Consider the following 57,671-nt stretch of genomic DNA (forward strand, 5'->3'; position numbering starts at 1 on the left):
TATCAAAAGCAATTGGGGTAATTGGTGGATATGTAGCAGGGAAACAAAATTTAATTGACTGGTTAAAAGTTCGTTCACGTCCATTCTTATTCTCTACAGCATTAACACCAGCTGATGCAGCAGCTTGCATGAGATCAATTGAAATCTTAATGGAAAGCACAGAGTTACACGATCGCTTATGGGAAAATGGCCGCTACTTGAAACAAGGATTAAAAGAACTTGGCTTTAACATTGGGGAAAGTGAAACGCCAATTACACCTTGTATCATTGGGGACGAAGTATTAACACAAGAATTTAGTAAACGTCTAAATGAAGAAGGTGTATACGCAAAATCTATCGTGTTCCCAACTGTAGCAAAAGGAACAGGGCGCGTTCGTAATATGCCTACAGCAGCTCATACGAAAGAAATGTTAGATGAAGCAATTCTTAAGTATGAAAAAGTAGGAAAAGAAATGGGCATCATTTAAGTAACGACATCTTTTGAATAGCTTGCAAATGAGGAGTGGGGAAAATGAAAAAAATTCTAGTAACCGGTTCTTTAGGGCAAATTGGTTCTGAACTAGTAATGAAACTTCGTGATGTATACGGCGCATCAAATGTTATTGCAACAGATATTCGTGAAACAGATAGTGAAGTAGTAACGTCTGGTCCATTTGAAACGTTAGATGTAACAGATGGACAAAAACTACATGATATCGCAAAGCGTAATGAAGTAGATACAATTATTCATTTAGCAGCTTTACTTTCAGCAACAGCAGAAAAAAATCCGTTATTCGCATGGAACTTAAATATGGGCGGACTTGTAAATGCATTAGAAGCAGCTCGTGAATTAAACTGTAAGTTCTTCACGCCAAGTTCTATCGGTGCATTCGGTCCATCGACGCCAAAAGATAATACACCGCAAGATACAATTCAGCGTCCTACTACGATGTATGGGGTAAACAAAGTGGCAGGAGAATTACTATGTGATTATTATCATCAAAAATTTGGCGTAGATACGCGCGGTGTCCGTTTCCCAGGTTTAATTTCTTACGTAGCTCCTCCAGGAGGCGGAACGACTGATTATGCAGTTGAAATTTATTATGAGGCGATTAAAAAAGGTGCATACACCTCATACATTGCTGAAGGAACGTACATGGACATGATGTATATGCCTGATGCTTTACAAGCGATCATTTCATTAATGGAAGCTGATCCAAGTAAGCTAGTGCATAGAAATGCATTTAACATTACAGCAATGAGCTTCGAGCCAGAGCAAATTGCAGCGTCAATTCGTAAACACATTCCGACGTTTACAATGGATTATGCAGTAGATTCAGCTCGTCAAACAATCGCTGATAGCTGGCCAAACTCTATTGACGCAACTGCAGCAATGAAAGAGTGGGGCTTTAAAGCAGAATACGATTTAGACAAAATGACAACTGACATGCTGGCTAAGTTAAAAAAAAGCTCACAGCTGAGTTAGTGATGAATTAATAGGAAGAGTCGATTCTTAGGAATCGGCTCTTCATTATTTTTGGGAGGAGAGAAGTCTTATGCAAAGAGTTGATGTCGTATACGCACTAATACATGACGAAGAAACAGATAAAATATTAATGGTACATAATGTAGAACAAAACGTTTGGTCATTGCCAGGTGGGGCTGTGGAAAAAGGTGAAATATTAGAGGAAGCACTAATAAGAGAAGTGAAAGAAGAGACAGGTTTAACCGCCTTGGCTGGGGGGCTTGTTGCGATCAATGAAAAATTCTTTGAAGAATCAGGGAATCATGCACTATTTTTTACATTCCGAGCGAATGTAGTAAAAGGGGAACTTATTGCGGAAGATGAAGGTGAAATTTCTGCAATAGAGTGGGTAGATCGAACAATTGCGAATGAGCGTTTCCCATACTATGACGGAGGATTTGAATCTTTATTAGAAGTAGCCATTCCATACAAGTTTCAACCAGAAACAAAGTAATTGAACGAAAAAACAGGAGCCACAAGGCTCCTATTTTCTATTCAATCGTCTTCAGTAATAGTTTTTTCAGCAATGGTTTAATCTTCAATCGTAAATCTTCAGCATGATTTGCAACTAAGAAGTGATGGTTATAAATGTTTTTCATCAATTGATAAGTTGCTTCTTTCGCTTCGCCTTCTTCGATGAAGATACCGATTACTTCCATACCACTTTTACGCGCGAGTTTAACAGCTTCATGCGTATCTAAAATTCCGTCTTGTTGATAGTCTAGCGCAGAAGGCTCACCGTCTGTGAAGACTAGTAAGAATTTATGTTTCTCAGGTCTTTTGGCAAGTTTTTCAGAAACGATACGAATAATATATCCGTCGCGGTTATCTTCTTCTTCACGAAGTTGCATAATTTCTGGACCAACGTTTGGCAACGTTGAGTTTTTATAATTTACAACTTCATGGATAACGTTCGGCTTATCTTCAGGTTTAGCGCTAGAGGCATCTTCCCAAAATCCGCTAATAGCGTGCGGGATTTTTAAAGACTTTAAAGCTTCATGGAATAGTACAACACTCTTCTTCGTTTCTTCCATTTTGTTATACATAGAACCAGAACAGTCAACTAATAGTTGGAATGCAACATCGAGTTCTTGTGACTCTTGTCCTTTTTTATAAAACATACGCGGTTGTTTTTCGGTATAAATACGAAGGAATTTCTTACGAAGTCTTCCGTAATATTTATCACTATTCGCATTCGTTTTATTTTCAATTGTTTTTTCGATAATTTTCTTTAATTCTTTTACATCTTTATTGACGACTGATTTGATAGCTTGGTAATCTTTTTTCTCATCTGAGTTTGGTTTGCGAGCTTCTTTAAATGTATGAGAAGCACCTACATTATACTTACCGTATGCACCGTCGTGCTGGCTAGAAGCGTGTGAAGCCCTTGCTTCTTCTGTATCAGCGCCATCAAAGTTGGATTGTGTACTTTTTTGTGAGGTACCTTGTACAGAACCAAGTGCTTGGTCGCCATCTTCTGATTCACGGGCAGTATCACCCATCATATTAGTTTTTGTTCCGCTTTCTAATTCAAAGCGTAAAAAGTTCTCGTTTTCGTTATTTTTATTTTCACGATGCCATGTGGAGAAACTTTCATCCATTTTGTTTTTATTTTCATCGTCATCTATAAGCTGCGTATCATCATTTGCTAAATCTTCGACGCGACAGTTCTTTTCGTCTGCAAGGACAGATAAGTAAAGTGGAGCATGTCCGAAATAGTTGTTAAGCATATCGCTTTCAAGAAGCGCCTCTAAGCGATAGCGAATTTTCTCAACGATATACATAATATCTTCTGTATTACGTGCTTGGAATGTTTCATGTAAAATCGCTTCAATTTGCTCAAAATATTCATTATTAAACATTTCGTATTTATCGCTAGTTAATGAAAGATAGCATAGGCAAAATAGACGATCACCGTGATAATTACGAACACGGTTTATTTCATTTTGAGAGCCGAAATAATTGCGGTACATTTCTTTTCGACGTTTAAAAACATGCTTCGTGCCAGGACGTAAGTTCTTTACGATTTCCTCAACGCGTAAATCTTCTAATAGAACAAATAATTGTGTTAAAAACTTTTTTAGGGGCGATTCTTGCAATTCAATCGCATAAGAACGAATTAAAGTCATGTCCGAGTAATGTTTATTACCAAGTGCTTTTAAGAACACTTCGCTTTTTAATCCGATTACTGTATCTTCTTCTTTTCGATCATCCCAAAAGTGACTAATGACAACTTTCTTTTCAATTTCGTCGTAGTATGCTTTATAGCCATATTCAAGATAGGCATTGTCTTCTTTTAGAAGGGCATACATTAAGTTTTCCATTTGTAGAAACAGCGACGCATCAATTTTTTTGTCACTAAAAATTTGTCTCATAAATTATCCCTCAAAGAAATAACTTTCTGCTAATTCACGGACAGTCATTTGTTCTGTTTCATCATTAAGTTTTGCAATTATGCTTCGTTCAATCGCTCGCATAACAGGAATATATACACCTAAATCACATGCGTCGATAATACCACGAATACTTGCTGCTTCTTCACTTACACGTCCATCGCGAGCTAAAGGCATAAGGTCGCTTGCAAATGCAACAAACTTTTCAATTGTTGCAACATCATTTAATTTTGATTCTGCTAATAATAGTTCTTTTAATGTATCACCTTGAATGTAAGGAACTTCAATAATAACGAAACGGTTTTTTAACGCTTCATTTAGTTCACTTGTTCCAACGTAACCTTCGTTAATCGCAGCAATTACACGGTATTCGTCATCACCGTATACAACCTCTTGTGTAAATGGGTTTGTAATCATTTTACGGTAATCTAATGCGCCGTGAAGAAGTGGTAACGTTTCAGGTTTTGCCATATTGATTTCGTCAATATATAGGAAGTGACCGTTCTTCATTGCTTTCATAAGAGGACCGTTAACGAATGAAACTTCAGATGCACCATCTTTCGTTTGTAGTGTGTTGTATCCTAAAATACCCTCTACATCTAAGTCGACAGAGCAGTTAATGCTATGCATTGGTTTTTGGAATAGAGAAGAAAGAGTTTCCGCTAGTACTGTTTTACCACTACCAGTCGGTCCTTTTAATAGAATATTCTTGCCAAGAAGAAGTGCTGTAATCGCATCTTCAATAATGCTATTATCAGACGCTTTATATATTTTCGTTCCGATTAAATGTGCATTTTCACCAGCTTCTTGCTTATTCTTTTCATGAATCGTAGAAAGCTGTTGTTTTAAATCATCATGTATATGAAATTGTTCTAACATGTATTTCCCACCTAACATTATTTTCATAAAGTAATACATCTTATGATAACTTGTTTTAATATGGTATGCAAAGAAAAGGAAGGAGGATAAAGGGAAAAGAAAAAGCAATCAAGATGAAGTTGATTGCCTACAGTAAAGGAGAAATGAGCCTCATGAAAGACTCCAATATGCGTTTTTTTATACTTCTTTTTTGGAAAGAGTTCCATTTAATTTCAGTTGAATGTTTAAAATCTTCTTCAAAATCACGTTTAATGTCGTGAACTGTTTTTGATTCATAAAGCACGCTAATAATTTCGTAATTCAATTCAAAGCTACGTACATCCATGTTCGCTGTTCCAATAGTTGCAATTGTATCATCAACGAGTACAATTTTTGCATGCATAAAACCATCTTTATAACTGTAAATAGAAGCACCAGCTTTTAAAAGCGGAGTGAAATAGGATTGAGATGCTTGATCACTAATGATGCTATCACTTTTACCTGGATATAAAATCCGTACATCTATTCCGGCAATTGCACTTAAGCGTAATAATGTTAAAGTTTCTTGATCTGGAATAAAGTAGGGTGTAGCGATCCAAATGGATTTTTTTGCAGAGCCCATAACAGCTAATAATGTATTACGAATACTTTTATCATCGGAGCTTGGTCCGCTTGCTACGATTTGAACAGCACCTTCTGCATTTGAAATCTCTTTACCTGGGAAGTATTGTCTATTCATAAATTGATCCCAGGAATAAGTATTTAAACCACTAGAGGCATAGAGCCAGTCTTCTAGAAAGATTGCTTGTAATTTATATAATGCTTTTCCTTCTATTTTTAAATGACTATCACGCCAAACAGGAAATTTCTTGGAACGGCCAAGATATTCATCACCGACATTGAGTCCTCCGGTAAAACCAATTTTTCCATCTACAATAACAATTTTTCGATGGTTACGATAATTGACAGTTTCAAGTAACCAAGCTGAAAAAATAGGGTCAAATTCTACAATTTCAATCCCAGCTTCTTTCATAGGTTGCAAAAATCGTCGTCGTAACGTATTACTTCCAAGGCCATCATAAAGGAAGCGTACAATAACACCATCTTTTGCTTTTTGTATTAAAGCATCTCGAACTTTTGTACCAATTTCATCAGATTTATAAATGTAGTATTGAATATGTATATGATGCTTTGCCTGCTCTATAGCTCGCAAAATTTCTGAAAATGTTTGATCTCCGTTTGTTAAAAGTTTTGTAGTTGTTTTATCTGCGGCAGGACCACCTCCAAATTTTTGTATGACTTCTGTTAAATGTATGGAACGTTCATTTAGTGGGACTGTGAGTAATAACTCTAGTCTTCTTCCTTCTAATATTTCACGGAATAATTTTCTTTGTTCTTCTGAACGATGGAGATGTTTTTTTCTTCTCCAGCGGCTGCGTCCGAAAATAGCGTATAAAAGCACACCTATAATAGGAAGAAGTGCTAATACTAAAAACCATGCTAACGTACTTTGTGGAGATCTATTTTCTATAAAAATAACGAATGAAATTCCGACGATTGTGATGGACCATAGAGCACCGACAAATGTATATAACGAAATATACGATGTATTTAATAGGAACAGAACGATAGATACGATTGTAAATATTAATAGTAATTGAACGATAGGCTTTTTCATTTCTATATAATTCCCCTAATCTTTTTTCAATATAGACTTCTTAAATAGAAGATGTAATATGACATCTTTATTATAAGGTGTTTTGCTTTTTTTACAAAATATAGACATATCACCTATACTTTCCGCATTTGTCCTACATACAGTGTACTATCCCATTTTTTATCTCACTCTTAACGCATATGAAAATGAAAAAATCGAAAAGGAGCGGAGAAACATGAATTATATAGAAAACAATGGATTGTACTATCGGAATCATCATCATGGAGGACACAATCATGGTGGGCACAATCATAACGGTGGACATCATCACCATGGAGGACACAATCACTATGATCACCATCATCATCACGGAGGCGGATGGGGCTGGGGTGGTGGTAGTTCATGGGGAGGCGGATTTTTCCCTGGAAGCTTTGCAGGAGGAGTGTTAGGCGGACTGACAGCTGGTGCATTAACAGGTGCAACAAGTGGAGGATATTATCCGGCTCCATATCCAGTAGCTTATCCATCACCATACCCTGTAACGTATCCAATGCCATACCCAGGTTATCAGCAAATACCATATTCGTATTAAATTAAAAAAGAGGCTATCCTCTTTTTTAGTTTAATACAGTATTTATTTATAAAATAATTCCAAAGTTAAGGTAGAAATATGTTAATATTTTGTTATTGTAATTCAAAACATACACATTAATGTAGATTTTCATATTATTATTCGTGAATAGTTATGTAGTATGATCTAATTTCTATTTCGTTATTAAAAACAAAGAGATCAGATATGAGTGGTATTAGTTGGAAACAAGGCTTGCATAGAGCTACTTAAAAGGATTGCGGTATAATAAGGCGCGAAGTAATTAGAGATATGGGAAGCTACCAGTTATAATTGAAACGGTATAATATTGCTTTTTATTACAAATAATATTATGTTATTTTAATCGGTTTATTTAAAAAGATAATTTATGTAAAGGGCTAGTATTAGAAAATGAAATATCTCTATTTCTATGAAGAGAAACAGGTTGTGTTTTAGTCAGATAGAAGCAAGGAGAGATGCGCATGCTAGAACAGAGAGGTCATGCATTATATGACTCTTCGTTGCGAGATTTAAAGTTAGCATTAGATGAGTCTTCAATTGTTGCAATTACAGATCGAAAAGGTCTTATTACATATGTAAATGATAAATTTTGTGAAATCTCTAAATACAAAAGAGAAGAATTAATTGGAAAAGATCACCGTATTTTAAATTCAGGTCATCATCCGAAAACCTTTTTTCAAAACTTATGGAAACGTATTTTGAATGGGAAAGTATGGACAGGTGAGATTCGGAATCGAGCAAAAGATGGTACATATTATTGGGTCAAAACAACAATTGTTCCATTTTTAAATGAAAAAGGAGAGCCTTACCAGTTTATCGCAATACGAAATGATATTAGTAGTAGAAAAGAAGCGGAACAGAGGTTGCGGCTAAGTGAAAGTCGTTATAGGGAACTTGCCTATCATGATGCTTTAACGAGTTTGCCGAACCGTTTGCAATTAATAACGACCGTTAATAAATTGATTGCAGATAAAAAAGAATTTGGTATGATTTACTTTGATTTGGACCGTTTTAAATTAGTAAATGATACGTTAGGTCATATGATAGGGGACTTACTTTTAAGCGAAGTCGCTTCAAGGTTGCATTATGTACTAGGAGAGAAAGATGTTCTGGCTAGGCTAGGTGGCGACGAATTTGTGCTGTTAACAAAAAATCATAGACAAGATGATATGAGGCAGTTAGCGACATCTGTGTTGTCATGTTTCCAGGCACCATTTATTCTTGAAGGCCATGAAGTATATATTTCAGCTAGTCTAGGACTTTGTTCTTATCCACAAGACGGACAAGACGTGGAAACATTATTGAAAAACTCCGACTTAGCTATGTATAGTGCAAAAGAACAGGGGAGAAATGCTGCATGTTTCTTTACAGATGAGCTACGCGCGAAAATAAATCGTAGAATGAAAGTTGAGTTTGCTTTGCAAAAGGCAATTCGTGATGAAGAGTTAGATGTAGTATTGCAGCCTATTATTGATTTGAAAACGAAGAGATATTCTGGTATAGAAGCTCTAGTACGCTGTATGACAGAAGACGGACCTATTTCACCAAACGAATTTATCCCGGTAGCTGAAGAGTCTGGACTTATTATAAAGCTAGGAGACTGGGTATTAGAAAAATCGTGCCGATTGTTTAAAACATTGCCCAATTATCAAGAAGGACTAAAGTTATCAGTGAATTTATCTATACAACAATTAATGCAGAAACGTTTTATTTTCTCTGTACGTAGCATTTTAAAGAGAACTGGTTTTCCTCCGAACCGTTTAATATTAGAAATAACGGAAAGCATAGCAGTCCGCCATTTTGATTATATTATTGCTACATTACAAGAATTAAGAAATATGGGTGTTTTAATTGCTTTGGATGATTTCGGAACTGGCTATTCTTCCTTATATTATTTAAAACAACTACCACTGGATATTGTAAAAATTGATCGTAATTTTATTCGTGAATTTCATTATGATCACGCACAACCAGAACGAACGATTGTAAAATCCGTTATTGAAATTGCTCATAGTTTAAATTTAGCAGTAGTTGCTGAAGGAGTAGAAACAGTAGAGCAAGAGAGTTTGTTACAATCAATGAGCTGTGATTATGTACAGGGATTTTATTATGCGAAACCTTTATCTGTAGGAGAGCTAAAAGAAAAGTTAATTACAGATTTTTAATAAAAAAGAGAAGCCAGCAGCTTCTCTTTATTTAATCCGTTTTTTGTGAGTCTTTCATTAGTACTGGATAAAGAACAAGACCTAATACGAACAATCCAATTCCTAAGAAGAATGTTTTTAAATCAGCAGTTCCCGTTTTGATAACCCAAATAGAGTATACCAACGCTAATGTCGTAATGATTCCATCTTTTACTCGAGATCCGGGCAGTATATCATACGTTTCTCCTGTAATAACTAATTTTAATTGGTACAAGGTAGAAACAAGGTATGGAATTAAATAGGCTAATGTTGCTACGACGATAGCGAAACTATACGCTTCTGAAACAGTACCAGAAATCGTTGAAAATAAGAAAATTTGCGTCATTACATTTGTAATCAATAGTGATTTTGAAGGACTACCTTTTTTATTTGTTTTCCCGAAAAACTTAGGGAAAAGTCCATTTTTTGCTGCCTGGTAAGGTACTTCTGAACTAACAACAATCCAGCCAACTGTAGATCCAAATAAAGATATAAGAGCGAGTAAGGCCATTATATATGCACCTTTATTTCCAATTGCTAAATTTAATGCATCTACTAACGGTTTTTGAGACTCCTTTAAAGCATCTTGCGGAAGAGCTCCCATTGTAAGTAAAGTAATTGACATGTAAATAAGAAGAGCGATAATTAATCCGAAAATCGTAGCTTTTTTTACATCGCGCTGTGATTTTGCACGGTTAGAAAGCATAACCGCTGATTCAATACCGATAAATGCCCAGAGTGTTGCAATAGCAGCTGAATTGATTTGGCCACCTAACGAGATAGATTGTCCTGCTTCATTCATAAAGGTTTGACCGTCTCCGAAATTAGAAGCATTGAAAATGAATAATGTAATTACAATAAACATTGTAAATCCGATAATTTTTGCAATAGTAGCAAGTAGATTCATATTTCCAGCTCGATCAATATTTTGAGAAAGAATATATTGAATTCCCCATAGCATAAGGCTACATACAAGGAAAGTTAACCCTTTTCCGAGTTCTAGTGAAAATCCGTTTATTGAAAAAAGAATTTGCTTACTTTGTAAAACTGGAAAGAATGTTGATAAATATCCAGCAAAGGAAATAATAACAGATGCTGTTGCAGCCCAGTTAGCAGCCCAATATCCCCATGCCATACTATATCCTGCAACTTTACCAGCTTTTTTTGAAGGAAACATCGCTTGAGCATAGCTTTGTGGTCCAGCTTTTAATTCTGGTTTACGAATCGCTAAATTTCCAAATACAAGTGCAATCATAAATACGCCAAGGCCTGTAATACTCCATGCGAGTGTAGAACCCATTGGACCTGATACTTGTGCTAAATTTGCTGGAAGCATAAATACGCCACCGCCAACCATATTCCCGATAACAAATGCTGTTAAAACCCATAATCCCCATTTTTTCGTTTCCATTTTTGTTAACTCCTTTGTAGTAAGTTTTGCTTAAACATCATTTTTTACTAGCCTTTTGACAATAAAAAAAGAGCCATGTAGATAAAAAAATACCTACATGGCTCTTTTGCCAAAGCGTAGGTACAACGGGAATAACCCTTGTACCTACGCGTAATTTTTCCGCTAGGTTTCAAGGGTTACGTATGATGATGATGTTTTTGTGCAAATGTAACTACAGTTGTTGTATAAGTAAGCATAGTTCTTTGCTCCCTTTCTCCTCTGATTTTGAAGTTAGTATACTACATGTTTTTTTGAATGAAAAGAAAAATATAAAAATTTTTATAAAAATACGTTTTAAAGATTAAATATTTACCTATATTTTTCTTGTACTGGAAAATAAGTGAGAGATTGGCAGAAGAGTGAAGCATGTTATAATACATATAGAATTAGAAGGTGACAAGGGGCTATTGTAGATGATGAGTAAGTATGAACAAATTTATACAGAAATCAGTAAATCTATTGATAATAAACAATTAAAAGAGGGATGCAAAATCCCATCAGAAACAGAATTAATGAAGCAGTATGAGGCAAGCCGAGGCACGGTGAGAAAAGCTGTAGATTTACTGCAAGAGCGTGGATATGTGCAAAAAATTCATGGAAAAGGTGTTTTTGTTTTAAAGCGAAAAAATATTGAATTTAATTTTGGTGGTATTGTAAGTTTCCAAGAAGAAAATGAACGTTTAGGACGTCATTGTATTACAGATGTCGTAGAAATGGAGAAAATTGAAGCGACGAAAGACGTAGCAAAGTTATTAAACGTGAAAGAAAAAACAGTGATTGACCATATTAAACGTGTACGAAATATTGATGGAGAAAAAGTAATTTTAGATATAAATCATTTTGTATCTGAGTTTGTTCCAGGATTAACGAAAGAAATTGCAACTGCATCGATTTATAAATACATCGAGAAAGAGCTTGGGCTACATATTAGTTATTCGCAGAGGGTAATTGAAGTACAGCCATGTACAGAGGATGACAGAAAGTATTTAGATTTAAATGGAACAGACTATGTTGTCGTTGTGAAAAACTTTACACATTTGTATGATGGAAGTCAGTTTGAATATACAGAATCACGCCACCGTTTAGATATTTTTCACTTTTCGGATGTGGCACGCAGGAAGTAAAGAGGTGGAACAAAATATTGTTTCATCTCTTTTTTTTATAAAAAAAACACAAACTCGTATATACGAGTGTTGACTAACTTATATATACGAGTTAATATGTAATTGTAAACGGTATCAAAAAAAGAAAAGAGGGACGGGAATATGGGGAAAGACTATCGTAAAACAGCAGAGGAAGTGTTGCAGTATATTGGTGGGAAAGACAATATTGAACAAGCTGCACATTGTGTGACGAGGCTCCGTATCGCTTTAAAAGATGAAAGTAAAATAGATAATGATAAATTACAGTCTGTTTCATTAGTGAAAGGAGCGTTTCATAACGCTGGTATATTTCAAGTTGTAATTGGTCCAGGAGATGTAGATCGTGTTTACGCTGAATTGATAACGCTTGCGGGTATGAAAGAATCGACTGTAGCTGACGTAAAAGACTCTGGAAATCAGAAGTTAAATCCAGCTCAAAAGTTTGTAAAAATATTTTCAGATGTATTTATGCCGATATTACCAGCGATCGTAACGGCTGGTTTACTAATGGGTATTAACAATCTATTAGGCGCAAAGGACTTATTTTTTGATGGGAAAAATTTATTAGATGTTTATCCAAACTTAGGCGGGCTTTGGGATTTAATTAATATGATGGCCAATACAGCATTCGTATTCTTACCAGCACTTGTCGGGTGGTCAGCAACGAAGCGTTTTGGTGGTAGTCCAATACTAGGGATTGTTATGGGATTAATGCTTGTGCACCCGGCCTTATTAAACGCTTGGGACTATGGAAAAGCAGCGACTGGTTTAGACGGACAAAAGATTGAGTACTTCGATATTTTAGGACTGTTCCAAATTGAAAAGGTAGGGTATCAAGGTCAAATCTTGCCGGTTTTAGTAGCTGCATTTGTGTTAAGTAAAGTAGAAATTTTCTTAAAGAAACATGTACCAAATGCAATTCAATTATTAGTTGTACCAATTACAACAATCGTTGTGACAGGTGTGTTAGCATTAGGAATTATTGGTCCGGTTACACGTCATATTGGAGATTTATTAACAGTAGGATTAGTAGGTGTATATGAAACAGTACCAGTAGTTGGAGCAGTATTATTTGGAGCGTTATATGCACCACTTGTAATTACAGGTATGCATCATATGTTTATTGCAATTGATTTACAATTGATTGCACAACATGGCGGTACATTTATTTGGCCGATGATTGCTCTTTCTAACATTGCGCAAGGTAGTGCGGCACTTGCGATGTTCTGGATTTCTAAAAATCAAAATGATAAAAGTATGGCATCAACATCAGCCATTTCAGCATACTTCGGTATTACAGAACCAGCGATGTTTGGTGTGAATTTACGAAATAAGTTCCCGTTTTATGCAGCGATTATAGGGTCTGCTGTGGCAGCGATATTCATTACATTAAATGGTGTATTAGCACCTGCTATCGGAATTGGGGGATTGCCAGCATTTATTTCTATCATTCCGAAATCGATTCCAATGTTTATTGTCGGAATGATTATTGCAGTTGTAATCCCATTTACTTTAACATGGTTATTTGCAAAAAGAGTGAAACAGAAGTAGGAGGAAGTTAAACATGAAGGATTGGCATAAAAGTGTAGTCTATCAAATTTATCCGAAGAGCTTTAATAGTTATTACAATAGAGAAACCGGTGATATAAAAGGGGTTACAGAGAAACTAGATTATTTAAAAGAACTCGGAGTGGATTATATTTGGTTAACACCGATATACCAATCACCACAAAATGATAATGGATATGATGTAAGTGATTATTACAGCATTGATCCATCTTACGGAACGATGGAAGAGTTTGAAGAACTTTTAGCAGAAGCGAAAGTACGTAACATTGAAATTATGCTTGATATTGTTGTAAATCATAGTTCGACTGAACATAAGTGGTTTAAAGAAGCGAAGGAAGATAAAAATAGTCCATATCGTAATTACTATATTTGGCGTGATGAAAAAAATAATTGGCAGTCTAAGTTTGGTGGATCTGCTTGGAAATATGATGAGAAGACGGAGCAATATTATTTACATCTATTTGATGAAACACAAGCTGATTTAAATTGGGAAAATGAAAAACTGCGTGAAGAAGTATATGATATGATGCGCTTTTGGCTGGATAAAGGGGTAACGGGATTCCGATTAGATGTCATTAATTTAATTTCAAAAGACCAATGCTTTTTAAACGATAAAGGTAGTACTGCGACAAGTGATGGACGCAAGTATTATACAGATGGCCCGCGTGTTCATGAATATTTACAAGAGATGAACCGAAATGTTTTTGCAGGAAAAGATGTCATTACAGTTGGAGAAATGTCATCTACGACAATTGATAATTGTATTAAATATTCTAATCCTGAGCGTAATGAATTAAGCATGACGTTTAGTTTCCATCATTTAAAAGTAGATTATCCGAATGGTGATAAGTGGACGAAAGCAGAGTTTGATTTTATTAAATTAAAAGAGATTATGTCTAACTGGCAAATTGAAATGCAAAAGGGCGGAGGATGGAATGCATTATTTTGGTGTAATCATGACCAGCCTCGCATCGTGTCACGCTTTGGTGATGATGGAAAGTACCGAAACGAATCTGCAAAAATGTTAGCGACAGCCATGCACATGCTGCAAGGAACGCCTTATATTTATCAAGGGGAAGAAATCGGTATGACGAATCCTAAATTTGAGTCCATCGAGCAATATCGTGATGTAGAATCGTTAAATATATACGATATAAAGCTAAAAGAAGGGCTATCAAAAGAAGAGATTATAGGGATTTTAAAGCAAAAATCTCGTGACAACTCTCGCACTCCGATGCAGTGGAATGAAGAGATGAACAGTGGTTTTACAACAAGTACACCTTGGATTTCAGCGGCTGAAAATTTTAAAGAAATAAACGTAGAGAAGGCATTAGAAGATAAAGAGTCCGTATTTTATCATTATAAAAAGTTAATAGAGCTTAGAAAAACGTATGATGTAATTACAGAAGGAGAATATGCTATTTTGGATAAAAATGATCCTAAAATTTGGGCATATACTCGTACTACAGAAAGTGAAGTACTACTTGTTATAAATAACTTCTATGGAGAAGAAATAACGTACTCTGTACCGGCGCACGTTCAATTAGATGGAATGAAACAAGAAGTACTACTGTCGAATTATAAAGATTCCAGCAAGGATATTACAAAACTTAACTTAAGACCATATGAATCAATTGTGTATCGATATACGAAATAAAAAGGTTGTATGCCCGAGCGGCATACAACCTTTTTATTTTAAGACACCACTATACAAAATGCTTACTTCTACTTCAGGTTTGAATTTTACTTTTGCATAATCTTTATTCCAATTTTTTTTCTTCCATAAGTTAGGATGATAAGCGATAAGATGTCTTCCAATACCGAAAGCATCACAATTTGCTTTTTGTAGTTTTCGTGTTATTTTTTTCGCTTCTTTCGTGAGTTGTTTAGAAAGTTCTTTATTTAGTTTTTCTCTATCGTCCATTGTATACATATTATCTCTCGGAGATTCAAGTGCTATAACTTTTAATTGGAGCTTAATGTGAGCATAAACATTTCCTTTTTTATCTGTTGTTATTTTTAAGTCGCGTTTTAATTTTCGATTACTAATTTCCATTGTTAAATAATCAGATGTCTTCTCAGATTCATCACTAGTCAGTTTTTGGGTTATACGGGCACTTGTTCCCATTTTTCCGGTTAATAATACGAATAAAACAGATTGTTGCAAAGGTAAATGCCCAGTTAATTTATCATTGTTAAATAAAGCTAACCCGTTTGTAACTACTTCTTTTCCTTTTATTTTTATAGAAGGAAGGGTAAAGTCTTTACCGGGATCTAACATTTTTGTAGCAGCTGTTTCTAAAGTTTCTTTTGGAAATACACTCATATCTTCTAAGCTTTTCACTTTTTTCTTTAGAAAATCTCCAATTAGTAAATTTCCTATTTTCTTTTTTTCGAGTATCTCCGATGATTCACCATCTACTGCAATAAGTTTTACTAAAGCAGTTGGGTTTGTTGGATCTCGAAAGCTGACATCTAAATAGGGGAGTATACCCTTTTTTAGAATTTTGGTTCCGAGTAATTGAACACCATATTTAAAATAGCGAATATTCCCAGTCACATTTTTTTTTAGGGCATCGCCTGTATCCATTATGTTATGCCCGGTTGCTGAATATATTTCATTCTCAAATGAAGATTGCTCTCCGCTTGAACTTTTTACGAGCTCGATTGTTTGCTGGAGTTTATTCTCTTCCGTAATATCAGCTCCAACGCTATAAGCTAAACTTGCCTCCCTTAATGGTTCTTGATCCCAACAGCCAGAAAGGAGGGAACTAGCACATAATATTAAAAGTAATTTAACTCTTTTTGGGAACATACTGTTCTCCTTTCTTCTTTCTTATTATTGAATAAAGTAGAAATAAAAGAGGGAGAACAACGATGAAAATATAGGTGAACTTATCAGTGAAAGTTGAAATTACTTTTAATTCTTCAGGTGTATCTATAAATAAGGCTACACTAAAAGCAATAATACCAACGATTGGAACAGCCTTTTTATGATTAGCAAGGTTGAATATATGTCCAATTCCGATTGAAGCAGCGCAGTAATAACTAGCAATAGAAGCGACAACTGTTATCATCCAAATTGGGATGAAGATTAGGTCCGTTCGATCTATAATTCCAATATGCAAGGAGCGTAATAAGTAAGCAACTGGCTCTGGAATAAGCTCAATTTGCTTTGGACTAAATACGATAAAGCAAATCCAAACGGTAAAAGTATAAAAAAGAGTTACAAATCCATTGGCGATAGAAATGGCCTTCAGTTTTGCAATAGAACTCCCATTTACTTTTGGAAAAGCGATAAGAATAATTTCAAAACCATACATGGCTGTAATTGTTTCCTTGGATGCTTGAATTATATTCCACCATCCGGCTTCTGTAATAGGAAAAATATAAGAGAAATCAGCTCGTGAAAGCCCTAGGGCAATTAAAAGGGCCATTGGAATAATGAGAATAGAGGCCATGACATAAAATCGTACGATGACTTTAAATGTGTTATAAGCTACATAACAACAAGCTACTGTACATAATATGAGAATTGCAGACCACGGAGTTGCGTGTAAAACCCATACTTTAATGACGTTACAAGCATTCAACATAACCGTCATACCGATAAGGGTAAAATAAAAAACATAAGAAAAGCCCAATAGTTTTCCTAACTTATTACCAAATAGCATACAAACACTTTTATACATATCTGCATCAGGAAATCGTTTTAAGAAAAGCCACATAAGTAAAATAATAAGTTGAATGGCAAGCCCCGCAATGAGCGCAGAAATCCAACCACCACCTTTTGCTATCGGATGAAGCCGGTTAGGTAGAGATAGTATACCGACCCCAATTTGGCATTGAATAACGAAAAAGGTAAATTGAACAAGTGAAATTTTACTTTGCGTGTTTGTCACCGTCCTCATCCTCTCTCGTTACATGTTGGCGCTGCATTTTTTTCGGTTTTGGATCATGTGGTCTTTCCCAAAATGACCAAATTGGTAGTCTTATGAAAGAATCTTTCATATCTTTAATCCGCATCGGGGCAACAGGAGAAAGATATGGTGTATGAAATGAATGAAGCTGACATAAGTGAACGAAAGTTATAATGAGACCGAATGATATTCCTACATATCCGAATATGGCAGCAAGGAGCATTAATGGAAAACGAAGAATCCGAACTGCTGAACTCATATCGTTTGATGGAACGAGAAAAGATGAGATTGCAGTTAAAGCTACAACGATGATCATTGTGTAAGAAACGAGTCCAGCTTTTACAATTGCATCCCCAATTACTAAACCACCTACAATACCGATTGTTTGTCCAACGCGGCTCGGCAAGCGAATACCAGCTTCTCGTAATAACTCGAAAATTAACTCCATTAAGAGAGCTTCAAAAATAGGAGGAAGCGGTACTTTCTCTAATGAAGCTTTAATCGTATACACAAGTTCGAGCGGTAACACATCAGGATGAAAAGCAACAGTTGCAATATATAAAGCTGGTAAGAGAAAGGCAATTAAAAAACTTACTAAGCGAATCATTCGGACGAAAGAACCGACAATCCAACGGTTATTATAATCATCTGGTGATTGATAGAAAGCAAATAACGTAACAGGAACGATGAGCGCTGTTGGATCTCCATCAGATAAAATAGCAACACGCCCTTCCATTAAATTAGCAACAGTTCTATCTGGACGCTCTGTATTTAATTGCTGTGGAAATGGGGAGAAAGACGTATCCTCTATAAATTCTTGTATGTATCCTGGTGGCATAAGTGCATCCGTTTTAATGGTTTCCAATCTTCTTTTCACTTCTATAACTAAATCGTCATTCGCTATATTTTGCATATAAGTAATTGCCACTTTCGTGTGCATTTCTTCACCGAGTGTAAAATACTTAACAACTAAATTTGGACTCTTAATGAGTTTACGAATAGAGGTTAAATTAGTTGCTAGATCCTCTACAAAACCAGTATGTGGACCGCGCACAACTCCTTCATTATCAGGCTCTGCTATATCTCTCTTTAAAGATAAGGTTGTTTCGAAAATACAAAAACTGTCGACGTGTTCATGAAAATATAAGGATTTACCTTGTAATAAAAGTTGTATCCCATAATTTAAATTCGTTTCTTTTTTCATATTTAACGTAGAAAAAGCTTTATCTAAAGATAAATCTGATCGCGTTAATAATGGCTCAAGGACTAACTGATGAATTAGATTTGGATCTGCTAAAGATTCGATATATAAGATTGCTCCTTTTCCGTTTTGAAAAGGGAGATCTAATTTTTTTATATCATCAGAATGAGAAAGTTTATTTTCAATGTAATTAATGTTCTCCGGAAGTGATGGAAACATATGCTTTTGTTTTTTACTCTCTTGTTGTTCTTTTCGCTCTGTCATAATTTCCACCTCTCTTAAAGTGCAATTGTTTCTGTTAATTTTTGTCGTTTGTGAGAAATTTATGCTTGAATTATTTTAAAAAAAGAGGATTGAAGGTTACGTTACATTGTCTTTTGTGCATTATTCAATTTCATAGCAGTACTTCTAACATTTGTGTCGAATTAAGAAGATATATAGGAGGGATATATATGGAAATAGCTGTAGAACGTGTTTTTACGAAAGAGATTTTAAAAAGAGCAGCGAATTTGTTTCATGTAACAGTGGAAGAAAAGCCACTTGGAGATTTTGAGAATTATATTTTTAAGGCGAAGGGTGATAATGATGAAGATTACGTATTACGTTTAACACATTCTTCTCATCGTTCTAAACAAGAGGTAGAGGCTGAACTAGATTTTTTACGATATGTTGCGGAGAATGGGGCAAAGGTAGCAGGACCTCTTTATTCAACGTCTCGAAATCTCGTAGAAGAAATCGTAGCAGAGGATGGAACGTTCTTTTCCGCTTCTTTATTTACATATGCAAAAGGTGAGCAAGTAAAAGGAGAGGAATCGCCTTATTGGGGCGAGCCTCTCTTTGAAGCATGGGGAAAAGCGATTGGGCAACTGCATCGCCTTACAATGGAATATCCTAAAACAGACTACCGTGATACGTGGGAAGAAGACGAAAGTGGAATTGTTAATGAATTAGAAGATGGTCAAGTGAAAAAGATTGCAGCGGTACTAATGGATGAAATTAAGGCCCTTCCAGTTGAAAGAGAAACGTTCGGTCTTATGCACGGTGATATCCATCAAGGTAATTTTCATTATGATGGTAAAGAGCTAACAATCTTTGATTTTGATGATGCGGCTTATAATTACTTTATACATGATTTAGCGATGGTTCTATACTACTCTGTTCTATTTACAACGTGGACAGCAGAAGAGAAGACAGATTTTGCTCGTAAACAGTTACAAGTGTTACGAAAAGGATATGAGTATGAGCACAGGCTGGCGGATAGTTGGTATGAATCGTTGCCACTATTTTTACGTTTACGTGATATAGGTTTATATGGAACGCTTCAGAAGAAGTTTAAAGGGAAAGATATGCCTGATAACTTCTTGAAATTATCAGAAGAGCTATACGAAAGAATTATTAAAAGAGAAGCAATTGTGAATATATAATACATTTAGTTCAAAACAAAGTATATAAAACAAATATATACTTTGTTTTTTTATACAAAAATATGTTTACTTTATTAAAATAATATTGTCCTAGATTCGGTATGCACTTATAATTTTATATATATTCTGAATATTCTTTATAAAGAAGGAGGGGGAATGTTGGAAACTTTCGTAAATTGGTTAAATAATATTGTTTGGAGTCCAGCACTTGTTTATTTATGTTTAGGAGTAGGTTTATATTTTTCTATTCGAACGAAGTTTTTACAAGTAAGGCACGTAGGAGAAATGGTGAAGCTGACATTTCAAGGAGAAAAATCAGAGGCTGGTGTTTCTTCATTCCAAGCGTTAGCACTTTCGTTATCAGGACGTGTTGGGACAGGGAATATCGCTGGGGTAGCAACAGCGGTTGCATTCGGTGGACCAGGAGCTGTATTTTGGATGTGGGCAGTAGCCTTTTTAGGGGCAGGATCAGCTTATGTAGAATCAACACTCGCGCAAATATATAAGACGAAACATCAAGGGCAGTTTCGTGGTGGACCTGCTTATTACATCGAAAAAGGTCTAGGAGTTAAATGGTATGCTTTAGTATTCGTTGCAGCGACAATTCTTGCAACAGGACTTTTACTACCAGGCGTACAAGCAAATAGTATTGCTGTAAGTTTAGAAACGGCTTTTGGTATTAATACTACCGCATCAGGGGCTATATTAGTTGTTGTATTAGCTCTTATCATTTTCGGTGGAGTAAAGCGAATTGTTAACGTAGCGCAAGTTGTCGTACCTTTTATGGCAATAGGCTATATTTTAGTAGCTTGCGTCATTGTTGCTATGAATATTGAAAAATTGCCAGAAGCATTTATGTTAATTATAAGAAGTGCATTTGCATTAGAAGCTGCTTTCGGTGGTATTATCGGTTTAGCAATCTCTTGGGGGGTAAAACGTGGTATTTATTCCAATGAAGCAGGACAAGGGACTGGACCACACGCAGCAGCAGCAGCCGAAGTATCACATCCAGCTAAGCAAGGTTTAGTGCAAGCATTTTCCGTTTACATTGATACATTATTTGTTTGTTCAGCAACAGCATTTATGATGATTATTACAGGCATGTATAACGTATTTGATGCAAGCGGAAAAAACTTTATCGTTAATAAACTAAATGGTGCTCAGCCAGGACCAGGATATACACAGGCGGCGGTAGAATCTGTTTTCCCTGGATTTGGAAACGGTTTCGTTGCAATCTCGTTATTATTCTTCGCGTTTACAACAATTATGGCGTATTACTACATTGCAGAAACGAATATTGCGTACTTAAATCGTGATAAAGACCGTCCTTGGATGTCTATGGTACTAAAGTTTGTATTTTTAGGAGCTGTATTCTATGGATGTATAAAAACAGCAGCAACGGCTTGGGCTTTAGGCGACATTGGGGTAGGAATTATGGCATGGGTAAATATCATTGCGATTTTACTATTACAAAAACCTGCATTAGTCGCATTAAAGGATTATGAAAAACAGAAAAAAGAAGGAAAAGATCCAGTATTCGATCCAGGGCCATTAGGAATTAAAAATGCTGATTTTTGGGAGCATGAATACGGGAAAGATAAGAAAGAAGAAGTATCTTAACAGAATAGAAATGAAGAAGCAAAGGGGAAACTCTTTGCTTTTTTTTATGGACAAATTGAAGCTAAAAGTTATTTTTGGGACTATTTTTGAATATAAAAAGAATGTACATGCATTGTTAGGGGAAGGGGGAGTATGTTGATAGAATTTCGTAATGTAAATAAATATTATGGTAACTTTCAAGTTTTGAAAAATATTAATGTGCAAGTGAAAAAAGGCGAAGTGGTAGTAGTTGTTGGGCCTTCAGGATCAGGAAAAAGTACATTGCTTCGATGTATAAATCAATTAGAGGCAATTACAGATGGAGAATTAATTGTACAAAATACAGAGGTACACAATAAAAAAACGGACATGAATGAATTGCGGCGAAATATTGGGATGGTCTTTCAACATTTTTATTTATATCCACATAAAACGGTTCTTCAAAATATTACATTAGCACCGATTAAAGTAAATAAAGTTTCCAAAGAAGAAGCAGAGAAAACAGCAATGCTTTATTTAGAGAAAGTAGGAATCCCAGAGAAGGCTAACGTATATCCACATCAATTATCAGGAGGACAACAGCAACGGGTGGCAATTGCTAGAGGACTTGCAATGCAGCCGGAAATTATGCTATTCGATGAGCCTACGTCTGCTCTTGATCCAGAGATGATTGGAGAGGTACTTGATGTTATGAAAGCACTGGCTAAAGAAGGGATGACAATGGTCGTTGTCACGCATGAAATGGGATTTGCTAGAGAGGTAGCAGATAGGATCTTATTTATGGATGATGGTCAAATTATTGAAGATACAACACCGGCGCACTTTTTTGCAAACCCTGAACAACAAAGAGCTCGTTTATTTTTAAGTCGGGTGCTAAATCATTAGAGGAGGAATTTTATGCTTAAAATGAAAAAATTATTTACTTTAATCGTATTTTCATGTTTATTCGTGCTTGTTGTTGCTGGTTGCGGAAGTAAGAAAGATGAGGCAAAGGAAACAAATACGAAGCAAGGCGGGGCTGTTGAACAAATTAAGAAACGAGGGAAATTAGTAGTCGGGGTAAAGAATGATACGAATTTATTTGGATTGAAAAATCCTTCAACAGGGCAGGTAGAAGGATTCGATGTTGATGTCGCGAAGGCACTTGCGAAAAAGATTCTTGGAGATGAAAAGAAGCTAGAGCTGAAAGAAGTAACGTCTAAAACACGTATTCCAATGCTGAAAAATGGTGATATTGATGCAATTATTGCAACAATGACAATTACGGAAGAACGCAAAAAAGAAGTGGATTTTTCAGATGTATATTTTAAAGCAGGACAATCGTTACTTGTGAAAAAAGGAAGCAATATTAAGAGTGTCGATGATATAAAACAAGGCGTTAAAGTATTAGCTGTAAAAGGGTCAACATCTACAAATAACATTCGTCAAAAGTCACCAGAAGCGACTGTATTAGAGTTTGAAAATTATAGTGAGGCATTTACAGCGTTAAAGGCAGGTAAAGGTGATGTGTTAACGACAGATAATGCGATCCTTTACGGAATGGCAAAACAAGATTCTAATTATGAAGTAGTAGGAAAAATTTTCACAGATGAACCGTATGGAATTGCAGTGCAAAAAGGGGCAGATGATTTAACGAAAGAGATTAATACTTTAATTAAAGACATGAAAGCAAGCGGAGAGTATGACAAATTATATGAGAAATGGATTGGACAAAAACCAGAAAAGTAGATAGTAAAAGTGAGAGGATGAGAGTACTCATCCTCTTCTTGTAAAGAAAGAGGGGAGAATATGTGCCTGATTTTTCTATATTAACGAATAACATTGATATGTATTTAGAAGGATTTAAATATACAGTTATGTCTAGTGTAATTGCATTGATAGGTAGTTTTATTTTAGGAGTAATTTTGGCAGTAATGCGTATTGCACCTATTCGTATTTTAAATTGGATAGGATCAGCTTTTGTGGAGTTTGTAAGAAATATTCCACTCGTATTAATTGCATTTATATTCTATTTTGCTTTACCTGTAATAGGAATTACTTTAAATGGTTTTGTAGCAGGAACAGTTACGCTTACGGTATATACGGCAGCTTTTATTGCAGAAGTAATTCGCGCTGGTATTTTATCAGTTGCGAAAGGGCAAATGGAAGCTGCTCGCTCTTCAGGGCTAACGTATGTGCAGGCGATGTATTATGTTGTCTTACCACAAGCTGTGAAAATTGTAATTCCCCCTTTAGGAAACCAGTTTCTCAATTTAGTTAAAAACTCCTCAATACTTGGAATCATTGCTGGTGCTGATTTAATGTATCAAGGAGATTTAATTTCAACGAAGACGTTTGTTACGTTTGATGTTTATATATTTGTCGGGATGTTTTATTTAATATTAACAATTCCGCTCAGTATGCTAGTGCGTTATTTAGAAAAACGCTTAGCAAAGGAGGCGGTGTAAATGGATTTCAAGGGAGCAATTACAGGAGATCATATTCTATTTTTATTAAAAGGATTACTTATAACATTAGAGGTAGCGCTCATAGCAATTGTACTTAGTTTTATTATTGGAAGTGTAATCGGTATATTGCGCTACACGAAAATACCTGTCGTCTCACAAATATTAGGAGTTATAGTTGAAGTGATTCGAAACTTACCACTACTGTTAATTATATTTTTCACGTATTTTGCACTTCCAGAAGCAGGCTTGAAATTAGAAATTATAACAGCTGCAATTGTTGCTTTAACAATATTTGAGGCAGCAATGATATCTGAAATTGTTAGAAGTGGTTTATTGTCTATTGAAAAAGGGCAGGTTGAAGCCGCAAGATCTTCGGGATTAACTTATGTGCAAGCGCTGTGGCATATTATTTTGCCACAAGCATTAAGGAGAATGGTTCCGCCGCTTGTCAGTCAATTTATTTCATTGCTGAAGGATACGTCGCTAGCGGTTGTTATATCACTCCCTGAGCTTATGCATAATGCTCAAATTATTAGCGGACAAAATGTGAATTACATGATTCCAACATTTATATTAGTAGCTTGTATGTACTTTATCGTAAATTATAGTTTATCAATTTTATCGAGAAGATTAGAACTTCGTTGACTCTTACAATATATGTAAGAGTTTTTTTCCTTGTTTCTCCTTATTTTCCTCTAAATAGAATCTAAATCTTGCAATAATTCGATTTTTATATTATTTTATCAGAAAAGTTTTAATTTTATATAGAAAATGTAATCGCTTTCGTGTATATTTTTATTATCAGAAAATTTTAACAAGATATAGGGGTATTGGTAGGGGGAGGATTTAGATGCAGCAACCAACGAATGAGAAATTACATCGCACGATGAAGAGTAGACATTTATTTATGATCGCACTTGGTGGTGTAATCGGAACTGGTTTTTTCTTAGGTTCAGGTTACACTATTAATCAGGCTGGACCAGGGGGAGCCATCCTTTCATATTTAGTAGGCGGATTTATTATGTATTTAACAATGCTTTGTCTTGGAGAGTTAACGGTAGCGATGCCGGTTTCAGGATCTTTCCAAAAGTATGCAACGAAGTTTATTGGACCAGGAACGGGCTTTATGATTGGCTGGTTATACTGGCTTGGCTGGGCAGTAACAGTGGGGCTAGAATTAACGTCAATCGGTTTAATGATGAAAAGATGGTTTCCAAATGTTGATGTTTGGGTATGGTGCTTTGTATTCGGTGTTATTTTATATGCTTCAAACGCAATTTCGGCAAAAAGTTATGCTGAATTAGAATTTTGGTTTTCTAGTATTAAAGTAATTACAATCCTTGCATTTGTTGTTCTTGGTGGTAGTGCATTATTAGGATTTATATCATATGACGGAAAAGAAGCAGCACCTCTTTTCTCTAACTTTGTAAGCGATGGTGGACTTTTCCCGAATGGACTAGCTGCCGTACTACTTACAATGATTACAGTTAACTTCTCATTTCAAGGAACAGAGTTAATCGGAATTGCAGCGGGAGAAAGTGAAAATCCAGAAAAAACAATTCCACGTGCGATCCGTAATACAGTATGGCGCATTATGTTATTCTTCATTTTAACAATGACAATTTTAGTAGGATTAATTTCTTGGAAAGAAGCAGGTGTAATTGAAAGTCCATTCGTAGTCGTATTTGATAAAATTGGTATTCCATACGCAGCTGATATTATGAACTTCGTTATTATTACTGCGTTATTATCTGTAGCGAACTCTGGATTATATGCAGCGACGCGTATACTATGGTCACTTGCAAATGAGGGAATGGCACCAACTTCCTTCCAGAAAGTAAATAAGCGTGGTATTCCAATTACAGCGCTAGTCGTAACGATTGCGGTAGCTGGATTATCTCTATTCACAAGTTTCCTTGCAGAAGATACAGTATACATGTATTTATTATCGATAGCTGGTTTATCGGCTGTTTCAAGTTGGATCATTATTGCTCTATCGCAACTTCGCTTTAGAAGTCAGTATATAAAAGGCGGAGGAAAGTTAGAGGACTTAAAGTATAGAACACCACTATACCCGATTGTTCCAATTTTAGCTTTAATTACAAATAGCATTGTTGTTATTAGTTTAGCGTTTATTCCTGAACAAAGAATGGCGTTATACTGTGGTATTCCATTTATCATTTTCTGCTATATATATTATTATATTAGTAAGAAACGGCAGAAACCGATGAAAGTGGAGATGGAAAAAACAAATGAAACTAACAATCAAACACGATGATATAGAAGCAGATTTATCGTATGGTCAATTAGCGATTGGAAAAGAAAACGGTTATTCACCGTTACAATTACTCGTTTCTTCTATCGCAGGGTGTAGTGCAATTGTCTTTCGAACGATTTTAGAAAAGAAACGTATTCCATACGATACGTTTACAATCGAAACTGAAGTTGGTAGAAGTGAAGCTTTATCGAAGCCAGTTGAAAGTGTTCATTTGCACTATAAAATTAAAGCACAAAATGTTACAGAAGAGCAGCTGGACAAGGCGCTGCAACTTGCAGTGAAAAATTGTACGATTGTTCAATCTGTAAAAGATAGTATAAAGGTTACGGAAACAATTGAACTAATAAAATGAAACATAAAAACGTGAGAATACGGCTCTCACGTTTTTATGTTTTTAATAAAGGGGGAAATATGATGGAATGTTTAGGGTGTAAATTAGCAGGCGGAGAGGAAATTATATATAAAATATATGAAGATGATTATGTAACTTGCTTTTTAGATCATGCGCCTTTCTACCCAGGACATACTTTAATTGTGCCAAAGCAACATGTTGTAGAAGTAGACGAATTAGATGATGTTGTAGCAAAATCCGTTATGGATGCTTCTAAGCTTATTGCAAAAGCGATTAAGATAGTATATAAACCTGACGGAGTTACAGTTTGTCAAAATGGTGGAGTATTTAACGAGTTAACACATTATCATATGCATGTCGTACCAAGATATAAAGAGCGTTCATTTGCTGAGTTTTATATGATACAACCAGGAGAAAAGCAGAATCATAACTTGGAAGAGACACAGAATTTGTTAAAAGAAGCGATAGAGCATATGCTGCTTACTGAAAAGGCGTAGAGGTCAGGAAAATTCTAATATTAAAAAGCCCAATTTCTCAGTTACAATAGAGAAATTGGGCTTTTGTTTATTCTATTATTAAATTTTATACATAAAAAGATTTTGCAGTGTCACAAAGTATAGCGCTTATTCGTTATATAGAGTGAGAGGAGGAATTATATGAAAGTTACAAACAACGATTATGAAAAGATGGAAGAGCTATATGAGTTGTATGAACAAAAGATTTATTATGTAGCGTATTCTATTTTAAATAATATTCAACAGGCTGAAGATGCGGTTCAAGAGACGTTTATTACTCTTTATAAGAACTTGGAAAAGCTCCATAGCTTGGCTACTCAAGAGCTTAAACGCTACATTTTGAGGGTCGCGAAAAACAAGGCGATTGATAGTTACCGGAAAAATAAACGACATGAAACATTTTTAGAAGAATATGAAAGAGAATCTGTAGAAGCAGTAGATGAAAATATTGAAGAGTGGGAAAAACGTAAAATGTCTGAGGTTCAAATTGATGCATTGCTAAAAGAGTTAAACGAATCTAATAGACAGGTGTTTAAGTACAAAGTCTTCTATAACTTAACGTATCAAGAAATTTCAAGTGTCATGGGGATAACCGAGGCAAATGTCCGCAAGCAGTTTGAACGCGCTCGAAAACGAGTCCAAAATATGATAGGAGGTATACAACATGACGAATTCAAAGAACTCCAAAGAAATATATGAACTTGCTGAAAAAATTGCTTTAGATGATTTTGATAAACTTGAAGAACAACATGAATTTTCACATACATATACGCGCAAAAAGAAATTGTTTATGGAGGAAATGAAGCCGCAAAATGGACAACCGCTGAAAAAGCGTAAAAGACATCGTATGTTAATCGCTGCTGCTTGCTTATTGATCGGCATGCCGACAACCGTTTTTGGAGCAGTAAAGGTCTATAATATGATCGTTCAAAAACAAAATTATGAAGTAAATGTTTCAGTAACAAATAAGGACTCGAAAAAGGCTGATAAGTGGTATAAGCTGAAAATCGATAAATTACCAGAAAATATGGAAGCAATTGATGACTCTGCTATGAAATATTCCTTTAAAGATAATGATGCAAAGGGGGGATTTTCATTCGTTCTTTGGAGAGTAGGAGGGAATTCAGATTTTCCAACCCTGTACTCGAAAAATTATGAAGAAAAAGAGATAAATGGTAAGAAGGCAGTAATTGTCCATAGAGAAAATGGTAATAAAGATTTAATGTTTAATAGAGTAATTTTTCTCTATTTTGAGGAAGAAGGAATTATGTTACAAAGTTATATTGGAAATGATATAAACGAAGAACAAATGATAGATGTGCTAGGGAGCATTTCACTTGAGCCCACGTCAAAAGAAAAGTCATCATATATAAGCGATTATGATAAAAAGTATTTTAGCCAAGAAAGTAAAACAACTAAGGTTATTCCTTTGAAAAAAGATAGTAAACGACTATTTCATATAGGACAAAAGGTTCCAGTAACGATATCTATGGATAACAGCCAAATTGAATATGTGATAGAAAAAGTTGAAGTTTTTGATTCAATCAAAGATTTTAAACAAGAGAACTTTAATGAACTTGGCCTAGAGATATTAAGCAAGAATAAGGTTTTAGATCAGACGGGAAAATTACTATCATACAGACGAGATGAATATAAATTAGGGAATGGTAAAGATTCAATTGATACATTAGTAGATTCGAAATTAGTTAATGTTAAATTTGTCTACTTAACAACAACAGTGAAAAATATTGGCAAAAAGTCGACAGAAGAAATCTATATGCATCCATCCATAAAACAGCTTAAATTTGAAGGGAATGCATGGAAATACGCTAAAGAAGAGGGAATGGACGCAACGCGTATTATGACAGGTGAAGTTGATTATTTAGAACCTCACGGAGATGGAAAAAGTTTTTACAATATTGGCAGTATCACACCAGGACAAACGATGAAAGTTAACTTAGGTTATTTTGTAGATGAGGATAAACTAGATTCAATCTTCCTTGATGCTTTCAATTACAGAGGGATTGGTGACACTGAAAATATGAATTCGAAAAATCGTTGGTGGTTTGATATTCGTCAATAATAAAAAAATAGGAACAACAGGACAAAGAAGCTGCTTATATTTAGCAGCTTCTTAGTCTTCATACATATGTAAAACTTCTTTCGCACGCATACGTAAACCATCTATCAATTCTATCGGTTCTAAAACTTTTGCATCTTTTCCGAGTCTATAAAATAAAGGGGTAATAAAATTGATTTCTCCTTTATCAATTGTTGAATGTATATATCCGGTCCCGTTTTCGTTTGTTACAACGAATTCTTCAAGGTAAGGCACGCTTTTACATTGGCGTACGCCTTCTGTTGACAGTAAAACATGTAACTGAGTAGGATTATGTACTACGTGAGAGTTAGAGGCAAACCACTCTTCTAAATTCATGAATGTATCTTCATTTTCTTCCGTTAATAATATAGAAAGAATACGATCGACGCGATACAGTAATGTTTTTTCTACATTAAAATCATAAGCAGGTAAATACCATAAACCATCATGCGCATATACACCGATAGGATGAACGTGTTTTGTTTTAATCCTTGATTTAGATTCGTATTGAAAGTGTAAATTTTTATTTTCAATAGCCGCTGTTAACACTTCGTTTAAAAGTGGTGTCTCAATTGTTCTTTTCGGATTCCAAAAGGCGATATAAGAACGTATTTTGTCAACTTTAGCTTTCGCATCATGTTGTAGGGAGCTATATAGTTTATGTGTAACGGAATTTATTTCTGTGTTAAAAGGCAAGTCTCTGTAGTAGCTTAAAGATTGAAAGGCAAAAAAGATAGAGACTGCTTCTTCTTCGGTAAATAAAATAGGTGGAATTACTCTATTCGTTAATACTTTATATCCTCCGTTGCGACCTTGTTCAGCGTAAATGGGTAATCCCATATCACTTAAATCTAAAATGTATCTATGGACAGTACGAACAGAAATATTAAATTCATCGGCTATTTCTTGAGCTGTAAATGCTTTTTTCGCAGAAGCAAATATAAGAATATCTAATAAGCGTTTAGCTTTTGACAAATGTATCACCTTTTTTCTTTTTAAACATGACATAAATTGTCGTGTTTTATTGTTAGTATATTGTTTACATCATAATGTTATCAAGATGAGGTATAAGGAGGAAAAAATATGTCACGTGAAATAGTTTTATTTATTGCGGCGAGCTTAGATGGATATATTGCGAAAGAAGATGATGATTTACAGTGGTTAATGGAAACCGAAGGAGAGGGAGATAACGGTTATACAGAAATGTACGAAACTATTGATACAATAATTATGGGAAAAAGAACGTATGATTATGTAGTAGAGCATATAGAACCATTCCCGTATTTAGATAAAAAATGTTATGTTTTTTCTAACTCAGAAAAAGGTTCAAACGAACACGTGGAGTTTGTAAATGAAGATGTAGTGGAGTTTACAAAAAGGTTAAAAGCACAAGAAGGATCTAAAATATGGATGGTTGGTGGAGGGAGTCTCTTAAGAGAGTTCTTTAAGAATAATCTAATTGATGAATATGTTGTTACGATTACACCTCACATATTAGGTTCTGGAGTTCCGTTATTTCAAGACAAGAACCCGGAAATTAATTTAACTTTAACGGATACGAAACGTTTTGGGCAATTTGTAAATTTATATTATAAAGTAAAGTGATAAAAAACACGACTATTGATGATAGTCGTGTTTCTTTATGGATGGTAATGAAATTATAAAGCAAGACCCATAATCGACTTCGCTCGTTACAGTAATATTTCCGCCGTGTAGTTCTACAATTTCTTTTACGATAGATAGTCCTAAACCAGTTCCGCCTGTAGCTCGTGTTCTCGCTTTATCAACTCGATAAAAACGATAGAAAATGTGAGGGAGGTCTTCAGGCGGAATACCTTCGCCTTCATCTTCAATTGTAATGAAAATACGTCTATGTTCTTCTGTAACAGAAATGTTTATATGAGAATGTTCTTTTGAATGCCTATAAGCGTTATTTAAAATGTTTATTATAACTTGTTCAAATCGCTGTTCATCTAAGTTTACTACCAGTGTAGGAGGACAAGAGAAAGAAACTTTAATGTACCTTTCTTTATACATAGCGTTAACTTTTTTGGTCTATGCGAGTAAGGAAGGTGTGTAAATGTACTTCCTTTACTTGAATAGAAAAGTTATGTTGTTCCATTTGTGCAAGTGAAAATAAATCTTGAACTAAGTTTGTAATGTAATCAGACTCATCTTTTATAATAGATAAATATCGCAAACGTTGCTCAGGAGATGTGGTCTCTTTTAAAGCAATGTCAGCGTAACCTCTTACGTATGTTAATGGTGTTCGTAATTCGTGAGCAACACTTGCTAGAAATTCACTTCGCTCTGTTTTCATATAATGTAAATCATTTGCGAGCGTTTGAATAGATGATGCTAGTTCACCAATTTCATCATTTCGAGTAGTCGTTAATGAAACGGACAAATCGCCTTTACTCATTTTTTCAGTTGCATGTTTCATGTGTAACAATGGTTTTGTTAATAAACGTGATAATAGGAAAATTGTGATGACTGTGAGTAGAAACGTGATGGCGCCAGCAATAATGAATTGTTTCGTTAATCCATTTACCAACTTTTCAATGGATTTTGTTCCAAGAAACATATACACATACCCTTCATGTTTTCCAGCTACTATGATAGGACTAACTGTACATATATAATTAGATGTTTTCCAATGATTTTCTATAATCGCTCCGTTATGGTCTGTTCGAGTCTGCATGCTACTAATGTGATTTTTTATAGTCGTGTTTATTTCGTTAGATTTAGCTAGCACTTCTTTATTTGTATTTGTAATAACGACAGTTGTTTCAGCTTCAGATTCCATTAATGCTACGTGAGAGATGGTTTGCTCATCGTAATATTTTTCAAGTACATCTCGATGACTATTTCCTCGCTTTAATAAAGCTGTCATTTCTTCATTTACTCTAGTGTTTACGAGACTATAATAGAGCAAAATAAAGAGAACACTTTCAATTAAAAGTGTAACAATTAAAAAATAAAATCCGAATTGAATTGAAATTCGTTTCATCGTTTTGCCCCTTACTGTTCAGTATCAACCCATCGATAACCTACTCCATACACGGTTTTTAAATGATGATCAATAGGGAAATTTGCTTTTCGCAATTTATCACGTAAATTACGAATATGCGAATCGACTGTGCGATCTTCTGTATTTGTGTTTAATCCCCAAATTCGTTCGATGAGCTGATCACGGTTTAATACGTAGTTCACATGGCGTAAAAATAATCCGAGTAAAGAAAATTCAATTGGTGTGAGAAGGAGTTCTTCACTATGGACAGAAACGAAGTGTTTTGTTTCATCCCATACAATACCGTGATATTGGATTTGTTTATGTTCATTTGTACGTCTTAAAACGGCTTCAATTCTTGCGAAAAGTTCTTCTTCATGGAAAGGTTTCGTTACGTAATCATCGGCTCCAAGTTTTAATCCTTGAACGACATCTACTGTTTGATCACGAGCTGTAACCATAATAATAGGAATGTTACTAAAAGATCGGATTTTTTTGCACGTTTCCCATCCGTCCATCTTTGGCATCATAATATCGAGTAAAACAAATTTAAAGTTTCGATTTTCTATATGTAAAATAGCTTCTTCTCCTGAAGTCGCACATACGCAGTTATATCCAATTGGGGTAAGATAAAGCGTTAATAATTCAAGCATTCTCGGTTCATCGTCTACGAGCAGTATATCAATCATAGAGAGCCCTCCATATTTATAATCGTTACTTAAAGTGTAATGCAAAATCATGAAGAAATGGTGCAGATTATGATGCGTCTGCATAATTTCTTCAGAATTGCTTGTTATTGTGGAGTTGAAATTACATTTTAGGTAATCATATTGGCTCAAAAATGATTAATACGGAGGCGGTATAGTGAAAAAAATGACCCGAATTTTTGGGATAACAATAATTACAGCAGTTGGTCTTGCTGCATGCGGACAAACGAATACAGACCATAAAAACCATGAATCTACAAAAGAGAAGAAAACAGAGCAAAAGGAAATGAAAATGAATCAGGAGGTAACGGCGCCAAAAGAAATGAACGAAGGTGCATCTAATGATTTATTAACGACAAGTCTAAAAAATGTGACGAGGTTAAATACAAATGACCCCCTAAAAATGGCAGTATTAACTTCGCAAACGATATGGCCAGCAACTCATAAGGAGAACCAGCCAGGTGCTGTTATTTTAGTACCAGCAAGCGAGTGGCAATTAGGTATTGCGAGTGCAGACCTTATTCATCATCCGAATAACGGGCCGATTTTATTTATAGAAAAAGAAAAGATACCGGAAATGACGTTAAAAGAAATAAAACGATTAAATCCAATCGGAACGAAAGACGGAACACAAATTATGGTGATGGGAGATGTAGGTACTAGCGCGCTTGAACAATTAAAAGGTTATAAAGTAAAACAAATAAAAGAAACGGACCCAGCTATATTTGCGAAGGATGTTGATAAGGAGTATGCCGATATAACAGGAAGCTACCCAAATAGTGTTATTATTGTTTCGTCTGCAGAAGAAGGCCGTTTATATACAACACCCGCTGTAAATTGGATTTCTCATATGCCGGAACCACTACTCTATACAGAAAAGAATAAAGTGCCAGAAGCGACAATAGAGGCATTAAAAATGAGAAAAGACAAAGCAAATATATATGTATTAGGGCCAGAAAAAATTGTTTCAAAAGAAGTGGAAAAAGAGCTGAGCAAATACGGGAAAGTAACGCGTATTAGTGGAGAGACTCCAACAGAAAATTCGGTTGCGTTTGCGAAATTTAAAGATGAAAAAACAAAATTTGGCTGGGGATTCACAAAACCTGGTCACGGTTTATCATTTGTTTCAAGCAAAACACCAGATTTAGCAGTTGCTGGGGCACCTTTTTCACATATGGGTAAACACGCACCTGTTGTCTTGTTAGAAGAAGGGAAAGCTTCACAACCAGTGTATGACTTCCTTGCAAGCATTCAGCCGAAGTTTAAAGATAATCCAACACTTGGACCATATAATCATGGCTTCTTATTAGGAAGTACGAGTGATATTTCATTTGAAACACAAGGAATACTAGATGAGAGGTTAGAAATTGTTCAGGAAAGTGGTCAAGGACACGGTGGACATTAATGAAATGAGCAAAGACGCTACTGATATAGCGTCTTTTTCTTTAGGAAACTTTTACATAGTAAAAAATCTTCTACTCGTTATATAATAGCTTTCGTGCAGTCGGTTGATTTTCTTATGGAGAAAATCAAATGATAAAGGAGTAGAGGAGTGGTATTTTGTTTCAAACGATAAAAAATGATTGGTTTTCTAATGTGAGAGGGGACGTGTTATCAGGAATTGTCGTTGCTTTAGCATTAATTCCTGAAGCGATAGCCTTCTCTGTTATCGCTGGTGTGGATCCGACCGTTGGGTTATACGCAGCCTTTTGTATTGCAGTTACCATTTCATTTGTTGGCGGAAGAACTGGGATGATTTCAGCTGCAACAGGTGCAATGGCATTATTAATGGTGACGCTCGTTAAAGATCATGGTTTGCAATATTTATTTGCTACAACAATATTAACAGGTATTGTCCAAATTATTTTTGGCGTGTTCAAACTGAGCTCATTTATGAAGTTTGTTCCGAAATCTGTTATGAGTGGTTTTTTAAATTCACTTGGAATTTTAGTTTTTACAGCGCAATTGCCACATTTTAAAAATGCAACTTGGCAAATGTATGCACTCGTTGTATTAGGACTTGCAATTATATATTTATTTCCACGTATTACAACGGCTGTACCTTCTACGCTTATTTCAATTATTATTGTGACGAGTATTGCACTTATGAGCGGATTAAAGTTGAAAACAGTAGGGGATATGGGAAGCTTGCCGAAAGAATTACCACTCTTTAGCATTCCTGACGTGCCTTTTACAGTTGAGACATTAGGGATTATTTTACCGTATGCAGTTATGCTTGCAATTATCGGTTTACTAGAATCATTATTAACAGCTTCAGTTTTAGATGATATGACGCATACGGAAAGTAATAAGCATAAAGAGGCACGCGGTCAAGGGATCGCAAACATTGTTGCTGGTTTCTTCGGAGGAATGGCAGGTTGTGCAATGATCGGTCAATCTGTTATTAATATTAAATCAGGTGGACGAGGTCGCCTATCAACATTTGTAGCGGGCGGATTTTTAATCGTATTACTATTTGTTTTAGGAGATTATGTCGTTCATATTCCGATGGCAGCTTTAGTTGCAGTTATGATTATGGTTTCAATCGGAACGTTTGATTGGAACTCTGTAATAACAATTCATAAAGTACCAAAAGGAAACGCATTTGTTATGATCGTAACAGTTGTGATTGTCTTAATTACACATAATTTAGCATTAGGTGTAATTATCGGAACAGTAATTAGTGCGGTTTTATTTGCATTCAATATGGCAAAGATTCACGTGAAACATTTATATATTGAAAATAAGAAAATATATGAAATTCACGGTCAACTTTTTTTTGCATCTACAGCCGACTTTATAAATAATTTTTCATTTAATGAAGATGTAAAAGAAATCGAAATGAACTTTACTCATGCGCACGTATGGGATGATTCGGCAGTGGCATCAATTGATAAAGTTATCATGAAGTATGAACAAAGTGGTGTGAAAGTAACTATAACAGGATTAAATGAACGTAGTTCAAAACTTGTTGCAAATTTAGCTACTTATAATAAAAGAATTGCTAGTTAAAAGCCTCCTTTTTAGGGGGCTTTATTATATAATACGAATAGGATAACGAAAAGGGGATTCAGCATATGTACAAACAAATTATATTAGCATGTGACGGTTCTGAACATGCACTTCGAGCAGCGGAGCATGCAACCTATATTGCGAAATGTAGCGAAGAAACAAATGTTGAAGTTGTGTACGTAGTAGATAATAGAACGGCAAAATCAGATATTATACAAGGTCAAACAGATTTAGAAACAATATCGGCTAGTCGAAAAGATAAATTAAAAGAGATTGAAGGTTTATTAAAGAAAGAGAACATTTCTTATACAATTACGATATTACATGGTGATCCTGGAGATACAATTGTTCAATATGTAAATACAGGAGATATAGATCTTGTCATTGCTGGAAGTAGAGGGCTCAATACACTGCAAGAAATGGTGCTTGGAAGTGTAAGTCATAAAATAGCAAAACGAGTGAAATGTCCGGTGATGATTGTAAAATGAAATAGAATGTAACGAAGACCTTAGTATAACTGAGGTCTTTTTTTATGTATAAATGACTCTTATTTGTGGAAATACTAGATATATAAGTTGAAAAGATGTTAACTTACAAATTTGTAAGTTAGTTGTTAGAGAAATCGATGTTATGAGATTTTTCCCATTGGTAAAATAAAAGTATCAAAGGGGAGATAGGGAGGATGGAAGTAATGAAATCATTTCAAAATTTCTCATATAGTCAAGGGGTAAGCTTAATTTGTCTAGGGGGATTTGCTGCATCTGTTACGTTAGCTGTTTTAATAAAGGTGTTTCATCAAATCTTTTAATTTTATAGTAGGGAAGGAATTGGTTGTTATCATTAGTAGGAACAGCAATGAAAATAAAAAATAGCTCTTAGCATGTATGTAAATGCTAAGAGCTATTTTTATGCTTGTTATATGTTATTTAAGCTTGCTTTTGTTTTACTGACCCTGTATTTAAAGTAAGAGCAAGGAAGAACATTGCAAGTACGCAAGATACAAGTAATAAGATGAATCCGCCATCCCATCCGAATGCATCTACGATAAAGCCCATAGCTGCACTAGCGAAAGCAGCTCCGCCTAAGTAACCGAAGAATCCAGTTAAGCCTGCTGCAGTTCCAGCAGCTTTCTTTGGTGCTAAGTCTAGAGCGTGTAGACCAATTAACATAACCGGTCCGTAAATTAAAAATCCAATTGCGACAAGTGCGATACTATCAACCATTGGATTACCAGGAGGGTTTAACCAGTAAACAAGAACTGCGATAAATACACCAACCATAAATAAAATACCAGCAGGTGCACGACGTCCTTTAAATAGTTTATCACTCATCCATCCGCAAAGAAGTGTACCTGGAATACCAGCCCATTCATATAGAGCGTAAGCAGTACGTGAGCTACTATGAGTAAAGCTTTTTTCTTCTACTAAATAAGTAGGAGCCCAGTCTACAACGCCGTAACGTACGAAATATACGAAAACGTTCGCAATAGCGATGTACCATAAAAACTTATTGTTTAGTACGTATTTAAATAAAATTTCTTTTGCCGAAAGTTCGCGTTCGCGATCTTTTATTTTCTCATCTGGTGGATATTCTCCAGTATGCTCTTCAATAGAAGGTAGTCCACAAGATTGAGGCGTATCTTTCATCGTAATTAATACATAAATACCAACTAAAATTGAAAGAATACCTGGGAAGTAAAAAATACTCTTCCAGTCATTTGCAAAGAAGTATAAGCCTAATGTTACAAGAGAAGGCATAAGCGCGCCGCCGACATTATGAGCGACGTTCCAAATAGACATTTTTGTACCACGTTCGCTAATAGAGAACCAGTGAACCATCGTACGGCCACAAGGAGGCCAGCCCATACCTTGTACCCATCCATTTAAAAACTGAAGTACAAACATAAGTATAATGCTCGTTGTAATGAAAGAAAATGAGCCGAAAATAATATTAATGATACCTGATAAAAATAGCCCAGCTGCTAAAAAGTAGCGAGGATTACAACGATCGGATACGATACCCATCAAGAATTTACTTAATCCGTAAGCGATAGATACTGCTGAAAGGATAACCCCAAGTTCCCCTTTACTAAAGCCTTGCTCGATTAAGTATGGCATTGCTAGTGAAAAGTTTTTTCGAACAAAGTAGTAACCTGCATAACCGATGAAGATACCTAAGAATACTTGTAAACGTAATTTACGGTATTCGCTATCAACGCGATCAGCTGGTAAGCGTTCCGCGTGGGGCGCAGGTTTAAATAATTGTGTGAAAAACATAAAATGAAAATCCTCCCCTAATTAATTCGAAGCGTTTTAAGACAGAGAACATAAAAAGGCCATGAAATATAAAAAAGTTTCCTTTTTTATGATTCATAGCCGTGTACTCCGTTTCTCCGTGACTGTCAATATTAACTTCGTCGAAAATTATACAACTTTGTGACAAAAATGTAAACGTTTTTATAAATAAAAGTATTGACGGATTTTGTTCGCGGGATTAATATTTAAATACATTAAATATTTTATTGTTTAAATAAGAGGTGGATAACATGCCAAATGATATGACGCATATCGATAAAATTCAAGCTCTTGCCTTTTCGATTGGAAAGAAAATGCAGACGGAGTTATTAGAACAAATGCAAGCAACAGGACTTACACCACCGCAGTTTTATATTTTAAAGATTTTAGATCATTATGGGGCTTCAAGAGCGACAACATTAGCAAAAAAGATGTATGTGAAGCCTAGCGCGATTACAGTGATGATTGATCGTCTAATCGATCAAGAACTTGTAGAACGCTATCACGACAAAGATGACCGTCGTGTTGTCATCATCGAGTTAACGAAAAAGGGGAAAGCTAGAGTAGAAGAGGCAATGACAGCTCGCAACGAGCATATTGCAAAATACTTTTCACATTTAGAGTTGCAAGAAAGAGAAGATTTATTACGTCTCTTTGAGAAGTTAGAAACCATTATTTGCGGGACACAAGAGAAAAAAGAGAATAACTAAGAGGAATTGAGGAGATTACATGGAGCAACAAGAAAATCAAAATAGAAAGTTGTTGTTAATCGGTTTAGTAATCGCGATGCTATTTGCTGCATTAGATGGAACAATTGTTGGTACAGCAATGCCACGTATCGTCGGTGACCTAGGCGGATTAAGTTTAATGACATGGTTAACGACAGCTTATATGTTAACATCAACGACAGTTGTACCAATTGCAGGTAAATTAGCGGATTTACTTGGTCGTCGTAACGTATATATAACAGGGCTAGTTATTTTCATGATTGGTTCGGCGTTATGTGGTATGGCGAATGGTATGACAGAATTAATTATTTTCCGTGGTATTCAAGGTCTTGGTGGCGGTATTATGATGCCAATGGCTATGATTATTATTGGAGATATGTTCACGGGAAAAGAACGTGCGAAATGGCAAGGTATTTTTGGTGCGTTATACGGTCTTGCTTCTGTAATTGGACCGCAAGTTGGTGGTTGGATTGTAGATGCAGTGAACTGGAGATGGGTATTCTACATTAACTTACCGGTTGGTATTTTAGCAACAATCTTTATTGCAATGGGATTAAAATCGCATAAACAAACAGGACCAATTAAAATTGATATCGCTGGAATCTTTACGATGATTCTCGGTGTTGTAAGTTTATTACTTGCGCTAACGTTTGGCGGAAAAGATTATGCATGGGATTCTTGGCAAATTATCGGTTTATTTGCACTAGCTGTAATTGGTATCGTTAGCTTTGTTATCGTTGAAACGAAAGCTGAAGAGCCAATTTTACCAATGCATTTCTTTAAAAATCGTACATTTACAATACTGAATGCGATTGGATTCTTTATGAGTATTGGAATGTTCGGCGCGATTATGTTCGTACCATTCTTCATGCAAGGTATTGTAGGAGTAAGTGCTGCTGAATCAGGAACAATTATGACTCCAATGATGATTACAATGATTGTGATGAGTATTATCGGTGGGCAACTTGTATTAAAAGTTGGTGTAAAACCACAAATTATCGCAGGTATGCTTATTATGGCCGGTGGTTTTTGGTTATTAACAACGATGGATATGCACACAACGAAGCTTACAGCTACTTCTTATATGATGGTTATCGGTTTAGGAATGGGTCTTGTAATGCCGACATTAACATTAGCGTTACAAGAAAGCTTCCCGAAAAAAGACCTTGGTGTTGTAACATCATCAAGTCAGTTCTTCCGACAAATCGGTGGTACATTTGGTATTACAATTTTAGGATCAATTATGAATAACACTTCAGGTACAACGTTAACAAATAAATTAGTACCTGTATTAGATACATTCCCGAAAGAAGCGGGACAAATGGTAACGAAATTTAAAGATATGATTCACACAGATCCACAAGGTTTATATTCGATGCTATTTAGCCCAGAGGCATTAAAACAAATGCCAGAAGCGTTTGCTAACAGCATTGTACCTATTTTGAAAAACTCTTTAGTAGACTCGCTTCATACTGTATTCTTAACAGGATTAGTATTTATCGTAGTAGGTGCCATCTTTACGATTTTCTTACAAAAAATTAAACTATCAGATCGTAAAAAAGATGCTGAAGAGCCTGCTGTAGAAGAAAAAGAAAAAACTGTATCATACTCGTAATGAAGAAGCATCGCCTTATGGCGGTGCTTTTTTGAGTATAACCTTAAAAGCTTTTTAGTGAGAAATGATTGACGTATTTTTAGAAATACGTTATATTATTTTCTGTAAACGGTTACATGAAATGAGGAGAAAAGAGAATGAGTACGATTAAAGACGTTGCGAAATTAGCGGGAGTATCTGTTGCGACCGTTTCCAGAGTTTTAAATAAAAATGGATATGTTCACGAAGATACATTAAAAAAGGTAGAGCGTGCAATTGAGATGTTAGATTATAAGCCTAGTACAGTAGCGCGTTCACTGTATAATAAAAAGTCTCGTTTAATTGGCTTAGTTGTTCCAAATATCGTGAATCCGTTCTTTCCAGAAGTTGCACGTGCCGTAGAAGATGTAGCACATAAACAAGGTTACACAGTTGTCCTTTGTAACTCTGATGAAAGTTTAGAAAAAGAGAAACAATACATTGATGTACTTAGACAAAATAATGTAGATGGATTTATTGTAGCAACAAATCCACAAAATAGTGTTAATTACATGAATTTATCTGTCCCGGTTGTTGCGATTGACCGTATGTTTAATGAGCGTATTCCTACTGTATATGCAGATAACTATACAGGAAGTCAGGCTGCGACAAAGTTGTTACTAGATAAAGGATGTAAACATATTGCACATATTCGCGGTCCACGTGATGTGAGTACTGCAAATGAACGTTTTGAAGGTTTTGTAGACGTTATTACGCAAAATAACCTTTCGTATATGATTGCGGAGAGTACGTTTGAGCCAGCAAATAGTGAGCGTGTAGCGATGGAATTATTAGAAGAATACCCGCATATTGATGGTATTGTTGCTGGGAATGATTTAATTGCGATTGGTATTGTAAAGGCTGCACTTCAAAAGGGGATTGCCATTCCAGATGATTTACAAATTATCGGATTTGATGGAATTTCTTTAACAGAAATGATGTATCCATCTATTACAACAGTTGCACAACCGATATATGAAATGGGGAAAATTGCAACAGAGTTGTTGTTAGAGCAAATGGAAGGAAATACATTAGAAGAGAAACACTATCGTTTGCCGATTGAAATTATAGAACGAAATACAACGAAGTAAGGAGATGAAACAGATGCCAAATATTGCAGTAGTAGGAAGCATTTCAATGGACTTAGTGGCTGTTTCAAAAAAACGGCCGAAAGCAGGAGAAACAGTAATTGGTGAAGCGTTTCATACAATCCCAGGAGGGAAAGGGGCAAACCAAGCAGTTGCTGCAGCTAGGTTAGGAGCAAATGTAGCAATGGTTGGAGCGGTAGGAAATGATGATTATGGAACAGTAGTTAGAAAAAATTTAGAGAACGAACGCATTTTTATCGATTATGTGGTACCGGTTACAGATAGAACGACAGGAATTGCTCATATCGTTTTAGCAGAAGAAGATAACAGTATTGTTGTCGTACAAGGGGCAAATGCTCTTGTAAATAAGTCAGTTGTAGATCGCTCCAAAGACCTTCTTGTAAAAGCGGATATGGTTGTTCTTCAACTAGAAATTCCACTTGAAACAGTAAAATATGTATTGGCTATTTGTGAGGAACATAATATTCCTGTTATGTTGAATCCAGCGCCAGCACAAGTTTTATCAGAAGAAATTTTAGAAAAAGCAACTTATATTACGCCAAATGAACATGAGTGCCGCATTGTATTAGATGATTTTACATCACCAATTGAAGATTTATTGGCGAAGTATCCAAATAAATTATTGATGACAGAAGGTTCTAACGGTGTTCGTTTCCATAATGGCACAGAGATTGTACATGTTCCTAGCATTGCTGTTGATGTAGTGGATACAACTGGAGCTGGTGATACATTTAATGGTGCGTTAGCAGTTGCACTTTCTGAAGGAGAGACACTTCAAAAAGCAATTCGTTTCGCGAATATTGCCGGTGGTCTTTCTGTAACGAAACTTGGAGCACAGGGCGGTATGCCAACGAGAGATCGAGTACGTGAAGTGCAGGTGATTGTTGGATGAAAAAGCATGGTGTATTAAACAGTGAAATCGCGGCAGTCCTTGCTTCACTTGGGCATACAGATACGGTTGTAATTGCTGATTGCGGTTTACCAATTCCTGACGGAGTAAAAAGAATTGATTTAGCTGTTGAAATTGGAAAACCTAGCTTTTTAGATGTATTGCAAGTGGTAGCTGATGATATGGCAATCGAAAAAGTGACGTTAGCAGAAGAAGTCATTATAAATAATGCGGAAGTAAATAAAGAAATAGAGCAGAAATTAATAGAGCCAGCATTTGAGTATGTATCTCATGAGCAATTTAAAGAGCATACAAAGAAAGCGAAGGCGATTATTCGTACAGGCGAGGCTACGCCTTATGCAAATGTAATTTTACATGCAGGCGTGATTTTTTAATAAAGGGAAGTGATGGGAATGCATATTGAAATGAAAAACATTTCAAAGGCGTTCAATGGAAATCCTGTTTTGAAGAATGCACAGTTTATGATTGAAACAGGAGAAGTCCATGCATTGATGGGGGAAAATGGAGCGGGTAAATCAACGCTCATGAAGATTTTAACAGGTGTATACAAAAAAGATGGTGGGACAATCACAATTGATGGGCAAGAGCGCACCTTTAAAAATGCGAAAGAAGCTGAAGAGTACGGCATCGCATTTATACATCAAGAACTAAACATATTGCCGAATTTAACAGTAGCTGAAAATATGTTTCTCGGTAAAGAGTTAATGTATGGGAAAACAGGTATTTTACGCACTCGACAAATGAATGCGATTGCGCAGCAGCAACTAGCGGAGTTAGGGTTGCATGTAAGAGGCGCTATGTTAGCAGAGGAATTATCGGTTGGACAACAGCAAATTATCGAAATTGCGAAAGCATTAATGACAAACGCGAGCGTTATTATTATGGATGAACCTACTGCGGCACTGACGGATCGTGAAATCGAAACGCTCTTTACAGTAATCAATAAGTTACGTAAAGAAGGTGTTTCATTCGTGTACATTTCGCATCGTATGGAAGAGATTTTCTCAATATGTGATGCTATTACGATTTTGCGTGATGGAGAATACGTCGGAAAGAGATTAATTCCAGAAACATCATTTGATGAAGTAGTGAGTATGATGGTGGGGCGCAGCATTGGTGAACGTTATCCAGAGCGAAATAGTCAAATTGGTGATGTCATTTTTGAAATGCGTAACGGAGCGAAGAAAGGGAAATTTGAAAATGTTTCGTTTCAAGTGAGGAAAGGTGAAATCCTTGGTGTAGCTGGTTTGATGGGAGCTGGCCGTACAGATATTATGAAAGCGATATTTGGATACGAACCTTTAGACTCTGGACAAATTTTTATAAATGGACAAGAAGTAAAGATTGATAGTCCAATAGATGCAATTAGACAAAGAATTGCTTTTATTACAGAAGATAGAAAGTCTGAAGGATTAGTGTTAGATTTTTCAATTCGAGAAAATTTAGCTTTACCGAATTTAGAAAGTCTTTCAAAGGGAAGTATTCTAAGCAACGAGCTAGAACAACAGTTTACAGAGGATATGATGAAGCTTCTTAATGTGAAAGCATCTAGCGGAGAGCAGGCAGTGAAATCTCTTTCTGGTGGAAATCAGCAAAAGATTGTAATCGCAAAATGGCTAGGCATTCATCCGCAATTACTCATTTTAGATGAGCCGACAAGAGGTGTTGATGTTGGAGCGAAAAAAGAAATTTACTCTATTATGAATAAGCTTACAGAGCAAGGCGATGCCGTTATTATGGTATCATCTGAGCTTCCGGAAGTTTTAGGGATGAGTGATCGAGTTCTTGTTATTCATGAAGGAAAAGTCGGCGGAATTTTAGGGAAAGATGAGGCATCACAAGAGTCTATTATGGCACTAGCTACAGGGGGAGAGTAAGGATGGCTAAGAAGGGGAATGTATTACAACAACTCGGTTCTTTAATCGGTTTAGTATTAATTATCGTCGTAATTACAGCTTTAAATCCAGCGTTCATTGAAATTCCAAATTTATTTAATATACTGCGTCAAGTATCGATTAATGCGCTTATTGCATTCGGAATGACCTTCGTAATTTTAACAGGGGGTATTGACTTATCGGTAGGTTCTATTTTAGCATTATCAAGTGCACTTGTTGCTGGAATGATGGCAAGTGGCATGGATCCGTTCCTTGCAATGGCAGTTGGATTATTAGCAGGTCTTGTAATGGGAATTGTAAACGGTATCATCATTGCGAAAGGAAAAGTAGCTCCATTTATTGCAACTTTGGCAACAATGACTATTTTTCGTGGGTTGACGCTTGTTTATATGGACGGACGTCCGATCACTGGTCTTGGTGATCATTTAATGTTCCAAATGTTTGGCCGCGGTTATTTTCTTGGTATTCCGGTACCAGCTGTTACAATGATGATCGCTTTCGCAGTACTGTACTTCATTTTGAAGAAAACGACATTTGGTCGCCGTACATTTGCAATTGGTGGAAATGAAGAAGCAGCAGCACTATCAGGTATTAATGTTACGAGAATTAAAGTAATGATTTACGGTCTTTCCGGAATTTTGGCAGCGCTTGCAGGTATTGTCTTAACATCACGATTAGATTCTGCACAGCCGACTGCAGGTACTTCTTATGAATTAGATGCAATTGCAGCAGTTGTATTAGGTGGAACAAGTCTTTCTGGGGGAAGAGGATGGATTGTTGGTACATTCATCGGTGTACTTATTATCGGTGTACTAAATAACGGTTTAAATTTATTAGGTGTATCTTCTTTCTTCCAACAAGTTGTAAAAGGACTTGTAATCTTACTAGCTGTATTAATTGATCGCAGAAAAGAAGCGTAATGGAGGGACAGTTCATGAAGAAATGGTTACTTATACTCGTTGCATGTATTATGGTCATTACTGCTGGTTGTTCAATGGAACCGCCAGAATGGGCAAAGGATTCTAGCGATAAAGGTCGAAATAAAACTATTAAAGTTGGATTCTCTGTTTCAACTTTAAATAATCCCTTTTTTGTAACTTTGAAAAAGGGTGCAGAAAAGAAAGCGAAAGATAGTGGCATCGAATTAATTGCTGTTGATGCACAAAATGATGCAGCAAAGCAAACGAACGATGTTGAAGATTTAATTCAAAAGGGTGTCGATGTAGTTGTTATTAATCCGACCGATTCAGATGCTGTTGCTTCAGCAGTAAGTGCGGCAAATGCAGCAAATGTTCCTGTTATTACAGTAGACCGCGTTGCGAATTCAGGTAAGGTTGTTTCTCACATTGCTTCTAACAATATCGAAGGTGGTCAAATGGCTAGTGATTACATTCGGGAATTAGTTGGCGAAGGAGCAAACGTTGCTGAGTTAGAAGGAATCCCTGGATCTTCCGCTGCTCGTGAACGTGGGAAAGGATTCCATAACGTAGCCGATAAGTCTTTAAAAGTAGTTGCAAAACAAGCGGCTGATTTTGATAGAGCGAAAGGATTATCTGTTATGGAAAACATTTTGCAAGCAAATGGTGATATTAAAGCCGTGTTTGCGCATAACGATGAGATGGCATTAGGTGCACTTGAAGCATTGAAGTCTGCTGGAAAAACAGATGTAGTCGTTGTTGGATTTGATGCAACAGACGATGCTGTGAAAGCGGTTAACGATGGGCGTATGGCTGCAACAGTTGCTCAAAAACCGGAATTAATCGGGGAGAAGGCGATGCAAACAGCAAAAGAGATAACACAAGGTAAAAAAGTGGACAAATCTATTCCGATTGAATTAGAGCTTATTAAGAAAAATAAATAAATATAAAATGAAAATTAGGAAGGAAGAACAACAAATGAAATTCTTTATTGATACAGCAAACGTTAACGAAATTAAAGAGGCAAATGAATTAGGTGTATTAGCTGGAGTAACGACAAATCCATCACTTGTAGCAAAAGAAGGCGTAGATTTCCACGAACGCATTCGTGAAATTTGCAACGTTGTAGAAGGACCTGTAAGTGCAGAAGTAATTAGCTTAGAAGCTGATAAGATGATTGAAGAAGGAAAAGAACTAGCGAAGATTGCTCCAAACGTTGTAGTAAAAGTTCCAATGACAACAGAAGGTTTAAAAGCAGTAAAAGCGTTCTCTGATTTAGGAATTCGTACAAACGTTACATTAGTGTTCTCAGCAGTTCAAGCATTACTTGCGGCTCGTGCTGGTGCAACATACGTTTCACCATTCTTAGGTCGCTTAGACGATATCGGTCATAACGGTATGGATTTAATTCGTCAAATCGCAGAAATCTTTGCAATTCATGGCATCGAAACAGAAATCATTGCAGCATCTGTACGTCACAGTGTTCACGTAACTGACGCAGCATTAAACGGTGCACATATTGCAACAATCCCAGCAAACGTAATTGCTTCATTAGTGAAGCACCCATTAACAGATCAAGGAATTGAGAAATTCTTAGCTGATTGGGAAAAAACACAAGAGAAATAATAGAAAAGCAAGAATCCTAGTTTAATTGACTAGGATTCTTTTTTTTATTTAAAAGAATTTTCATGCAATTTTGCATATTGTCTTTTAAATTTGTTATATAAGATATTTAATATATATCACATAACTCTTTATTTTTCATATTTCGACATAAAGTGAAACTTTAATCAGTGGGGGCTTTGTTCATCCCCCCACTGATTATTAATTGAACCAAGGGATAAAAAGATAGAGGGTCTGACCAGAAAACTGGAGGGCATGATTCTATAACAAAAAGCTTAATGTTTATAGAATTATGTCTTTTTATATAGGGAGGGTAGTAAACAGAGATTTTGACAAAAATGCACCAATTTATCTGAATTTTAAGTTTTATAAAAGGGGAGAAATGGAATGAGAAGAAAAGCACCATTTAAAGTGTTGTCATCATTAGCAATTGCGGCAATTATCGGATGTACATCTGTAATGAGTGCTCCGTTAGCATATGCAGAAACGGCAGCAAAAAAGAAAGATAATGTATCTACAACACCAATTGATTACAATTTAATTCAAGAAGATCGTTTAGCGGAAGCACTGAAAGAAAGAGGAACAATTAATCCATCATCTTCTAAAGAAGAGACGAAAAAAGCTGTTGAGCAATATATTGAAAAGAAACAAGGAGATCAGGCGAATAAAGAAATTCTTCCAGATGCTCACTCACAAGAAACGTCTGATTTCACAAAAAAAGTAAAAGAGAAAAAGATGGAAGAAAAGGAAAATGTAAAAAAGGCTGAAAAAAATGTTAGCCTTGAGCAAAAGCCAGAACCAAATAAAAATCAATTGAATGGGCAAGTTCCAACTTCAAAAGCAAAGCAAGCTCCATATAAGGGATCTGTTCGATCGGATAAAGTATTAGTGCTACTCGTTGAATTTAGTGATTATAAACATAATAATATTGATCAAACACCAGGTTATATGTATTCGAAAGACTTTAGTAGAGAACATTATCAAAAGATGTTGTTCGGTAATGAGCCTTATACTTTATTTGATGGTTCAAAAGTAAAAACGTTTAAACAATACTATGAAGAGCAGTCTGGTGGTAGTTATACGACAGATGGATATGTAACGGAGTGGCTAACTGTTCCAGGAAAAGCATCTGATTATGGAGCTGATGGTAGCAGTGGTCACGATAATAAAGGTCCGAAAGGTGCACGTGATTTAGTGAAAGAAGCTTTGCATGCAGCTGCTGAGAAAGGACTAGATTTATCCCAGTTTGATCAATTTGATAGATATGATACAAACGGGGACGGGAATCAAAATGAACCTGACGGTGTAATTGATCATTTAATGGTAATCCATGCTGGTGTTGGTCAAGAAGCTGGTGGCGGTAAATTAGGTGATGATGCGATCTGGTCACATCGTTCAAAATTAGCAGTAGATCCAGTAGCGATTGAAGGTACGAAATCAAAGGTAGATTACTTTGGTGGTAAAGTAGCAGCACATGATTACACAATTGAACCAGAAGATGGAGCTGTAGGTGTGTTTGCACATGAATTTGGACATGATCTTGGATTACCAGATGAATATGACACGAAATATACTGGAAATGGTTCACCAGTCGAAGCTTGGTCATTAATGAGTGGAGGTAGTTGGACAGGGAAAATCGCAGGAACAGAGCCGACTAGTTTTTCACCACAAAATAAAGACTTCTTACAAAAGAATATGGGTGGCAACTGGGCAAAAATATTAGAAGTAGATTACGATAAAATTAAGAGTGGTGTGGGAGTTCCTACCTATATTGATCAAAGTGTTACGAAATCAAATCGTCCAGGCGTTGTACGTGTTAACTTACCAGGTAAAAGTGTTGAAACGATTAAACCGGAGTTTGGAAAGCATGCATATTATAGTACAAGAGGCGATGATGTGCATACAACGTTAGAGACACCATTCTTTGATTTAACAAAGGGAACAAATGCAAAATTCGATTATAAAGCAAATTATGAGTTAGAAGCAGAGTGCGATTTCGTCGAAGTACATGCAGTAACAGAAGATGGAACGAAGACGTTAATTGATAGACTTGGAGAAAAAGTAGTCCAAGGAGATAAAGATACAACAGATGGGAAATGGATTGATAAATCATATGATTTAAGTCAATTTAAAGGCAAAAAAGTGAAACTACAATTCGACTATATTACAGATCCGGCTGTAACATATAAAGGTTTTGCGATGGATAATGTAAATGTAACTGTTGATGGACAAGTTGTATTTTCTGATGATGCAGAAGGAAATTCTAAAATGAATTTAAATGGTTTTGTTGTTTCTGATGGGACAGAGAAGAAAGCTCATTATTACTACTTAGAATGGAGAAACTATGCGGGATCAGATAATGGATTAAAAGCAGGAAAAGGTCCAGTGTACAATACAGGTCTTGTCGTTTGGTATGCAGATGATAGCTTTAAAGATAACTGGGTTGGGATGCATCCAGGTGAAGGATTCCTTGGTGTTGTTGACTCTCATCCAGAAGCGCTAGTTGGTAATTTAAACGGGAAACCAGCATACGGTAATACGGGCATGCAAATTGCAGATGCTGCATTTTCATTTGATAAAACACCAGCATGGAGTGTAAATTCATTAACACGTGGTCAGTTTAACTATTCTGGATTACAAGGTGTTACAACTTTTGATGATTCAAAAGTATATAGTAACAAGCAAATTGCAGACGCAGGAAGAAAAGTTCCAAACCTTGGACTTAAATTCCAAGTTGTTGGACAGGCAGAAGATAAATCGGCAGGCGCTGTTTGGATTAAACGCTAATAACATAAAAGCACATTCTTCATATGAAGAGTGTGCTTTTTAATTTGTACAGTAAGTTATTATTTTAGCTTATGTAATACAAGTCTCTGTTCATATGTAGTGTATCAAATTATGTGGGGAAAGGAAATATTTCCGAGGAAATTGTCGAAGTATCGTCGGTATTTATACACCTTTTTTGTAAAAGAAGAAATGTAGTATTGCCTTTACAGTTTAATTTATTTACATTGTTACTTGGTTACACACAAAAGTAATATATTCGGCAGTAAAAGAGCGCTATTGGATAGTGCTCTTTTTGTAGATAGAAAGGAGTTGAGTTAAATGAAAGAAATAATTGAATGTCCACAGTGTGAAGGAGAGATTACTGCGCAACATATTATTGATCTCCCGCATCCTTTTTCATTCAGATGTCCACACTGCAAGGTGAAGTTAAAAGAAATGAGAATCACACCGTGCTTAATATTAGCAGCAATTTGTATCATTCCACTGTTTATTATAATTGGAGAGAGTATTAAGGAATTACTAGTAAAATATTTTTCTATTATAGATGATGTACCAACTGTACTTATTTTCTTCTTATTTTGTTATCCATTGTATTATTTCTATGAAAAATATAATGCTATATTGTTTATTAAATACGGCTTATTGAAAGTTAAAAGTTGAATTGAATAGGAGATTATCATAATGCTTTGGAAAATATATTTAGTTATTGTAGCAATGTTAGCTATTATTTCGTTAGTAAGGGGCATGTTTCAAACACCAATTCAAAAGTTTGACTTTGTAGTTTCTATTATTACGTGGATAGGGCTCTTTGGTTTTGTATTTGATATACAAATATTAACCTCAATTGTTTGGAAATGTATCTTCTTGTTTAGCGTCATTTGGACTTTAACTGCAGTTTTTGTTTTTCGTTTATATGAAGAGCGAGATGAGCCGTTACCTTTTATATTTAAATTAATTGGCATTATTCCAACGCTTCCATTATATTACGGATTATATCAATATGCATTTTAAAAAAGACAATGATGGATTATCCCATCATTGTCTTTTTTACTTTGCTTCTTACATAAATCATCCCAGCAAATGTTAATAAAAATGCTGTCCCGATAATGAAGCTGATGCTAGGTGATGCTCCGATTGCGCCGACTGTAAAGGAGCCAGCAACAACTCCTAATGAGAAGAAGGCATAAAATAATCCGAATGCCTTTCCGCGATTATCGTCTGTAGTATTTTCAACGAGTAAAGCGTTAATAGACGGGAAGAGGATTGCGAATCCAATTCCATAAATCATCATTACGATAAAGAGCATACCTTTTGTAGCAAATAATCCGAGTAAAGATAATGCGAATGCCATAACTGCAATTCCGATTAGCATTAGTTTCGAACGATTAAATCGATCGTAAATACGATTTGTTGGAAGCAAGAAGAAGAGGATAGCAGTTATACCAAATATACTTAACATCATGCCTGTTGTGGATGCTTTAAGCGCTAATGCCTCAACTTTTACTGGTAACATATAAGTGACAATTCCTTGTGAAAACATTAATGTGAAAGCACCAATATATGCTTGTAATAACGGTTCTGATTTTAAAAGTTCAACCATATCTTCTTTGTTCATCATTTGCGTTCTTGATGTATCTTTTCTTGATACGTTATTTGGTAAGAAGAATAGAGATACGATCGTACCAAGAGCCATTAAAATAGAAATAGTAATGAAGACCCATTCTACGCCAGCTGTTGCTTTCATAATACCGCTGAAAGCCGGTCCTACGATTGCGGCTGTTCCAACAGCAGCACCAGATAGAGCCATTGCTTTTCCTTGTCTTTTTGCATTTGTTTGTTTTGATAAGAATGTAAAGGCAGCAGGAATTAAAAAGCCATCACTAAATCCATGCATAAAGCGAACAACTAATAGTTGTTCACCACTTTGAACAACGGTGTATAACAAGACTATGAAACTCGTAATTCCCATGCTTATATAAAGGATTTTTTTTGTCACCAAATTTATCGACAGCTGCTCCAGCAATAATATTACCGATCATATTAGCGAATGAGTACATACCGACAACTAGCCCGATAATAAGAGGGGTTCCTCCAAGGCTTTGAGCGAAAGTACTCATAATAGGTAATTGTGAAAATGTATCTAAAAAAGCCACGATAACGATAAAGTAAATAAAATGTTTCAAGCGATATTCACCTCTCCTATGCTATTATGGCACAATGCTAATTTCACCTGCAATGAAATTGAATTAACAGATGTGGAAAAAAGTACAAAGTGACAAAATATTGAACGTTATTTGTAAAAAATTAGTAGAGATGCGATTGTTTTTTTGAAATATATGGATAGAAGTATTATAATAGAATTGTAAACTTCACCAGGTTAAGTATATACATAGAGAGGGATGTATAAAATGAAAGCACTACTTTGGCATAATCAACGTGATGTACGAGTAGAAGAAGTACCAGAACCAACAGTAAAACCAGGAACAGTGAAAATCAAAGTTAAATGGTGTGGTATTTGTGGGACAGACTTGCATGAATATTTAGCAGGGCCTATTTTTATTCCAACAGAAGAACATCCATTAACGCATGTGAAAGCACCTGTTATTTTAGGTCATGAGTTTAGTGGTGAGGTAATAGAGATTGGTGAAGGAGTTACATCTCATAAAGTGGGAGACCGCGTTGTTGTAGAACCAATTTATTCTTGTGGTAAATGTGAAGCTTGTAAACATGGACATTACAATGTTTGTGAACAACTTGTTTTCCACGGTCTTGGCGGAGAAGGCGGCGGTTTCTCTGAATATACAGTAGTACCAGAAGATATGGTTCATCACATTCCAGATGAAATGACGTATGAACAAGGTGCGCTTGTAGAACCAGCAGCAGTAGCAGTTCATGCAGTACGTCAAAGTAAAATAAAAGAAGGGGAAGCAGTAGCAGTATTTGGTTGCGGTCCAATTGGACTTCTTGTTATCCAAGCAGCTAAAGCAGCAGGAGCAACTCCTGTTATTGCAGTTGAACTTTCTAAAGAACGTCAAGAGTTAGCGAAATTAGCAGGTGCGGATTATGTATTAAATCCAGCAACTCAAGATGTGTTAGCTGAAATTCGTAACTTAACAAATGGTTTAGGTGTAAATGTTAGCTTTGAAGTAACAGGTGTTGAAGTTGTACTACGCCAAGCGATTGAAAGTACAAGCTTCGAAGGACAAACTGTAATTGTTAGTGTATGGGAAAAAGACGCAACAATTACTCCAAATAACTTAGTATTAAAAGAAAAAGAAGTTATTGGTATTTTAGGATACCGTCACATCTTCCCAGCTGTTATTAAATTAATTAGCTCTGGTCAAATTCAAGCAGAGAAATTAATTACGAAAAAAATTACAGTCGATCAAGTTGTTGAAGAAGGATTTGAAGCACTTGTAAAAGATAAAACACAAGTGAAAATTCTTGTTTCACCTAAATAAGATAGAATTGAATAGAGTAGCCCTTTTCTAGAAATAGAAGAGGGCTACTTTTTTTCTATACTGAAAGGTGATAGACTTTCCTTTGACTAAATGTATTTTTGTTTGGAAGGGAGAATCTAATGCTTTCATTTTTGTTAACTTTAAAGCGAATGTTAAGAGCCTGTTTACGGGCGTGGAAAGATAAAGAATTTCAAGTATTATTCGTATTAACAATTTTGACTTTAATATCGGGTACGATTTTTTATAGTACAGTTGAAGAATTACGTCCTATTGACGCTTTATATTTTAGTGTGGTCACGTTGACGACTGTCGGTGATGGGAATTTTAGTCCGCAAACTGATTTCGGAAAGATATTTACAATCTTATACATATTTATTGGGATTGGATTAGTGTTTGGATTTATTCATAAGTTAGCAGTTAATGTACAATTGCCAAGTATATTATCGAATAGAAAAAAAGAGTAAAGCATTCAGATGCTTTACTCTTTTTTTACTATTAGTTTAGTACAAGCCTTAATAATAGTTTATTAAAATGAAAGTGTATTCATTCATTATATTCACTGTGTATAAAGTTATAATGATATGAACATTTGCATATTTTAATTTATTGATAGAAATTTCGTGAAAGGTGGGATATTCTAGTCATAGGTTAACCGGACGACATCATAGGATCCTAACAAAATGTTTACAATAATTCAATTATAAAATGGAGGATTTTATATGAAAAAGAAAGTACTTGCTTTAGCGGCAGCTATTACATTAGTTGCTCCATTACAAAGTGTTGCATTTGCTCATGAAAATGATGGGGGACAGAGATTTGGAGTTATTCCGCGCTGGTCTGCTGAAGATAAACATAAAGAAGGCGTGAATTCTCATTTATGGATTGTAAACCGTGCAATTGATATTATGTCTCGTAATACAACACTTGTAAAACAAGATCGAGTTGCACTATTAAATGAATGGCGTACGGAGTTAGAGAACGGTATTTATGCTGCTGACTATGAAAATCCTTACTATGATAATAGCACATTTGCTTCACATTTCTATGACCCTGACAATGGGAAAACTTATATTCCGTATGCAAAGCAGGCAAAGGAAACTGGAGCTAAGTATTTTAAATTAGCTGGTGAGTCTTACAAAAATAAAGATATGAAACAAGCATTCTTCTATTTAGGATTATCTCTTCATTATCTAGGGGATGTAAACCAACCGATGCATGCAGCAAACTTTACGAACCTTTCGTATCCACAAGGGTTCCATTCTAAATATGAAAACTTTGTAGATACGATAAAAGATAACTATAAAGTAACGGATGGAAATGGATATTGGAACTGGAAAGGTACGAATCCAGAAGATTGGATTCATGGAGCGGCAGTAGTTGCGAAACAAGATTACGCTGGCATTGTAAATGATAATACGAAAGATTGGTTCGTGAGAGCTGCTGTATCACAAGAATATGCAGATAAATGGCGCGCTGAAGTTACACCAATGACAGGTAAGCGTTTAATGGATGCACAACGTGTTACTGCTGGATATATTCAGCTTTGGTTTGATACGTACGGAAATCGTTAAATATTTAAAAAAGGTCAAATCTCAGAATAGAGTATTTGGCCTTTTTATCACTATACAATACATGGAGGTATGAAACGTGAAAGGTAAATTGCTAAAAGGTGTACTTAGCTTAGGTGTTGGTTTAGGAGCTTTATATAGCGGAACGTCAGCTCAAGCAGAAGCGTCTACAAATCAAAACGATACATTAAAAGTGATGACGCATAATGTATATATGCTATCAACAAACTTATATCCGAACTGGGGACAAACTGAGCGTGCTGATTTAATCGGGGCGGCAGATTATATAAAGAATCAAGACGTAGTTATATTAAATGAAGTGTTTGATAATAGCGCATCAGATCGTTTATTAGGGAATTTGAAGAAAGAATATCCAAATCAAACAGCAGTATTAGGTCGTAGTAGTGGAAGTGAATGGGATAAAACGTTAGGAAACTATTCATCTTCAACTCCTGAAGATGGTGGCGTTGCGATTGTGAGCAAATGGCCAATCGCTGAAAAGATTCAATATGTATTTGCAAAAGGATGCGGGCCAGATAATTTATCGAATAAAGGATTTGTATACACGAAAATTAAGAAAAATGATCGCTTTGTTCATGTAATTGGTACGCATTTGCAAGCGGAAGATAGTATGTGCGGAAAAACTTCACCTGCATCTGTACGTACAGACCAATTAAAAGAAATTCAAGACTTTATTAAAAATAAAAATATACCAAATAATGAGTATGTGTTAATTGGTGGTGATATGAACGTAAATAAAATAAATGCAGAGAACAAGAATGACTCAGAGTATGCATCTATGTTTAAAACATTGAACGCTTCTGTACCATCTTATACTGGACATACAGCGACTTGGGACGCAACGACAAACAGTATTGCAAAATATAATTTCCCTGATAGTCCTGCTGAGTATTTAGATTATATTATTGCAAGTAAAGACCATGCGAACCCATCGTATATAGAGAATAAGGTGTTACAGCCGCAATCTCCACAATGGACTGTTACATCATGGTTCCAAAAATATACGTATAATGATTACTCTGATCATTATCCAGTAGAGGCGACTATTTCTATGAAGTAGTTTCAAAAAGTTTCTTCGTAAAGAAGAAACTTTTTTTATTTGCAAACAGGAAAATCACACTTTCTTTCCAATATGTATAAGACATATTGAGAAGAGGAGAGAAAAATGTGGATCGAGGAATTTTTAAAGAAGTTCCATTACCGTGTGCATTTTTGGATGAAGTGGCTTTAGATAGAAATATTCAATCGATTATAGAGTTAAGTGGAAATAAAAAGATTCGTATAACGAGTAAATCGTTACGCTCTGTTCCGATTATGCAAAAGATACTAGCTGCAAATGATCGATTTCAAGGTATTATGTGCTTTTCACCTAGAGAGATTTTATTTTTAATAGAACAAGGATTTAATGATTTATTGCTTGGATATCCTGCTTACGATGAAAGAGCTCTGTATGAAATTAGTTTGTTAACAAAGAAAGGTTTCATTATAACTTGTATGGTGGATTGTGAAGAGCATATTGTGTATTTAGAAAACATTGCTGAGCAATCTAAAGGATGTTTTCGTGTTTGTTTGGATATTGATATGAGTAGTCGCTTCTTTCAATTTCATTTTGGTGTACAAAGGTCCCCAGTAAAAAATGTGCAGGATGCGTTGAAAGTAGTAGAAAAGGTGAGAAGGTCATCATATTTAATGTTAGATGGTGTAATGGGATATGAAGCTCAAATTGCCGGGGTGGGCGATTATATACCGAATCAATGGTTGAAAAGTAAAGTGATTTCGTATTTAAAGCAGAAATCAGTGCTAGAAGTTAAAGAAAGAAGAGAACATATTGTAAAAGCAATACAAAACATTGGTATTGAGCTAAGGTTTGTAAATGGAGGCGGAACAGGAAGCATAAAAACAACCGAGAAAGATAATTCAGTTTCAGAGATTACAATAGGTTCTGCTTTTTATTCTCCGAAGCTGTTTGATTATTATAAAGAGGTGAAATTTCATCCAGCGGTCGGATTTGCCTTACCAGTTGTTCGTAAACCAGTCCCGTTTATTTACACTTGCCTAGGTGGTGGATATATTGCTTCAGGAGCAGTTGGAAAAGATAAAGAGCCTGAAGTTTGGAGACCGAAGGGTGCAAAATTATTAGCTTTAGAAGGTGCTGGCGAGGTACAAACGCCAATTTTTTATAACGGCGAGGAACGAGTGGATATAGGAGAGACCATTTTGTTTCGTCATAGTAAGGCTGGTGAATTATGTGAACGCTTTCCTTTTTTATATCGTGTTAAAAAAGGAGAGATTGTCGGGGAGTATTCAACATATCGGGGGGATGGCCAATGCTTTCTATAAAGGGACAAAAGTGGAGAAATTGGACAGGGAATGTAGAAGGAACGCCGCATTATACGATGTATCCAGAAAGTATACAAGATGTAGTAGAAGTTGTGGGGCTTGCGCGAAAAAAGGGAAAGAAAATTCGTGTTGTCGGTTCAGGACACTCGTTTACTCCCCTTGTGCAAACGGAAGAAGTTTTAGTTTCTTTAGATGAATTGAAGGGTATTGTGAATATTGATGCAGAGAAGATGGTTGCTGAAGTATGGGCAGGAACAAAGTTATATGATTTAGGGAAGTTACTTGAGGAAAAAGGTTATGCGCAAGAAAATTTAGGGGATATTGATTCGCAATCTATTGCAGGAGCGATTAGTACGGGGACTCATGGAACGGGTATTACCTTTGGGAGTTTATCAACACAAGTTATAGAGATTACGGCAGTTCTATCTAATGGTGAGAGTATAGTTTGTTCGG

Annotated in this window: 51 protein-coding genes and 3 pseudogenes (2 of these 54 running past the window's edge); 42 read left to right on the forward strand and 12 right to left on the reverse strand. The window is 35.6% G+C overall.

Going from position 1 to position 57,671, the window contains the following annotated elements; all coding sequences use genetic code 11:
* The 3 genes and pseudogenes from HMPREF1014_RS26165 to HMPREF1014_RS26175 all read left to right on the forward strand — a co-directional run.
* Window positions 1–467, forward strand: partial view of a glycine C-acetyltransferase gene (locus HMPREF1014_RS26165; RefSeq protein WP_000095905.1) — the end only. Its footprint begins 724 nt before the window's first position; 467 of the gene's 1,191 nt are visible here — the last part of the coding sequence; the start codon falls outside the window, past its left edge; the stop codon is at window positions 465–467.
* Window positions 468–511: 44 nt separating this feature from the next.
* Window positions 512–1,476: pseudogene (locus tag HMPREF1014_RS26170) on the forward strand (L-threonine 3-dehydrogenase).
* A gap of 59 nt (window positions 1,477–1,535) precedes the next feature.
* On the forward strand, window positions 1,536–1,958 hold the full coding sequence (locus tag HMPREF1014_RS26175; protein WP_001189940.1) for an NUDIX hydrolase: 423 nt from the start codon (window positions 1,536–1,538) through the stop codon (window positions 1,956–1,958).
* 37 nt (window positions 1,959–1,995) lie between these two features.
* Here the strand turns inward: HMPREF1014_RS26175 and HMPREF1014_RS26180 are convergent, their stop codons facing one another.
* The 3 genes from HMPREF1014_RS26180 to HMPREF1014_RS26190 all read right to left on the reverse strand — a co-directional run bounded on the left by HMPREF1014_RS26180 (window position 1,996) and on the right by HMPREF1014_RS26190 (window position 6,433).
* A complete protein-coding gene (locus HMPREF1014_RS26180) occupies window positions 1,996–3,879 on the reverse strand; it encodes a vWA domain-containing protein (RefSeq protein ID WP_001248881.1) in 1,884 nt (627 codons plus the stop codon).
* Between the two features lie 3 nt (window positions 3,880–3,882).
* Complete coding sequence (locus HMPREF1014_RS26185) at window positions 3,883–4,776, reverse strand: ATP-binding protein (protein WP_000892985.1); 894 nt, start codon at window positions 4,774–4,776, stop codon at window positions 3,883–3,885.
* A gap of 127 nt (window positions 4,777–4,903) precedes the next feature.
* On the reverse strand, window positions 4,904–6,433 hold the full coding sequence (locus HMPREF1014_RS26190) for a cardiolipin synthase (protein WP_000743031.1): 1,530 nt from the start codon (window positions 6,431–6,433) through the stop codon (window positions 4,904–4,906).
* A gap of 214 nt (window positions 6,434–6,647) precedes the next feature.
* Here HMPREF1014_RS26190 and HMPREF1014_RS26195 point away from each other — a divergent pair, with 214 nt between their 5' ends.
* Together HMPREF1014_RS26195 and HMPREF1014_RS26200 are read left to right on the forward strand one after the other, a co-directional pair.
* Entirely contained in the window at window positions 6,648–7,004 is a 357-nt protein-coding gene (locus HMPREF1014_RS26195; protein ID WP_001106406.1) for a hypothetical protein, read from the forward strand.
* 479 nt (window positions 7,005–7,483) lie between these two features.
* A complete protein-coding gene (locus HMPREF1014_RS26200; protein ID WP_000893350.1) occupies window positions 7,484–9,187 on the forward strand; it encodes a putative bifunctional diguanylate cyclase/phosphodiesterase in 1,704 nt (567 codons plus the stop codon).
* 31 nt (window positions 9,188–9,218) lie between these two features.
* Here HMPREF1014_RS26200 and HMPREF1014_RS26205 read toward each other — a convergent pair whose 3' ends face one another.
* Entirely contained in the window at window positions 9,219–10,616 is a 1,398-nt protein-coding gene (locus HMPREF1014_RS26205; protein ID WP_000448450.1) for an amino acid permease, read from the reverse strand.
* Window positions 10,617–11,068: 452 nt separating this feature from the next.
* Between HMPREF1014_RS26205 and treR the strand changes: the two genes are divergently transcribed.
* The 3 genes from treR to treC all read left to right on the forward strand — a co-directional run bounded on the left by treR (window position 11,069) and on the right by treC (window position 15,023).
* On the forward strand, window positions 11,069–11,779 hold the full coding sequence (gene treR, locus HMPREF1014_RS26210) for a trehalose operon repressor (protein ID WP_000987235.1): 711 nt from the start codon (window positions 11,069–11,071) through the stop codon (window positions 11,777–11,779).
* Window positions 11,780–11,920: 141 nt separating this feature from the next.
* Window positions 11,921–13,348, forward strand: a complete 1,428-nt coding sequence (gene treP / locus HMPREF1014_RS26215) for a PTS system trehalose-specific EIIBC component (protein WP_000513940.1) — start codon at window positions 11,921–11,923, stop codon at window positions 13,346–13,348.
* 13 nt (window positions 13,349–13,361) lie between these two features.
* On the forward strand, window positions 13,362–15,023 hold the full coding sequence (gene treC, locus HMPREF1014_RS26220; protein ID WP_000656148.1) for an alpha,alpha-phosphotrehalase: 1,662 nt from the start codon (window positions 13,362–13,364) through the stop codon (window positions 15,021–15,023).
* 33 nt (window positions 15,024–15,056) lie between these two features.
* On the opposite strand, the gene HMPREF1014_RS26225 is transcribed toward treC, so the two are convergent.
* Genes HMPREF1014_RS26225 through gerKA form a run of 3 tightly spaced genes read right to left on the reverse strand, consistent with a single transcriptional unit; the run spans window position 15,057 to window position 18,751 of the window.
* Window positions 15,057–16,181, reverse strand: a complete 1,125-nt coding sequence (locus HMPREF1014_RS26225; protein WP_000484124.1) for a Ger(x)C family spore germination protein — start codon at window positions 16,179–16,181, stop codon at window positions 15,057–15,059.
* Window positions 16,162–17,268 (reverse strand): GerAB/ArcD/ProY family transporter, encoded by a 1,107-nt coding sequence (locus tag HMPREF1014_RS26230; protein ID WP_000185796.1) that lies wholly within the window; start codon window positions 17,266–17,268, stop codon window positions 16,162–16,164. Before HMPREF1014_RS26230 ends, HMPREF1014_RS26225 begins: the two co-directional genes overlap by 20 nt.
* Window positions 17,249–18,751 carry a spore germination protein GerKA gene (gene gerKA / locus HMPREF1014_RS26235; RefSeq protein ID WP_000140076.1) on the reverse strand — a complete coding sequence of 501 codons (1,503 nt, stop codon included), beginning with the start codon at window positions 18,749–18,751 and terminating at the stop codon, window positions 17,249–17,251. The genes HMPREF1014_RS26230 and gerKA overlap by 20 nt, the downstream gene beginning before the upstream one ends.
* A 188-nt stretch (window positions 18,752–18,939) precedes the next feature.
* Between gerKA and HMPREF1014_RS26240 the strand changes: the two genes are divergently transcribed.
* The 11 genes from HMPREF1014_RS26240 (at window position 18,940) to HMPREF1014_RS26295 (ending at window position 29,185) form a co-directional block, all read left to right on the forward strand.
* On the forward strand, window positions 18,940–19,911 hold the full coding sequence (locus HMPREF1014_RS26240) for a phosphotransferase enzyme family protein (protein ID WP_000401648.1): 972 nt from the start codon (window positions 18,940–18,942) through the stop codon (window positions 19,909–19,911).
* A gap of 159 nt (window positions 19,912–20,070) precedes the next feature.
* Window positions 20,071–21,531 carry an alanine/glycine:cation symporter family protein gene (locus tag HMPREF1014_RS26245; protein WP_000447396.1) on the forward strand — a complete coding sequence of 487 codons (1,461 nt, stop codon included), beginning with the start codon at window positions 20,071–20,073 and terminating at the stop codon, window positions 21,529–21,531.
* A 132-nt stretch (window positions 21,532–21,663) separates the two neighbouring features.
* Window positions 21,664–22,395, forward strand: a complete 732-nt coding sequence (locus tag HMPREF1014_RS26255) for an amino acid ABC transporter ATP-binding protein (protein WP_029960811.1) — start codon at window positions 21,664–21,666, stop codon at window positions 22,393–22,395.
* Between the two features lie 12 nt (window positions 22,396–22,407).
* Window positions 22,408–23,238 carry a glutamine ABC transporter substrate-binding protein GlnH gene (gene glnH, locus HMPREF1014_RS26260; protein ID WP_000916491.1) on the forward strand — a complete coding sequence of 277 codons (831 nt, stop codon included), beginning with the start codon at window positions 22,408–22,410 and terminating at the stop codon, window positions 23,236–23,238.
* 62 nt (window positions 23,239–23,300) lie between these two features.
* Complete coding sequence (locus HMPREF1014_RS26265) at window positions 23,301–23,957, forward strand: amino acid ABC transporter permease (RefSeq protein WP_001112667.1); 657 nt, start codon at window positions 23,301–23,303, stop codon at window positions 23,955–23,957.
* Window positions 23,958–24,602: an amino acid ABC transporter permease gene (locus HMPREF1014_RS26270; RefSeq protein WP_000345955.1), complete on the forward strand. Its 645-nt coding sequence runs from the start codon at window positions 23,958–23,960 to the stop codon at window positions 24,600–24,602.
* Window positions 24,603–24,807: 205 nt separating this feature from the next.
* The gene (locus HMPREF1014_RS26275; RefSeq protein ID WP_001187085.1) at window positions 24,808–26,235 is read left to right on the forward strand and encodes an amino acid permease; all 1,428 of its coding nucleotides are present in this window, start codon (window positions 24,808–24,810) and stop codon (window positions 26,233–26,235) included.
* The gene (locus HMPREF1014_RS26280; protein WP_000778836.1) at window positions 26,210–26,587 is read left to right on the forward strand and encodes an OsmC family protein; all 378 of its coding nucleotides are present in this window, start codon (window positions 26,210–26,212) and stop codon (window positions 26,585–26,587) included. The genes HMPREF1014_RS26275 and HMPREF1014_RS26280 overlap by 26 nt, the downstream gene beginning before the upstream one ends.
* 62 nt (window positions 26,588–26,649) lie before the next feature.
* Window positions 26,650–27,084, forward strand: coding sequence for an HIT family protein (locus tag HMPREF1014_RS26285; protein WP_000388957.1), 435 nt, complete (start codon window positions 26,650–26,652; stop codon window positions 27,082–27,084).
* A gap of 159 nt (window positions 27,085–27,243) precedes the next feature.
* Window positions 27,244–27,801, forward strand: coding sequence for an RNA polymerase sigma factor (locus HMPREF1014_RS26290; protein ID WP_000869272.1), 558 nt, complete (start codon window positions 27,244–27,246; stop codon window positions 27,799–27,801).
* Entirely contained in the window at window positions 27,767–29,185 is a 1,419-nt protein-coding gene (locus tag HMPREF1014_RS26295) for a hypothetical protein (protein WP_000185115.1), read from the forward strand. The genes HMPREF1014_RS26290 and HMPREF1014_RS26295 overlap by 35 nt, the downstream gene beginning before the upstream one ends.
* A gap of 51 nt (window positions 29,186–29,236) precedes the next feature.
* Here the strand turns inward: HMPREF1014_RS26295 and HMPREF1014_RS26300 are convergent, their stop codons facing one another.
* Entirely contained in the window at window positions 29,237–30,211 is a 975-nt protein-coding gene (locus tag HMPREF1014_RS26300) for a helix-turn-helix transcriptional regulator (RefSeq protein ID WP_142238158.1), read from the reverse strand.
* Between the two features lie 75 nt (window positions 30,212–30,286).
* On the opposite strand from HMPREF1014_RS26300, the gene HMPREF1014_RS26305 reads away from it, so the two are divergent.
* Complete coding sequence (locus HMPREF1014_RS26305; RefSeq protein WP_000085764.1) at window positions 30,287–30,808, forward strand: dihydrofolate reductase family protein; 522 nt, start codon at window positions 30,287–30,289, stop codon at window positions 30,806–30,808.
* A gap of 12 nt (window positions 30,809–30,820) precedes the next feature.
* On the opposite strand, the pseudogene HMPREF1014_RS26310 reads toward HMPREF1014_RS26305, so the two are convergent.
* Window positions 30,821–32,213 (reverse strand): annotated as a pseudogene (locus HMPREF1014_RS26310) (sensor histidine kinase).
* Window positions 32,214–32,224: 11 nt separating this feature from the next.
* The gene (locus HMPREF1014_RS26315; protein WP_000565484.1) at window positions 32,225–32,902 is read right to left on the reverse strand and encodes a response regulator transcription factor; all 678 of its coding nucleotides are present in this window, start codon (window positions 32,900–32,902) and stop codon (window positions 32,225–32,227) included.
* 175 nt (window positions 32,903–33,077) lie between these two features.
* On the opposite strand from HMPREF1014_RS26315, the gene HMPREF1014_RS26320 reads away from it, so the two are divergent.
* The 4 genes from HMPREF1014_RS26320 (at window position 33,078) to HMPREF1014_RS26335 (ending at window position 36,740) form a co-directional block, all read left to right on the forward strand.
* Window positions 33,078–34,325: a hypothetical protein gene (locus HMPREF1014_RS26320; RefSeq protein WP_000738869.1), complete on the forward strand. Its 1,248-nt coding sequence runs from the start codon at window positions 33,078–33,080 to the stop codon at window positions 34,323–34,325.
* A 155-nt stretch (window positions 34,326–34,480) separates the two neighbouring features.
* On the forward strand, window positions 34,481–35,932 hold the full coding sequence (locus HMPREF1014_RS26325) for a SulP family inorganic anion transporter (RefSeq protein WP_000487909.1): 1,452 nt from the start codon (window positions 34,481–34,483) through the stop codon (window positions 35,930–35,932).
* Window positions 35,933–35,997: 65 nt separating this feature from the next.
* The gene (locus HMPREF1014_RS26330) at window positions 35,998–36,420 is read left to right on the forward strand and encodes a universal stress protein (RefSeq protein ID WP_000277999.1); all 423 of its coding nucleotides are present in this window, start codon (window positions 35,998–36,000) and stop codon (window positions 36,418–36,420) included.
* Between the two features lie 203 nt (window positions 36,421–36,623).
* A complete protein-coding gene (locus tag HMPREF1014_RS26335; protein ID WP_009327627.1) occupies window positions 36,624–36,740 on the forward strand; it encodes a DUF4027 family protein in 117 nt (38 codons plus the stop codon).
* Window positions 36,741–36,858: 118 nt separating this feature from the next.
* On the opposite strand, the gene glpT is transcribed toward HMPREF1014_RS26335, so the two are convergent.
* Window positions 36,859–38,208, reverse strand: a complete 1,350-nt coding sequence (gene glpT / locus HMPREF1014_RS26340; RefSeq protein ID WP_000466389.1) for a glycerol-3-phosphate transporter — start codon at window positions 38,206–38,208, stop codon at window positions 36,859–36,861.
* Between the two features lie 269 nt (window positions 38,209–38,477).
* Between glpT and HMPREF1014_RS26345 the strand changes: the two genes are divergently transcribed.
* From HMPREF1014_RS26345 to HMPREF1014_RS26400, 12 genes are all read left to right on the forward strand, one after another.
* Entirely contained in the window at window positions 38,478–38,936 is a 459-nt protein-coding gene (locus tag HMPREF1014_RS26345) for a MarR family winged helix-turn-helix transcriptional regulator (RefSeq protein WP_001132365.1), read from the forward strand.
* A gap of 19 nt (window positions 38,937–38,955) precedes the next feature.
* The gene (locus HMPREF1014_RS26350) at window positions 38,956–40,569 is read left to right on the forward strand and encodes an MDR family MFS transporter (RefSeq protein WP_000437647.1); all 1,614 of its coding nucleotides are present in this window, start codon (window positions 38,956–38,958) and stop codon (window positions 40,567–40,569) included.
* 137 nt (window positions 40,570–40,706) lie between these two features.
* Entirely contained in the window at window positions 40,707–41,678 is a 972-nt protein-coding gene (gene rbsR, locus HMPREF1014_RS26355; protein WP_000104054.1) for a ribose operon transcriptional repressor RbsR, read from the forward strand.
* Between the two features lie 13 nt (window positions 41,679–41,691).
* Window positions 41,692–42,588: a ribokinase gene (gene rbsK, locus HMPREF1014_RS26360; protein ID WP_001132865.1), complete on the forward strand. Its 897-nt coding sequence runs from the start codon at window positions 41,692–41,694 to the stop codon at window positions 42,586–42,588.
* A complete protein-coding gene (gene rbsD, locus HMPREF1014_RS26365; protein WP_000716148.1) occupies window positions 42,585–42,980 on the forward strand; it encodes a D-ribose pyranase in 396 nt (131 codons plus the stop codon). The genes rbsK and rbsD overlap by 4 nt, the downstream gene beginning before the upstream one ends.
* An 18-nt stretch (window positions 42,981–42,998) precedes the next feature.
* Entirely contained in the window at window positions 42,999–44,483 is a 1,485-nt protein-coding gene (gene rbsA / locus HMPREF1014_RS26370; protein WP_009327628.1) for a ribose ABC transporter ATP-binding protein RbsA, read from the forward strand.
* Between the two features lie 2 nt (window positions 44,484–44,485).
* Window positions 44,486–45,421, forward strand: coding sequence for an ABC transporter permease subunit (locus HMPREF1014_RS26375; RefSeq protein WP_001074641.1), 936 nt, complete (start codon window positions 44,486–44,488; stop codon window positions 45,419–45,421).
* Window positions 45,422–45,435: 14 nt separating this feature from the next.
* A complete protein-coding gene (rbsB, locus tag HMPREF1014_RS26380; RefSeq protein ID WP_000758974.1) occupies window positions 45,436–46,362 on the forward strand; it encodes a ribose ABC transporter substrate-binding protein RbsB in 927 nt (308 codons plus the stop codon).
* 34 nt (window positions 46,363–46,396) lie between these two features.
* The gene (gene fsa / locus HMPREF1014_RS26385; protein WP_000667698.1) at window positions 46,397–47,044 is read left to right on the forward strand and encodes a fructose-6-phosphate aldolase; all 648 of its coding nucleotides are present in this window, start codon (window positions 46,397–46,399) and stop codon (window positions 47,042–47,044) included.
* 384 nt (window positions 47,045–47,428) lie between these two features.
* Complete coding sequence (inhA2, locus tag HMPREF1014_RS26390) at window positions 47,429–49,828, forward strand: M6 family metalloprotease immune inhibitor InhA2 (RefSeq protein ID WP_001252964.1); 2,400 nt, start codon at window positions 47,429–47,431, stop codon at window positions 49,826–49,828.
* Between the two features lie 318 nt (window positions 49,829–50,146).
* Window positions 50,147–50,488, forward strand: a complete 342-nt coding sequence (locus HMPREF1014_RS26395) for a YcnL family membrane protein (RefSeq protein ID WP_000658666.1) — start codon at window positions 50,147–50,149, stop codon at window positions 50,486–50,488.
* A 21-nt stretch (window positions 50,489–50,509) separates the two neighbouring features.
* Entirely contained in the window at window positions 50,510–50,839 is a 330-nt protein-coding gene (locus tag HMPREF1014_RS26400) for a hypothetical protein (RefSeq protein WP_000964465.1), read from the forward strand.
* A 16-nt stretch (window positions 50,840–50,855) separates the two neighbouring features.
* Here HMPREF1014_RS26400 and HMPREF1014_RS26405 read toward each other — a convergent pair.
* Window positions 50,856–52,011, reverse strand: a pseudogene (locus HMPREF1014_RS26405) (MFS transporter).
* Between the two features lie 225 nt (window positions 52,012–52,236).
* On the opposite strand from HMPREF1014_RS26405, the gene bdhA reads away from it, so the two are divergent.
* The 6 genes from bdhA to HMPREF1014_RS26435 all read left to right on the forward strand — a co-directional run.
* On the forward strand, window positions 52,237–53,289 hold the full coding sequence (gene bdhA / locus HMPREF1014_RS26410; RefSeq protein WP_000645826.1) for a (R,R)-butanediol dehydrogenase: 1,053 nt from the start codon (window positions 52,237–52,239) through the stop codon (window positions 53,287–53,289).
* 119 nt (window positions 53,290–53,408) lie between these two features.
* Window positions 53,409–53,753 (forward strand): potassium channel family protein, encoded by a 345-nt coding sequence (locus HMPREF1014_RS26415; protein WP_000948209.1) that lies wholly within the window; start codon window positions 53,409–53,411, stop codon window positions 53,751–53,753.
* A gap of 255 nt (window positions 53,754–54,008) precedes the next feature.
* A complete protein-coding gene (gene cerA, locus HMPREF1014_RS26420) occupies window positions 54,009–54,860 on the forward strand; it encodes a phospholipase CerA (RefSeq protein WP_000730997.1) in 852 nt (283 codons plus the stop codon).
* A gap of 76 nt (window positions 54,861–54,936) precedes the next feature.
* Window positions 54,937–55,938, forward strand: coding sequence for a sphingomyelinase C (gene sph / locus HMPREF1014_RS26425; RefSeq protein ID WP_000676797.1), 1,002 nt, complete (start codon window positions 54,937–54,939; stop codon window positions 55,936–55,938).
* A gap of 107 nt (window positions 55,939–56,045) precedes the next feature.
* A complete protein-coding gene (locus HMPREF1014_RS26430) occupies window positions 56,046–57,218 on the forward strand; it encodes an amino acid deaminase/aldolase (protein ID WP_000373780.1) in 1,173 nt (390 codons plus the stop codon).
* Window positions 57,206–57,671, forward strand: the 5' portion of a protein-coding gene (locus HMPREF1014_RS26435) for a D-arabinono-1,4-lactone oxidase (protein WP_000948948.1). The gene runs 851 nt beyond the window's last position; the window shows 466 of its 1,317 coding nt (coding positions 1–466); its start codon is at window positions 57,206–57,208; its stop codon lies off the right edge, out of view. The genes HMPREF1014_RS26430 and HMPREF1014_RS26435 overlap by 13 nt, the downstream gene beginning before the upstream one ends.

The organism is Bacillus sp. 7_6_55CFAA_CT2, from assembly GCF_000238655.1.
Taxonomy (GTDB): domain Bacteria; phylum Bacillota; class Bacilli; order Bacillales; family Bacillaceae_G; genus Bacillus_A; species Bacillus_A cereus.

Bases quoted from the DNA above. Each gene is read 5' to 3' on its own strand.
- HMPREF1014_RS26415 (WP_000948209.1), top strand. From the start codon at position 53,409: ATGCTTTCATTTTTGTTAACTTTAAAGCGAATGTTAAGAGCCTGTTTA.
- bdhA (WP_000645826.1), top strand. From the start codon at position 52,237: ATGAAAGCACTACTTTGGCATAATCAACGTGATGTACGAGTAGAAGAA.
- HMPREF1014_RS26290 (WP_000869272.1), top strand. From the start codon at position 27,244: ATGAAAGTTACAAACAACGATTATGAAAAGATGGAAGAGCTATATGAG.
- HMPREF1014_RS26400 (WP_000964465.1), top strand. From the start codon at position 50,510: ATGCTTTGGAAAATATATTTAGTTATTGTAGCAATGTTAGCTATTATT.
- rbsA (WP_009327628.1), top strand. From the start codon at position 42,999: ATGCATATTGAAATGAAAAACATTTCAAAGGCGTTCAATGGAAATCCT.
- HMPREF1014_RS26345 (WP_001132365.1), top strand. From the start codon at position 38,478: ATGCCAAATGATATGACGCATATCGATAAAATTCAAGCTCTTGCCTTT.
- HMPREF1014_RS26335 (WP_009327627.1), top strand. From the start codon at position 36,624: ATGAAATCATTTCAAAATTTCTCATATAGTCAAGGGGTAAGCTTAATT.
- HMPREF1014_RS26185 (WP_000892985.1), bottom strand. From the start codon at position 4,776: ATGTTAGAACAATTTCATATACATGATGATTTAAAACAACAGCTTTCT.
- HMPREF1014_RS26195 (WP_001106406.1), top strand. From the start codon at position 6,648: ATGAATTATATAGAAAACAATGGATTGTACTATCGGAATCATCATCAT.
- HMPREF1014_RS26225 (WP_000484124.1), bottom strand. From the start codon at position 16,181: ATGTTCCCAAAAAGAGTTAAATTACTTTTAATATTATGTGCTAGTTCC.
- rbsK (WP_001132865.1), top strand. From the start codon at position 41,692: ATGCCAAATATTGCAGTAGTAGGAAGCATTTCAATGGACTTAGTGGCT.
- glpT (WP_000466389.1), bottom strand. From the start codon at position 38,208: ATGTTTTTCACACAATTATTTAAACCTGCGCCCCACGCGGAACGCTTA.
- HMPREF1014_RS26240 (WP_000401648.1), top strand. From the start codon at position 18,940: ATGGAAATAGCTGTAGAACGTGTTTTTACGAAAGAGATTTTAAAAAGA.
- HMPREF1014_RS26180 (WP_001248881.1), bottom strand. From the start codon at position 3,879: ATGAGACAAATTTTTAGTGACAAAAAAATTGATGCGTCGCTGTTTCTA.
- HMPREF1014_RS26315 (WP_000565484.1), bottom strand. From the start codon at position 32,902: ATGATTGATATACTGCTCGTAGACGATGAACCGAGAATGCTTGAATTA.
- HMPREF1014_RS26190 (WP_000743031.1), bottom strand. From the start codon at position 6,433: ATGAAAAAGCCTATCGTTCAATTACTATTAATATTTACAATCGTATCT.
- fsa (WP_000667698.1), top strand. From the start codon at position 46,397: ATGAAATTCTTTATTGATACAGCAAACGTTAACGAAATTAAAGAGGCA.
- HMPREF1014_RS26305 (WP_000085764.1), top strand. From the start codon at position 30,287: ATGTCACGTGAAATAGTTTTATTTATTGCGGCGAGCTTAGATGGATAT.
- HMPREF1014_RS26295 (WP_000185115.1), top strand. From the start codon at position 27,767: ATGACGAATTCAAAGAACTCCAAAGAAATATATGAACTTGCTGAAAAA.
- treP (WP_000513940.1), top strand. From the start codon at position 11,921: ATGGGGAAAGACTATCGTAAAACAGCAGAGGAAGTGTTGCAGTATATT.
- HMPREF1014_RS26255 (WP_029960811.1), top strand. From the start codon at position 21,664: ATGTTGATAGAATTTCGTAATGTAAATAAATATTATGGTAACTTTCAA.
- HMPREF1014_RS26280 (WP_000778836.1), top strand. From the start codon at position 26,210: ATGAAACTAACAATCAAACACGATGATATAGAAGCAGATTTATCGTAT.
- glnH (WP_000916491.1), top strand. From the start codon at position 22,408: ATGCTTAAAATGAAAAAATTATTTACTTTAATCGTATTTTCATGTTTA.
- gerKA (WP_000140076.1), bottom strand. From the start codon at position 18,751: ATGACAGAGCGAAAAGAACAACAAGAGAGTAAAAAACAAAAGCATATG.
- HMPREF1014_RS26285 (WP_000388957.1), top strand. From the start codon at position 26,650: ATGGAATGTTTAGGGTGTAAATTAGCAGGCGGAGAGGAAATTATATAT.
- treR (WP_000987235.1), top strand. From the start codon at position 11,069: ATGATGAGTAAGTATGAACAAATTTATACAGAAATCAGTAAATCTATT.
- HMPREF1014_RS26350 (WP_000437647.1), top strand. From the start codon at position 38,956: ATGGAGCAACAAGAAAATCAAAATAGAAAGTTGTTGTTAATCGGTTTA.
- rbsD (WP_000716148.1), top strand. From the start codon at position 42,585: ATGAAAAAGCATGGTGTATTAAACAGTGAAATCGCGGCAGTCCTTGCT.
- HMPREF1014_RS26175 (WP_001189940.1), top strand. From the start codon at position 1,536: ATGCAAAGAGTTGATGTCGTATACGCACTAATACATGACGAAGAAACA.
- HMPREF1014_RS26300 (WP_142238158.1), bottom strand. From the start codon at position 30,211: ATGTCATGTTTAAAAAGAAAAAAGGTGATACATTTGTCAAAAGCTAAA.
- cerA (WP_000730997.1), top strand. From the start codon at position 54,009: ATGAAAAAGAAAGTACTTGCTTTAGCGGCAGCTATTACATTAGTTGCT.
- rbsR (WP_000104054.1), top strand. From the start codon at position 40,707: ATGAGTACGATTAAAGACGTTGCGAAATTAGCGGGAGTATCTGTTGCG.
- HMPREF1014_RS26330 (WP_000277999.1), top strand. From the start codon at position 35,998: ATGTACAAACAAATTATATTAGCATGTGACGGTTCTGAACATGCACTT.
- HMPREF1014_RS26375 (WP_001074641.1), top strand. From the start codon at position 44,486: ATGGCTAAGAAGGGGAATGTATTACAACAACTCGGTTCTTTAATCGGT.
- HMPREF1014_RS26205 (WP_000448450.1), bottom strand. From the start codon at position 10,616: ATGGAAACGAAAAAATGGGGATTATGGGTTTTAACAGCATTTGTTATC.
- HMPREF1014_RS26395 (WP_000658666.1), top strand. From the start codon at position 50,147: ATGAAAGAAATAATTGAATGTCCACAGTGTGAAGGAGAGATTACTGCG.
- HMPREF1014_RS26270 (WP_000345955.1), top strand. From the start codon at position 23,958: ATGGATTTCAAGGGAGCAATTACAGGAGATCATATTCTATTTTTATTA.
- treC (WP_000656148.1), top strand. From the start codon at position 13,362: ATGAAGGATTGGCATAAAAGTGTAGTCTATCAAATTTATCCGAAGAGC.
- HMPREF1014_RS26200 (WP_000893350.1), top strand. From the start codon at position 7,484: ATGCTAGAACAGAGAGGTCATGCATTATATGACTCTTCGTTGCGAGAT.
- inhA2 (WP_001252964.1), top strand. From the start codon at position 47,429: ATGAGAAGAAAAGCACCATTTAAAGTGTTGTCATCATTAGCAATTGCG.
- rbsB (WP_000758974.1), top strand. From the start codon at position 45,436: ATGAAGAAATGGTTACTTATACTCGTTGCATGTATTATGGTCATTACT.
- HMPREF1014_RS26275 (WP_001187085.1), top strand. From the start codon at position 24,808: ATGCAGCAACCAACGAATGAGAAATTACATCGCACGATGAAGAGTAGA.